This window comes from Pradoshia sp. Z4_20, from assembly GCF_058216035.1.
Genome location: NZ_JBZAJD010000004.1, coordinates 1 through 57,302 on the forward strand (window position 1 = coordinate 1; position 57,302 = coordinate 57,302).

Here is a 57,302-nt window from a genome sequence, read left to right on the forward strand (position 1 = left end):
GGTGAGCCGTTACCTCACCAACTAGCTAATGCGCCGCGGGCCCATCCCTAAGTGTTAGCCGAAGCCAACTTTCCTTCTAACACCATGAGGTGTTAGAAACTATTCGGTATTAGCACCGGTTTCCCGGAGTTATCCCAATCTTAGGGGCAGGTTGCCCACGTGTTACTCACCCGTCCGCCGCTAATCTTCGGGAGCAAGCTCCCTCAGATTCGCTCGACTTGCATGTATTAGGCACGCCGCCAGCGTTCGTCCTGAGCCAGGATCAAACTCTCCGAAAGATGTTTGATCTAGCTAAATTTTAAAGTAAATTGACGAGATTTTAAAAATCTCTTTTTTTAGACTTGCTTGGAGTTTCGTTTTGTTTAGTTTTCAAAGAACAATCTGTCGTGTTAGCGACTTTTATATTATATCAAGATAACTTTTCTTTGTCAACAACTTTTTTTAAAAAGTTTTTTTGACTTATTTTAACTTGTTATCTCGTTCGCGTTAGCGACTTTTATAATATATCAGAATAACTTATTTTCGTCAACAACTTTTTTAAAGTTTTTTTAACGAATGTTCAACGAAGTGAACGATAGTTAATATATCATGGACAACTATTAGGATGCAAGTACTTTTTTACTTTTTTTCGCTTTTTTATATTATTTCTACATAACATCATAAAAATCACATATATCCAATACATTGACATACAACTCTTCATTAAGATTAGCAGTGTTCGTTTGCCTAACCATCCTGATCACTAAGCACGCCCTTTAATGTTCATAAGAATAAATTCCTTCAACAATACACTAAAAATCGGAAAAAGTTCAACACCAATTATATTTAAAAAAAACAGAGACATCCTTCTTGGATGCCCTACAATGCAATTAATAGTTAACTTCGCTATTCTCTATTGCGTCTCTTCTTCTATTCATTAATATAAATAAAGATAACCCCACCAATACTAATGATGCACCAAACAATTGTATAGCCGATAGGCTTTCATTAAATAAAAAGTACGCCAATACTGCCGCACCTATTGGTTCAAATAATATAGCCATCGATATTTTTGTTGCACTAACCCATTCAATTGCCCAATTAAAAAGTGAATGCCCCAACAATGTAGGAATGATTGCAAGCAAGATAAATAGGTACCACTCTTTTTTAGGATAATCGAATAACTCCTGGCCGCTCCCCAATACATAGATCAATAATATAATTGCGCTAATACCGTATACAATAAAAGTGTAAGCAGTTAACCCCATTCTTTTACGTACCATTTGTCCAATCAAGAAATAAGCTGTTGCAAGAGCACAAGCTACTAAGGCAAGTACATCTCCGAACAAAGCTCCCTTATTATGCGAAAAATCGCTGACACTAATCAATATACTGCCTGAAATCGCCACAATAATACTTACGACTCCACCGATAGATACTCGTTCCTTAAATAAAAAATAGGTACCTAAAAAAGCAAATATAGGCTGCATTGTGACTAGGACTGTTGAATTAGCCACTGAAGTATACCGAAGAGACTCAAACCAAAAAATAAAATGAAAAGCAAGAAACGCTCCGGCCGCTGCACATAATACCCAATCTTTTTTATTAATCCTTCCTATCTCTTTAACAGCCTCCCTACAAAAGTACGGAATTAGAATTAAACAGGAAAATAACATGCGGTAAAAAGCAATGACACCAGACTCGGCTTCCGAATAGCGAACAAGTATCGCTGAGAAGGATACAGCAATCACTCCTACAACAATGGCAAGATAAGGTTTAAAAAGTGACTGAGTCATATATTATTCCACCCTTTAACTGTAATTTAAACAAATAAATATTCATAATTCATAATTCTGGAACAGATCCGTCTCATATTCTATTCTATATAGAAGAACTTATAAAGGCAGGTTAGCAATATGGATTTCTCAATTGATATACAGATGATTATTAAATTATGCATATCAGCAGTATTAGGGCTTATCATAGGACTGGAACGGGAAATCAAAAGAAAACCTGTTGGTCTGAAAACATCTCTAGTAATCTCAATCGTTAGTTGTTTATTAACTATTGTCTCTATTGAATCTGCATATAATGCAAAAGGATCAGCATATGGAGTCACAGTAACAATGGATCCGCTCCGTCTTGCAGCCCAGATAGTATCCGGAATTGGTTTTATTGGAGCTGGCGTTATATTAAGGAGAGGCAATGACAGTATATCTGGTTTAACTACTGCAGCATTAATTTGGGGAGCAGGCGGAATAGGGATTACAGTAGGTGCAGGTTTTTATATGGAAGCAATAGCAGGTGTAGTTTTGTTAATCATCAGCGTTGAATTGCTGCCCATGTTATTTAATTATATTGGGCCAAAAAAGTTTAGAGAAAAAGAGTTAAACCTCCAGTTAATTATTGCAGAAAAAGACAGTATAGCGCCAATTATAAATTTAATTGAACAAAAAGAGATTTCAATTAAGTCTGTTCGCATAAAAGATCTGACTAACAGTCATCAAATTCGTTTAAGAACCACAATAGACAGCAAAAGGCTAATTACAGATGTTTATTATTCCGTTTCTTCTATCGATGGAGTCATGAGCATTGAAATTGAAAATGCATAATCAATAGGAGCAGGAAAGAAGCATAGGCAGTTTCTTTCCTACTCATTTTTACCCTGCATTATAGCTTGGTTAAGTTAGAAGATTCAGCAAAAATACTTCATACAAGATTGACATTCGTATTAAATTAGTTAAAATAAGGTTGTACATAATTTTATTACTTATTATGGGGCTATAGTTCAGCGGGAGAATGCTTCGCTGGCAGCGAAGAGGTCAGGGGTTCGAATCCCCTTAGCTCCATACCGGGAAACCCTTGTGTAGCAAGGGTTTTTTCTTTTTTTACAGGAGACATCTATGCAAAGAATCGGTTGAGTTGCACAACTAGTGCACAATTTGTTAACTAGGCGTTTGACCTTAGAACTTCAAAGCGGACCTCCATAACAATTATGAGTGAAGATGTACTACTGTATAGTTAGAATTTATTAAGTTATTTTCTATTACAGCCATAATGATCAGCGAGTACATTTCCATTCCCCCCAAATAACATAAAAAACAATTAATAATGATTTGTTAAGGAGCTACAGTCGTTGCTCCTTTTTCTTCTGCTTGAAAGAAGGTTTCTGAGAGTCAAATTCAGAATACAGGTTTTAACTCCTAAGACTTTCTAAGCACTTAAAAAAAGACCTTAATTTAAGTTAAGGTCTAAAATTACATATCCATATCCTCATTTATAAATAATTCATCTACTGTTGTATCTAATACAGCAGCTATACTAAAAGCCAATTGTAATGTAGGGTCATATTTATCGTTTTCAATCGCATTTATCGTTTGTCGTGATACATTGCAAAGTTTAGCAAGTTCTTCTTGAGATAGCTTTGCTGATTTTCTTAATTCTCTAATATGATTTTTCAACTTAACCACCATATTTCTTTTTGCAAAATAGTAGTGAGATTAAATACACTAAAGAAATACCTATAAGAGCAGTAAATGGATTTATGCCTTCGTAAGTGTTGTCTGTCCAGAAAGTTACATAAATAGATTCAACAAGATTAATCAATAAATATCCAATAACACCTGCAAATGCAAACGACTGAGCTTTCATCTTAATAAAATCTTTTCTTTCATCACCCAGTTGAGGTAATGACACAAGAGTAACGATGATGAGTAAAACACAAATTGCTAAAATCACAAACAACAGCAAGATAGCTAAACAATCCATTAATGACAGCTCCTTTGAAAATGTAAAAACCTTTTGACATTTTCATTGTATCCATACTCATCATAAATGTCAAAAAGTTTTTACATATCGGACTTCTAAATAATATAGATTATTCAAAGGCAGTGATCTAATGTATCTCAATTCTATAGGTTAACTCCCTGCTATCATCACTCTTGCAGTTGTGTTAAAATCAAATCCACTATCTCGGTATGTGTTAAATGACCTGTTACTTTCACTTCATTTTCCACTTCCAAATAATCATTTGGGGTCCACCATTTTCGTAAAGCATCTACACCGAACTCTTCCTTTTTATCACGTGAGAGATGACGTTTTACCGTTTCTTCGAATGACAAGTCAAAATAATAGATATATGCCTTTCCGCCATAGAACTGGATTAAGTCATTTAGCATTTGACCATAGCGACTTTTATTCAGAATTCCTTCAACAATGGTGTGTTCACATCTCCCTTTCCCATACTCAGCAATTTGACGAATCAAATCAATCGAAAGATTCCCTTCTCTATCCTCGACCTTCAACATCTCACGCCGAACATTATCTTGAGAAACTAACAGGGTACCTTTTCCTAACTGATCTTGAATGCTTTTAGCAATGGTTGTTTTTCCACTTCCGGAGTTTCCTCTTAGAATAATTAAGTTTGATTCCATCGATCCCATTCCCTATTATGTTTTTTATTTCTCTATAAGCCTCTTATGAAAATAATAATTCGGTATGATTAATCATTTTCCTTTTTATCATCTAAGTAAAAAAGTCGCCTCCTATAAATTAGGAAAGCGACTTTATGTCTCTACTGCTTAAACGGTCTTTTAAATTTAGATCAAAATCCTTACTTAAGTGAATATGTATAGTCTTTAGATACTCTGAACGAAGCTCACTATTAAATAAACAGCAATACAAACCACAATACTTTGTAAGTAAAGGCCTGCTTCCTTCTTTGCAGATTCATCTTTACTATTTTGATTTTTCACGGAACGTACGGAACCATAAAGAATACCTGCAATAACAGCAATTATTAAGGGAACTGTATTCATAGCATCTGCCTCCTTTGTGATTATTCTAACATAGAAGTTTTTCTTATATTATCTATAATGCTTTTGTGTATCAAATCTATTTACTATCCATAAAATAAGTATTACATTAGTTAATTTACCAAAATCTTCAGTATATATTTTTCGGTGAATATTTAGATACTACCTATTAAATTTGTTACGTTAATAAAAGATTAATTACATCTCAGGGGGTTCATAATGAAAAGTGGTAAACTGCTCTTTCTAGTAGTATTGAGTATTATGCTGGTTGCTTGCTCATCAAAGGATGAGGAAAATAAAAATTCCGATAATGTGGATGTCAATAAGGGAATGGTAAATGTTGAAGTGACATTACCTGCATCATTTTTTGAAGACACAGATATGGTGAAACTAAAGAAAGAGGCTAAAGAGGACGGGGTAAAAGAAGTAATTGTAAATGATGATGGATCGGTTACATATAAAATGTCCAAATCTAAGCATAAGGAAATGCTGAAAGAGATGGGAGATACAATAGACACTTCCATTAAAGAAATAGAAGCCGATGAAGACTTTCCTTCAATTAAAAAGATAGAACACAATAAATCATTTACAGAGTATACGATTAAAATGGATCAGGAGCTTTATGAAAACAGCAGTATGGACGGATTTGCCTTCTTCAATTTAGCTTATCAATCACTGTACTATCAATTATTTAATGGTGTAAATGAAGATGATTATAAGGTTACCTTCCAGCTAAAGAACGAAGAAACCTCCAAAACATTTGATACCATCGTTTATCCGGATGATATCCAAACAGATGAGAATAAAACAGAAGAGAATAAGTAAGCCAATTTTAAGCTGTCTTCCCGATGAAGGCAGCTCTTTTCATGAATGAATAGTATTTCCACTATACAAATTCTGCTTTTCGTAAAACAATTCAATTGGTTCCCTCTCTTATACTATTTCCTCTTCGGAGCAATTTATTTTAAAAAAATTTCATCTCGATAAAACACCGAGAATCTTCAGTTAAGGGGAGATAATAACTTATTTTTAAAGAAGGTATAAATAGCCTTTCCCCAGATTTGAATACAATTGATTAATTATCTTTCTTCACTTTTATGACCTACTGCTTGCTCTTCCATAAGCTTTTTATAGAAAATCAGTGTTGTATTCTCATTTAATTTTCGGAGTTCACCGGTATTTATATAACCCATTTTTTCATATAGATGACAATTCCGTTCTTCTTCTTTTATCGTGGCCAGTTCCCAGCTTTTTGCTTTGCAATAATAATCTTCAATGATTTTTATTGTTTCCTGTGCAATTCCCATCCCCTGATATTCAGGTAAAATGAACATGGGACTGATTTTATATTCTTCGGTCCCCTCTCTCCACAGAATATTAATGGCTCCAACTAGCTGTTTATTGAACATAATTTTATAAAATACACCATTAGGATTGTTTAATCGTAGGATCAGCCGATCTACTTTTTCATTTGCAGGATTCGTATCGTAATCCTTATATTTTTCTAATAAAGGCATGAACGATTTGCGTTGGATGGCAAATAAAGCTGCTGCATCCTTTTCATCTGCCTTGAGCAATTCAATACTCAAATTATCACTCTCCACTTGCTTCTAATTATTTAGATATGTATCCTGCCACGCTCTTTTCCTACGCCCTTTGTCTCAGCAAAAACGCACTTCTTCATTTATTTCGAATACGATGATAAAAAACGGAAGGGACTGTAAGAATGGAATCTGAAAATGACTTAAATATATTGGATTTCGCCCTCCCGCTGCTGGATATTATTGTGATTATGCTGACAGACGAAAATCCTGTAAACGGGGTCATCCTTTTAGTGCTATTAAAAGCCGTAACAAACGATCCTTTAATGGAAATATTGTTTATGATATTAGCCATTGTTCTATGGGCTGCCCGACAGAGTGAAGAAGATTGAACTGTTTTTTAATATAAGACAGGCTATCTTGATTCCCACGTTCATCATAGGCTTAAATAACAAAATAATATTCTTGACTGCAAACTTGAAAAAGGCGCTATGTTGTTTAGCCCTTTTTCTTCATATTTAGGTAACATGGTTATGCAGTAATACTACTACACTTTTATAAATATGGGATGGCGTTGATCGGCATGATTATCTAGCCCAAAATGGAACAGATGAAATAAAAACACGGATTTTATTAAATCTAAGTGTTTTTATAGGAGTATCATATAGTGAAACGACCGACTGCCTCTCACAATTGTTACATACTTTCCGATTTTATTTTCTTGGTGGTAGGGTTTATATAGGATTGATAGGATTTCCAGTAAACAAAAGCAACAAGAATAGATCCGCCTATGGCATTCCCCAAAAAGACAGGTACAAAGTTATTAAAATAATCCATCCAGGTAAAATAACCTTCAAATATTGCTGCCGGAATCACAAACATATTCGCTACTACGTGCTGAAAGCCAATTGCTACAAATGCCATGATTGGAAACCATATCCCTGCTATTTTTCCTGCGATATCGTTTGCACTGTATGAAAGCCAAACACCTAATGCCACAAGCCAGTTACAACCAACACCTGAAATAAGAGCCGGCCAAAAATCAACATCTATTTTATGAGCAGCCACGTCCACCGTTTTTTCGAGAAAGACACCGCTGGCTGTAAACTCTCCTAAGTGGCCAAAGAAATAAGCTACAAAAATAGCACCTGCGAAGTTGCTAATCGTAATCCAAAACCAATTGTGAACTAATCGTGAGAAAGGAATCCGTTTGGCAAGCCAGGCCATTGGCACTGCCATCATATTACCAGTCAATAATTCTCCGCCTGCAATTAAAATTAAAATAAGTCCAAGTGGGAAAACAGATGCACCAATAAATGTTCCAAAGGTCCCCCAGTCTTCAGGCAAGCTTGCGGTTACTCGGATATATAGTAAATAACCCACAGATATATAAGCACCGCCCAAAAATCCCAATAGTAATAAATTTGTTAAAGGTAAACTGGTCTTCTTCACACCTGCTTCTACTGCTGCTATGGCAATTTCCTGTGGAGTTTTGAAACTCATGTATGTTCTCTCCAATCTATGTAATACGTCTTCCACATCATCATATGGAAATAATTATCAATCTATCCAAGTTTATTATATTCGTATTTTAGAAATGCTTAAAGAGAACATTTTATGAATAATTCAAATTCTAATGATGTTAACTAAAAAATCCCCTCCGTTTTTTACAGATGGGGATTTAATTTATATCATTTTTTTATGTTCTTTTAATTCTTCATCAATCATGGAATCGAGTTTTATAATACTGGCTTTCGCTCTTTCATACTCAATCTTCCGATAATGGTGAAGGCCGCCTTCCTCTTCATCTTTTTCATCTGCCCATTTAACAATCTGTTGAAGAGGTGTTCTAACAATATCATTTGAAGGTAAAAAGGAATCTGTATGAAATAAAATTGCGAGGGAGATCGTTTTCGCCTGAACCGGATTTTCACCAAGCCTTATTAATAATTTATGCGCTCTTTCAGCGCCCTTAATTGGATGTATATCGTTCTTTCTATATAAATCATAATCCCATTTACCATTACGGTACCAAGTAAAATGTCCAATGTCATGGAGCAGACCTGCTTTTGCTGCAGAATCGACATCGATATTCTGTTCTTTCGCTAAATGAAAGGCATGGTAAGCAACGGCAATTGCATGTGCCAAGCCAGAACGATTTAAATATTTTTGAGCAATGCGATGCTCAAATATATCAAGTAAAGTTACTTCTCTCATAAGGTCTCCCTCCCTGGTTATTTTTGTATATTTATAGAGATAAATATATATTTTTGTGCATTATAGCATGGATACTTCACTGTTTAAAAGGAATTTATTATTCTATAAAATTATCTTGTTTCTGTACTTTTAAACGAAATTTTACAATCAGCCTTCCTTTACACCCTTATTCGCATTCATTCTTTTGCACTTTATGGCTAGTATTATCGCTAATCTTGGAAAACCGTGGCAGCTTGTCAAGATATTAACATGGACCAAGTTATTATTCATTATTGTATGTTCATGCCCTGTCTTTAAAAACGGCAAAATACGTAGTTGGGCAGATACTAGTTTAGAAAAAACATAAGTATTTCCGAAAAACTCCCACACAAAAATATCCAGGTTGACTTGTTTATCATCATCTAAAAAGGGAATTTTGTGAATACAGGAGGAGGAGTACAAATGAATCCGTATCAAACTTTTTTCTTCGAGGATGATGGTAGGATACCTAATAATCCAAACTTACCAGTCATTCTATATAATCAAGCTGTAGACAGCCCTGAATCCACTATGGAAAGCCTATTTAATGAAAATCAATGGCTAAATAGTTGGACAAATGGGGTATTTGACTATCATCATTATCACAGTAATTCTCATGAGGTACTAGGGGTTATTAGAGGTGAAGCCACCCTTATGATTGGCGGTGAAACAGGAAGGAAGATTCATGTTCAGTCAGGTGATGTGATTATTCTTCCAGCCGGAACCGGCCATAAACGCCTTAGAGCCAGCTCTGACTTTTCTGTCGTTGGAGCTTATCCAAATGGGATGGACTATAACACTAAATACGGGAAAGAAAATGAACGTCCTGAAGTATTAGAGGAAATTAGCAAGGTTCCCATCCCAAAGACTGATCCTATTAACGGTAAGGATGGTCCTCTGATAAAAGAGTGGCAGGTATAATTTCAAAAGAAGATATGCATGTTATACCGTTTGATAAAGTAGTGTGACTTTAAATTGTTCAGCGATTAATCTCCTGATTTTTTAGCGTTCTGCAAAACAATATTTTACTGTCTTTCAAAATGTTTCAAAGACTATTAATAGGGAATAAAGAACTTACTAAAATGAATATATAGGGGAATTATTATATGCCGGATACAAAAACAAATTTAAGTTTATTAGAAAAACAAGATATGACCAATCCACAAATCGTACCACAATGGGTAACAGAAGAATACCAAACATTTCATAACATTGTTACAAACCCAACATTTCCATGTTACTTTGGTATGAAAGCAGAAAATAAAGGAGAACTCCGTTATGCGTATATGACTCATAATGATTGGTCCTCTCTTCCAAAAGCAGTAGAAAGCTTTCTTGAACTATTTAAGAATCCACCTCATATAAGACACGGTTTATTTGTTTTTGTTGAACCTGAAAAAGAGGAACGCGATATCCCTTACTATAGAGATTATTTTTGGAGAATCCTACAGTATTTACACGAGCATGATCCGAAGCTTTGGCCTGAGGATAAACCGAAGGATCCTGAACATTTCCTTTGGGACTTTCACTTTGCCGGTGAACCATTCTTTATCTTCGGCAATTGCCCTGCCTACAAGCAACGGAAAACCCGTGACCTCGGTAATAGTTTAGTTCTTGGCTTTCAACCGCGAATGATTTTTGAAGGACTTGAAGGGACTGAAAAAGGCGGAATCATGTCCAGAGAGAAAGTTCGTGAACGAGTAGAGAAATGGGATCAGCTCCCTAAGCATCCGGATATCAGTCATTATGGGGATCAAAACCATAATGAATGGAAGCAATACTTTATCGGTGATGATATAGAACCAATCGCTGGGAAATGTCCATTTCACCATAAAGATTCATAATCATATAAAAAAGAAGCTGATCATTGAATCAGCTTCTTTTTTATAGAGTGGGAGCTTGTACGCCTTCAAGATTCGATACATTATTTAATAATCTGCTGAACCCGTCCCACCTGGCCATCCGTTAACCGTACCTTAATGCCATGCGGATGTGTTGCTGAATTGGTTAAAATATCTTTAACGATACCGCGAGTTAATGCACCTGAGCGCTGGTCTTTTTTTAACACGATATCGACTTCCAGTCCTGCTCGTATATCACTACGATTCTTTCCATTGTTCATTTTTCTAACCTCCCTTATTTATCTCGATCCATAAATACATTCATTGAGCATAACGTAATCTATCCACTAATGGTATAATGGACAAATAGTAAAATCCACTTTTTTGGAGGCAATATGTTAACTTTTGAAGAAAAAATTGCAATTATAGAGTCCTTTAAGGAACTCGAACGTAAAAATGTTTCACTTGGGCGTATCAACTATCAATATCCTGAAAGCAAATTAGATAAATCGAATGTTGTTTATCACCTGCATCCAAACGGTAATGGTTTCGTTTATGCAGAAGGCATTCCTGGGTACCGTGTGGGTCAAAAGGGATTGGTGAATATCAAGGATTTTTCCGCTGAGCAATTAGAAACTATCATAGCTAAATCCATAGAGCTTCTATCTACTGATCCTTATGAAGATTATGCTGGCGATATAGCAGGTGAAGAAGAAATCTGGAGGAATAACGAAGGACATACTCTTACCGTTATAGCAGAAGAGGATATGTGGAATGTATATGCTGGCTTAAACCTAGATGGCACATTCCCATCCTACAATGAAGCAAAATCTTATTTAATGGAAGAAGGATTCCATAAAGTAAAGTAAACGAAAAGTAAAGTAAACGAACCTAACAGCCCGTTGGTAATCCATAATCCAATGGGCTGTTCCTATTTAATCCAACAAATAAACGGACCATGCAGACACTATCTAATTTATTTACCTGAAAACTCTGCCTTTCGCTTCATAAAGAAGGCACTGATTCCCTCCATCGCATCCTCCGAACGGGCTATTTTCAGCATATTCTCTAGTTCAATTGAGATTCCATCTTCTAAGGAAACTTCTGTACCTCTCCCCACAGAATCAAGGATCCCTTTAAGCGCAAGCGGCGGCCCTTCAGCTAAATTGGCTGCAATCGCTAAAGTTTCATACTTCAGCATTTTAGCAGGCACAACTTTGTTGATTAAACCATACTCCAATGCTTTTATCGCCGAAATTTTTTCACCGCTTAAGATTAATTCAAGAGCCCGCCTGCGGCCAATCAATCTTGGCAGCCGTTGGGTCCCCCCATAGCCAGGCATAATTCCGAGCTTTATTTCTGGAAGAGCAAACTCTGCTGTGTCTGCAGCTATTACCAAGTGGCAAGCCATTTGCAATTCATTCCCACCACCCAGCGCACGACCGTTTATACTTGCAATGATAGGTTTAGAGAAAGACTCAATTCGGTTAAATAGATCATGCATCCATTGAATCATTTCCCTCGCTTTTTCCGGATCCGCTAAATCTGAAAATTCATTTACATCTGCACCAGCTGAAAAAGATTTTTCTCCCGCTCCGACTAATATAATAGCTCTAATCATATGATTATTTTCGATATCATCCAAATAGGTGCCAATCTCATATAATGTATCTCTGCTCAATGTATTTAGGGGAGGTCGATTAATCGTAATGATTGCCACCTTATCAGTTACCTCCAACAAACAATTTTGCCCCATTCCCCTACCTCCCTTTCCAGTATTACAGCAATTGCCTGACCAAAACCGATACACATGGTTGCAAGCCCAAATCTTCCATTTGTTCTTTCCAATTCATTAAGTAAAGTGGCTATAATACGAGCTCCACTTGCGCCCAGAGGATGGCCCAATGCGATCGCTCCTCCATTCGGATTTACTTTATCCATATCTGGTTCCAGCTCTTTCGCCCATGCTAATACAACTGAAGCAAAGGCTTCATTCACTTCAAAAATATCGATATCATCCATGGAAAGACCTGCCTTATCCAATACCTTTTGTGTTGCCGGGATAATAGCACCGGTAACAAGAGCTACTTTTCCTTCCAGTGAAAATGACATACTTATTAATCTCCTTTCGATTTAGGCAATGACAGGCCAACTGCTACTTCATTAGCAGCTACCTCGATCTCTGTATATGCGTCTTCTTCATACATTTGTTCAATAACTTCTTTATACTTTTCTTCTATTTCTTTAAAACGTACCTTTAAGGACGGAGTCATCTCCCCACCCTCCACAGTCCATTCTTTCGTTACAATGATTAGTTTTTTGGGCTGTTCATAGCGTGCGAATTTATGAGTATTGGATTTTACTTCTCTCGTAATCAATTCCTGTACTTTTTTATTCGTAACCAACTCATTGACAGAACCACGAATGCCCTTCCTTTTGCACCAGCTCTTAAGATTTTCATAATTTAGAGTTAATAAGACGATTACATACTTCTGATTTTGTCCAACCAAAACGGCATTTTCTATATAAATACTTTGGTGAAGTGCATTTTCCACAGGCTGTGGAGCCACATTTATCCCCGAAGTAAGTACTATAATCCGCTTCTTTCGATCCACAATTCTTAAGAAGCCATCTTCATCAAACTCGCCTATATCGCCAGTCTTGAACCACCCATTTTCAAAGTGTTCCTTGGTAGCCTCTTCATCATGATAGTAACCTTTCATGATACTTGGGCCTTTAACAAGTACCTCACCATCATCTGAGATATGAACGTCCAGGTTCGGCAATGGTTTTCCTACTGTTCCAACTTTGGTTCTGGAAAACGGATTTACGCAGATAACGGGGGAGGTTTCTGTCAGGCCATATCCTTCAAGGACCGGAAGATCAACACTCCAGAAAAACTTCCCGATTTCTGGATTTAAAGCTCCTCCGCCTGATATAAAGCCTCTGATTCTTCCACCCAATTGTTTTTTTACTTTTTGGTAGACAAGTTTATCAGCTATTTTCCACTTTCTCCTAAACTCTTTCGGTAGTTCACTTTTACGAACCATTACATCTGTAGCACTGGATAAATAATATTTATATCTTGTATTTCCGACTTTAAGTGCCCAGTCAAAAATTTTTCTGCGAATAGGGGTACCGGATTCGACCATCTTTTGAGCCTGGGCATATACTTTTTCAAATAACAATGGGACACTGACTAGGATGGTAGGTTGTACTTCTAGAAGGTTTTGTTGTACGGTATCAATATTTTCTGCATAAGCAATTGTTGCACCAACTGACAAAGGAAAAAATTGACCTGCCATACGTTCAAATATGTGGGATAGTGGTAAGTGGGATAACATGATGTCGTCAGGCCGGGCTTCCAACACCCAAAATTGAACGCCTTCAACATTTGATAAAATATTTCCATGCGTTAACATTGCACCTTTTGGATAACCAGTTGTTCCCGAGGTATGAATAATCGTTGCTAAATCATCTCTTGTTATTGCCTGGAACTCATCTTCCCAGTTAAATAAAGGATGTTTTTCACCTGCTGACATTAATTGTTCCATTGTCAGCATATCTTCTTTCTTTTCTGCTAAGGAATCACCGGGATAAAAGATAATCAGTTTATCGAGAGTAGAATTAGCAAGAATCTTTTGCAGTTGCTTTTGATTTTCTACAAAAAGAAACTTACAGTCTGCATTACTGAGAATGTAAGAAATCTGATCAGATGGTAAAGTTGAATGGATTGGCACACTGACTGCACCCAAACTCATAATCGCTATATCGCTTATAGCCCAGTAAGGATTATTATCAGATAATATGGCTACATGATCACCAAAGCCAACCCCATAATGTGCCAGTCCGGCAGCCGTTTGTGAAACCTGTATCCAAAAATCCCTGTATGTGATCCCCTTATATTCACCTGCTACTTTAACCAAAAAACCATTCTTTTGTGAATTTTTTTCGGCTGTTCTCCAAACCATCTCTACCAAATTTGCAGGTTTCATAAAACACCTCCCTTAGGCCTACACGTCGTAGGGTCACGAAGACGTTGCCACACGATGTGGCGTTTTTAGTCTTTGGTCCACCTTACATGGTCTCCGTTTTTAGCGAGATCTAGCTTCCGTGGCTAAAAGCTCGGGACATAAGCATAGCCTCTTCGGGGGAAGTTCATCCCCTATGAGCCTCTGTCTTATGCTCCTCGCTTTTGAGCAAGCCACTCCAGCTTTTCTTGAGATCTAGCTTCGGCTCCTAGCTCCTCGAGTCATAAGTGTAGCCACTGCTGGAGGGAGAACACCTCCCTACGTGACTCCTCTTATGCTTGTCGGAGCTGAACAGTCGCCTCAGCCTTTCTTATAAATATTCCTTTACGTTATATTGTTTCAGTATTCCTTCTAGTTTGATTGCTTTTCCGATGTCGCCTTTGATTTTTAGTTTGCCGGACATGAAGGCTACGGTTCCGTTTAGTTTGCCGAGAAGGAATTGGCGGAAGTTTTCGACAGACATGGTGAGTGTACAATCCGCTGGTGTTTCTTCTCCTTCGACTACCTCTGCCTGACCATCGTGTATATTAAGCTGATAGATTCCTTCTTCGGAACCGGTGATTGTGAATTGATAGCGTGTCGTAATTCCTTGAATTGGCTGAGGATCGTTTTTAAGTGCTTCCTCAATTTTTTCAAAAGACTCTCTTAATGTATAATCTTCAATTGCTTTTCCCATTTTAAAATTCCTCCCTTTATTATTAAAGGATATTTTTTTATTTTTCAGTTTTATTTAGATGCAGCATTTTTGTCCTGTCGTTTCACCACCTCCTGAACGTATTTATAAAATCATTACACACGAATACCATATGGTTCATACAGATGACGCGCAATAATTAATTGCTGAATTTGATTAGTCCCTTCAAAAATGTCATAAATTTTTGCGTCACGATATAATTTCTCGACTAGATGTCCCTCAAGACCATATGGACCGAGTATTTCCTGACAGGCTGAAGTAACCTCCAAAGCAATCTTTCCACCATAGGCCTTACACATGGCTGCTTCTTTTGCATTCGGTTTTCCCAAATCTGCTTTCCAGGCAGCTTCCCAGGTTAACAGACGAGCTCCCTGAATTTTTTGCTGCATCTCTGAGAAGAGTCTCAGGGCTTGATGATAATGATTGCCGTGCTGAGGATATTCTCTTTTTACAAAATCCAATGTATATTCATAGGACGCTCTTGCAATTCCGGTAGCCATAGCTGCGATTATGGGCCTTGTGTTATCGAATGTTTTCATAGCAACCCTGAAGCCACCTGATCCATTCGCTTTATTGACATAGGCCTCTTCTCCACCTAAAAGGTTTCCATCCGGAACAAAGCAATCCTCAAACACAAGTTCTGCTGTTTCAGAAGCACGAAGACCCATTTTTTCCGCCAATCTCGAGCATGAGAAGCCGGGTGTACCTTTTTCTATAACAAATGCCCGGTGACCAGCCCTACCTAAATTGCGGTCTACCGTAGCAAATACAACAACCCAGGAAGCTCTTTTGCCATTTGTAATAAATATCTTCTGCCCGTTTATCACATAACCGCCGTCCACTTTAACAGCTGTCGTCTGTAAACCGGATACATCAGAACCTGCCTCTGGTTCAGTCAAAGCATATGCTCCCCACTTCGGTTTCTCATCTCTGGAGAAAATGGATAAAAAACGTTCCTTTTGTTCCGGTGTGCCGCTATGCTGAACAGGCGGACCTCCAAGCCCTGGCCCGGGTAGTGTCAAGGCAATCGCGCAATCTCCCCAGCCTAATTCCTCAGAGGCAATGACTCCCAATCGATTTCCTTGGCGCTCCTTCGCTTTTTTTAAATCTTTTTTCTTTTTATCATCATTGGACTCTCCAAAAGAAGACATGCTTAAAGAAATTCCGAGTTGATTTACTTTATCCAGCCAATCATCCGGTACTTTCTTTAATTGATCGGCAATCATGGATACCGGTCGCATTTCATTTTCAGCAAACCAATGGACCACTTCCTTAACTTGACTTTGATGTGGCGTCAACTCGTATGTGATCATTACTCATCCCCCTCTCCTTACCATACATGATCCAGTTTCCTGCCCTGATTTCTAAATCGCCCTCTTGTTCAAACCAACCGACTTGTGCCTGAGCGTCCCTCATCCACTTCTCAACAGGATGGTCCTGAACATATCCATGCCCACCAAGGAGCTGTACAGCTGAATCTGTTACATATCGAAGCGATTGATGGGCTTTTTTAAGTGCCTGGATACTGTGGAAAACAGCATCAGTTTCACCTTCATCAATTTGTTTTGCCGTATATAAAACAAGATGCCTTGCTGCACCCGTCTGGATAGCCATTTGTGCAAGGTTAAAAGAAACACCCTGGAATTTTGCGATTTCTACCCCAAACGCTTTTCTCTGGGAGGTATATTCAACTGTGTAATCAAGGGCAGCTGCCATAACACCAATTTCTTTTGCAGCCTCTAACGTACGTACACGGCTCAATGATTGATCCATCCAAGTTTCAGCTTCGGCACCACTAGCCAAAATATTGTTTTTGGAAACGCTTACTTCTTTAAGCTGAATTCTCGAAAAGCCGGCACTCAATAGCCCCAAGCGATAATCACCGTCAAGCACTCTCCAAGAATGATTATTGTCTTGATCTATCCAGAACAACACCGCTTCACCATTAGTAGCAGTTCCTGCAATTAATAGATATTCAGCCTTTCTGGCATTTTTCAGCGGACTCGTTTCTCCATCAATGATGTATCCATTGTCTATTTTTTTAATTTGGAGTTTATGTTGATTGGGATAAACAAAGGCGACTGTTGGGCAAATTCCCGTTTCACACTGAGTTTGATAAAAAGAAAATGCGTTATGATCCTCTTTTAGTCGAATAAACGATGCTCCCTCCCCGGCTCCTGGAAGCCCCTGAATAGTATCAAGGTCACCATAAGCAAGCGCCTCAACAATCTGTACCTGGGAAACGAGCGGCAATTCCAGGCCACCGTATGATTCAGGCAGTTCCAAATTTAATAATCCAAGGTCACTCAACTTTCTGACCACGTCCTCACTTACACCCTGATTTTTTTCCGTTTGCCTGGCATAGGGACGGATCTTTTGAATTGCAAAATCCTTTGCTACATCAACAAATGCCTTTTCTTCCTCACTTGGTAAAAAAGAAACCAACTTTCTCCCTCCTTCATATCAATAGTTTATTAATTTGAGAGACTGCTAAATGAGCGCATGACCAATCGGTTTAATAATCTAGCAAGATATTCTACATCTGTCTTTTGGTGATTTGGTTCCCGGAATTTTTGAATGACGACCTCATTGATTGCTCCAACCATTGCCTGAGAGATGATCCTAACTTCCTGTTCATTCACATTCTCCGGAAACTCCTGGTAAGCAAAAAAAAAGATAAGATCTGCGAAACTTTTAAGTGCTTCTCGTCTGACCAGTTCTACTTCGAAAGAAACTCCGACTGATTCGAGTAAAATAAAATTGGCAACAGCCTTATTGGAAAAGCAAATTTCCAAATAGCGAAGAATTCCGGCATATGCTTTATAACCAATGCGTGGTTCCCGTAAAGCTGCAAGCTTAATCTCTTCTGCAACTTCTCCAATCAAACTTTCACAAAGTGCAACAATCAAAGTCTCTTTATTGCCGAATTGTTGGTAGAACGTTGTTTTCGAGACATGTGCATACTCAACTATGTCCAGAACTGATGTATTCTTGTAACCTCTTGTAGTGAATAATTGCAGGGCTGCATATAGCATTTTATCTCTTGCTTCGGTCGGCAGGTCATTTACATATAACATTCTTATCATTCCAATCCCATGTGTGAGTACGAATACGTATTGGTATCATCATACCTACACAAAAGGGAAATTTCAACAAAATTGTTAGAAAATTTAATTTATTTTCTTCAACAAAAAAAGAGCCTCCCAAAGTAAAATGGGCGGCTCTTAAATGAAAATGTTTATTTAAATATTTCAGGATAGATTTTTTCAGCTATCAATTGCAAGCCTTCTGTTAAACGTGGTCCCGGTCTTGACACTGTGTCATTATCTACATCATAAACCTGCTTATTTTGAACGGCAGGTACCTCGGACCAAGCTTTTCTTCCATATACCTTTTCTTCTGGATTTTCAATATAATAGCCATATGTAGTAAGAATAACATCAGGATTGCGATCAATGACTTGTTCTTCATTCATTGTTACCCAACCCTCTTGATCAGCGGCAATATTCTCTGCCTGAATGATATCAAGCATTTCGTCTATATAGGTTCCGTTAGCCGCTGTATATAAATCCGGTGAGGAAGATACTTCAATCCAAACCTTCTTCTTATCTTTTATAGCACTTGCTTTCTCTTTAATTTCTGCTACTTCTTTTTTCATATCCGAAATAATTTCATCAGCTTTGTCTGATGTTCCGGTTGCTTTAGCAATCAATTCAATTGTTCCATATGCACCATCAAACGAATTGGCGTCAGGTACGATAATAACATCAATACCAGCTGTCTGGAATTGTTTAATGGTATCCTTAGCATTATTAAAATGACTGGCAGAAAGCAATAAAAGATCCGGATTTAATTCCAACACTTTTTCAATATTGATTTCTAACCCGCCGACCTTAGGTTTGTCAGCAGCTTCTGTAGGAAAATTACAATAATCTGATACACCAATGATTTTCTCTCCAAGACCTAGTGCATAGGCCGTTTCAGTATTGCTTGGCAGCAAGGATACGATCGTGTCCGGCTTTTCCTCAATCTTGATGCTTTCTCCGGATCCATCCCTTACCTCAACAGGAAAGGCTGTGGACGTTGATTCAGAAACCTCTTTCTTCTGGTTTGAGTCATCTTCAGTTGACGAACACCCAAACATTAACATAGATAGCGTAAGCATTAGCATAAATAAAAATAAATAGTTTTGCTTTTTTAGCATAGTTATTCCCCTTTCCAACATAATAAAAAAGCCTTAGCTCGAAAAAAGCTAAGGCGAAAATCCACATTATAATAACAGGATTGGACGCCTACTTTTCCCTCCGAAAAATAGTACATACAAAAGAAAGAGCAGGTCTCCTGGCTGACGCATCAATTTACTCTGATTTACCTTCCCATGCTCTAAACAAAGAGCCGGTGGTTTACAAATCATTTCATCCGCGTATACAGTAGCGGGGGCTGCACCGGATTTGCACCGGTTTCCCTATTATCCTAATAAATAAGGCACTCTTACACTATTCAATATTTATATTTTTTATATAATCAGCTATCTTCATTCTTCTTCATATTCAACATCAGTATGTTCCCTGCAAAATTGTAAAACCATCGATAATTCATCTTCCTCAAGCTCAAAATCCAAAATACTTTGTGTTTCACTTTCTATAAACTCATATTTTGAAATTTGGTCCTGATTTTCATCCATTACATATATAACACGCAACAGAAGACCCTTATCGGTATATAGTTCATCTTCCTCGGGAACGGAAATCTCCAGTACATATTCGAACCTTTCTCCAGAAAGGATACCAAACGGGTCTTCCAGTTTCTCAACTGTATAACTTTGTATCTCGATCATCTTTATCAACCTTTCTAAAATGCTTATGTCTATTATACATGTTCAATCTCTTTATTAAACATTTTACCCAATTATTCAACTCCGTTTAGGAATATTTTTTAACAAGAATCAAAAACTATATTAAAATCACTTAATCCATAGGAGTTTATTATGCGTACTCTATCTGTTCTCACATTGCTCATTATCCAGCTTCTTATTCCATCTGAAACATTTGCAAAGACAGCCTACCTCAGTTTTGATGATGGTCCCTCAAACATCACACAGGAAATCCTCGATATCCTCAAAGTTCAGGATGTTAAGGCAACCTTTTTTGTAACGGGAACAGCCAGCCCGGGACATATGTATTTATATAAAGATATCGTAAAAAATGGACACGCTCTTGGACTGCATTCCTATTCTCATAATTATTCCAAAATCTATCGATCCAAGGATACTTTTTTTAAAGACATTACTCAACTGGAAGAATTTTTGGAAAGGGAAGTAGGCGTAAGCCCGAAAATCCTACGATTCCCCGGCGGCTCCAATAACTATGTCGCAAAACAATATGCCGGGACTGATTTAATGGATCAATTAAAGACTGAGGTAATAAAAAGAGGATATAAATATTATGATTGGAACTGCGATGCTAACGATGGATTAAATCCTCCAATTCCAGAAAAAAAATTACTTAAATTAATTATGCAAGGGGTAGGTGAAAAAGAAAATCTCTATATCCTCCTGCATGATTTTAACGGCAATACAACAATCGTGGATGGGCTTCCGGAAATCATTCGCCGTCTGAAACATAAAGGATACACCTTTAAAATAATGGATGAGTCCACACCAACTTTTGAATTTTAAAAATGATAAACAATTGCTGGCCATCATTCTGTAACGCTTCTTTTCTAACTTGAAATAAGGTTTACATTATAAAACAAACGCCCTTATTTAGGGGCGTTTTGTTTTTTTATTCGACTACAATGTAATTGCCATGTTCCATATTGATTACGTATTCCGGCTTTGGAGGCTTACCTCCGTGCTCCTTGATTTTCGCTTTATGACCAGCGATATGCTCAGGACTCTTTTCCCATGCTTTCCATGCTTCCTCTGATTCCCAGCGGATAATCATGACAACTTCTTCTTCCCCACGCGTTGTTTTTTTCACTAACAACTCCCGACTTATAAAGCCTTCACGCTGCTCAATTAACGACGGACCTTGATCTGGCTTCTTTTTGAAGCGTTCCAATACCTTGCCTGAATTGCCCTCTGTCACTATCCATTTACGAATTTGAACAAACATACCTAATCGCTCCTTATTAAAGGAGCATGCCCCACTTGAGACATGCTCCTTGTTATGAAGATTATTTTAATTCATTTAAGATTTCATCTAATTTTTCTGCTTCAGTCGTTACACCGTTACTTGAGAAGTACCAGTTAACACCGTCTAAGTAGACAATTTTGCCTTCTTTGTAAGCACTAGTTTTTTTGATAATATCATTTTCAATATCTTTTTTAATTGTTTCTACATCAGAAGCAGTACGGTCGATAATTAACAATACTTCTGGATCAACAGAAAGGATTGACTCATAAGAGAAATCAGAACCGTGGGAAGATGCTTCGATATCAGTTGTTGCTGGCTTGAAGCCAAAGTCATTATATACATATGCGAAACGTGAATCTTCACCATTGTCGAAACCGGAGATTTTCTTGTCATTGTACATCGCTACCAATGCATTTTCATAACCAGCAGCTTTTTCTTTTACTGCATCAACTTTTTCTTGTAATGAAGCTTTCAATTCTTTGCCTTTTTCTTCTTTATCAAAGATTTGAGCTGCTAAATCAACTGTTTCATATACAGCCTCTATGTAATTATCATTGTCAGAACCAATGAAAATAACGTTAGGTGTGATTTCTTTTAATTGTTCATAAAATGGTGTTTGACGACCAGAGATGAAAATAACATCCGGCTCAGCAGCTGCTACTGCTTCAAAATCGATTTGCTTTAGTGTACCAACATCGGCAACACCCTCAGCAACATATTTTTCTTTTAAATGCGCTGGCATATTTCCTTTACCGCCACCAGCAGCTACGCCTACGATTCCTTCAACACCTAATGCATCAAGTGTATCTAAAAAGCCATAATCAAGAGCTACAATGCGTTCTGGCATTTTATCTAATTTTACTTCTTCAAAAGTAGTTGTTTTACCTTCTTCGTCTTCACGAGAATCGGTTAAGGAAGATACTGTCATTGGGAATTTAGAACTTTCAGTAGTTCCTTTTTCTTCTGTTTGTTTTGTCTCAGAAGAGTCCCCTGTTGTTGACTCATCGCCTGTATTACAAGCTGTCAGCGCTAATGTTAACGCCGCCATAGCAGTTAAAATTTTCCACTTCTTCATTCTTCGTTCTCCCCCTAAATATGTACTTCAATTGAAAACGATTATCATTTTCAATCGACATTCTCATTCTAAATGAGAATCACAAAATATGTCAACACTTTTGAAGTGTTTGATAATAATTTTATTATTTCATCTGATCCAACGAGAATTAGACATAGATGACTACGTATTCTTCTCGTGATTTTCTCCCCTTAAAAAGTTAAATATCAGATAAAAAATCCTTATCGAAAGAAATACTTAACAAAAAAAAGACTCCAAAATAAAATCTATTTTAGAGTCCTCATGGAAACTTAAGTGTATGACCCTTAACTTGAACAAGATTTTGCTGCTGTCAATTGTTCCAAAAATATAAGGCCAGAATCTATTTTAGAATCTAATGTGAATTAAAGTATACACATATACGACATCCATCTTGCTCTTGTACAGGAATATGCATGTCATATACATCACGCAAGGATTCTGAGTTAATAATCTCATGCGCTGGACCGTCCTTTATCAGACGCCCATCCTTTAACGCCACTATGCGATCAGAGTATACAGAAGCAAAGTTGATATCATGCAAGACAATTACAACCGTTTTCCCTAACTCATCTACCAGCTTGCGCAGTATTTTCATAATTTGCACAGAGTGTTTCATATCCAGATTGTTTAATGGCTCATCTAATAAAATATAATCCGTATCTTGTGCAATAACCATTGAAATAAAGGCACGTTGTTTTTGACCGCCTGATAACTCATCCAACAGCTTATCCTGCATATCTGTTAAATTTAAATACTCCAGTGCTTGGTCTACAATTCGTTCATCATCTGCATTCAGCCGCCCTTTTGAATATGGATAGCGTCCAAAAGAAACAAGCTCGCGTACGGTTAAACGAATATTCAAGTGATTGGTCTGCCTTAAAATAGCCACCCGCTTTGCAAAAGCATCTGATTTCATTTTCTTAACGTCAGTTTGATCTAAAAATACTTCACCTGTATCAGCATCTAAGAGACGGCTCACCATTGATAATAACGTTGATTTACCAGCGCCATTTGGACCAATAAAAGAAGTGATAGCTCTTGGTTGGATTTGCAATGTTACATTTTCAATAACAGATTTTTTCCCAAAGCTTTTAGAAAGCCCTTTAATATCAATCATCCTGCTTTCCTACTTTCCCTTAGTAATAAGTAAATAAAGTAAATCCCACCGACAAAGTTAATAACGACACTAATCGTTGTATTCAAATGGAAAACATGCTGAACAAGAAATTGTCCTCCGACAAGCGCAATAATACTGATCAAGCTTGCCCCAATGATTAATATCGAATGCTTATATGTAGCCAAATATTGATAGGCTAAATTCGCCACAATTAATCCTAAAAATGTTACAGGTCCAACCAGTGCGGTAGAAGTAGCGATTAAAATAGACGATAGAATCAGCACTTTCAGCACGATTTTATCATAGGCGACACCAAGATTAATCGCGTTATCTCGACCTAGTGATACAACATCTAAATCACGTAATAACCGATAGCCATATATAAAGGCGGTACATAAAATAACAATAGCAATGCTCAGTAATTCCGTCTTCACGTTCATAAAGCTGGCAAACAAGCGAGCTTGCAAACTTTCATATTCCACAGGATCAATTAGAACTTGCATGAACGTTACCAGACTTCCGAGTAATGTTCCAAGTATCATACCTGCTAATAATAGAAGAAAAATTGGATATTTATCTGCCCTGAATAAAAAACGATACAAAATCAATGCGAATACTACCATCGCAATGATTGCTACACTAAAGTTTAAGTAACGGCTTACAACGAAGATTGAAGCCGACCCTGCCGTAAAATAAATGACAGTTTGAACGACTTCATACATCGAGTCGATCCCCATAACAGATGGTGTTAATAAACGGTTATGTGTAATGGTTTGGAATATAACACTTGCATACGCAATTGCCGTTCCGGTAATAACCATAGCAACTATGCGCTCAATACGCTTTGGAAAGGCGTAACTAAAACCGCCCTGAATATTATAGAAAGCAAATAAAGCCATACATCCAATTGCAATAACAGCTAAAATAATTAGCTTTACACTATTTTTTCGCATATGCTTTCCCCCTAAACAACATAATTAAGAAGATCGCACTGCCAATTACTGCAACTGTAGTATTTACAGGTATCTCATATGGATGGACAATCAATCGGCTTAGAATATCACATGCCAATAAGAATGCCGCCCCCATGAATATTGTATGAGGGATTGTTTTACGTAAATTATCGCCCAGATAAAGGGAAACCAGATTTGGTACAATCAACCCTAAAAACGGAATAATCCCTACCGTTAAAATGACTGTTGTAGAAATTACCGCTACGATAACTAGACCAATGTTTAACACTGTACGATAACTTAAACCCAGGTTTTTCGCAAAATCCTCACCCATACCAGCTACTGTGAATTTATTTGCATATAGATAAGCAATGATAATTGCTGGAACCGCTACATACAACAGTTCATAGCGTCCTGAAACGATCAAGGTAAAACTCCCCAAGAAAAACGTATCTACATTTTGCAGAACATCCGCTTCATATCCAATGAATGTTGAAATCGCCCCGATGATATTACCGTACATAATTCCGATAAGAGGGACGAATATGACATCTTTGAATTTAATGCGCTCAAGTAAATTCATAAAAATAAATGTACCAATTAATGCGAATGCAAAACTAAATAGTATTTGCCCCATATAGGACATATTAGTAAAAAACACCATAGAGACAATGACACCTAGTTTTGCTGCATCTAGCGTACCAGCCGTTGTCGGTGATACAAACTTGTTTCGGCTTAAGCTTTGCATAATTAAGCCCGCAATTCCCATTCCTGCACCAGCTAAAATAATGGCCATTAACCGTGGTAATCGACTCATCAAGAAGATTTGCGTCTTGTCTGAATCTAAATCTAGTAAATCACTCGGTTTAATATCAATAGCCCCTATAAATAGCGAAATAAAGGATAGGATAATAGTTACTAATACTAACATCCATAGTCTCATTGCAATCCCCATCAAATTAGTTTCTCAACAACATTACTGATAATGATAATCATTATTGAGTCGTCTTTAATTATAGTCAATGAAAATAGTAAAATCAACATCTAGTGATAATCATTACCAATGATAAAATGAAAATTCAGGAAAATTGTAACGATTTTAAGCACCTGTAAAATTGCTTCTAAAATAATATTCCTTTAACCCAACGATCGCTGAAAGGTTTCATCAACTTAGGCTTTTGTAATAAAAACTCAAAAAAGGCATTCCTACTAAGTTACAGGTGAAATCCATTTAAACTCCTACTTAAGAATCATTTTTATACAATCTTCCTTTAATTCGTAGTAATCTTATAAGGTTTATTGTAATATACATCTATCCAAACAACGGAGGGATCTCATCATGATACAAATTATTAGTTATGGCCTTATCGTCGGACTTCTCTTAGGCTTTGTCTTACAAAGAGGACGTTTTTGTGTTGTCGGAGCATACCGTGACCTGCTTCTCGCTAGGGATGGACGCATGTTTCTCGCAACCATGATCGTTATTGCCATTCAGGCAATTGGTGTATATGCACTTGCAGCTAACGGAATCATCACCATCCAAGCGGATGCATTTCCGTGGTTAGGAACGATTGTTGGCGGATTTATCTTCGGAATTGGTATGGTTCTAGCCGGAGGATGTGCTACTGGTACTTGGTATCGGGCTGGTGAAGGGTTAATTGGGAGCTGGATTGCATTAGGCGGCTATGCACTTGGTGCCGCAATGACTAAGTTTGGGATATTAAGCGCTGTGGGCGGAAATGTACTATCCTATAGAACCAGCGATACGTATATCCATGAAACTTTCAACCTATCTCCATGGGTACTTGTCATTGCTTTTGCATTACTTATTGGATTTTTCGTATACCGTAACTTAAAACAGCCTAAGCTGCCATCCTTTAAAATGAAACAACAGAAAACAGGGATTGCCCATATTTTATTTGAGAAACGCTGGCATCCATTCATCACGGCGCTGCTCGTTGGCCTCATCGCTATTCTTGCATGGCCTTTAAGTGAAGCAACAGGGCGAATGGCCGGTCTTGGGATCACAACTCCAACCGCACAGTTGTTAACATTCTTTGTTAATGGTGATACATCCCTATTAAACTGGGGAGTTTTCCTTGTACTTGGTATTGGCCTTGGATCCTATATTGCCGCTCGCGGCAGCAATGAATTCAAATGGCGCCTTCCGGATAAAAGAACACTTGCATACAATGCTAGCGGTGGACTTATCATGGGCTTTGGTGCATCGCTTGCAGGCGGATGTACCATCGGAAATGGGCTTGTAAATACTGCTCTGTTTACTTGGCAAGGCTGGGTTGCTGTTGTCTTCTTCTTATTAGGAACATGGACGGCTACTTACTTTACAATTATCCGAAAACAAAAAAAACAAAAAGCAGGTACCGGTAATACAGCGGTGGCCTAATTTAATAGGAGGGTATACATTATGGCAAAAGTACTCGAGACAAACGGAATGGTTTGCCCCTTCCCACTAGAAGAGGCGAAAGTGGCAATGGTAGAAATGGCTGTTGGCGAAGAATTAATCATCAATTTTGATTGCACCCAAGGAACAGAAAGCATTCCGCGCTGGGCCGCAAAAGAAGGTCATGAGATTACTAATTTTGAACAAACAGGCAGTGCTGAATGGCAAATCGTCTTGAAAAAAGGCCAATAAATTAAACAAGGGGCAGTCGCATAAATATATTAGCGACTGCCCCTTGTTAATTCCCCCACAAAGTCTCTCCTATTAGTAATGCCTTCAATTGTTCTTTCTGCAACTGTCTCCTGCTCCACTCATCCAACAATCGCTCTAATGCTTCTGGTCCTGTATCATCAGCCAATCGATAGGCACCGTAATGCATAGGGATAAAATAGTCCCCCTTCAATTCTAAAAATGCTTTGATAGCATCTTCAGGATTAATATGAGAGCTTGCCATAAACCATTCAGGCTCATATGCTCCAATTGGCATAAGTACATAATTGATTTGGAACTTCTCCGCTATATCTTTAAATCCTCTGAAATAACCTGTGTCTCCAACAAAATAGACCTTTTCAGATGTATTGACTTTTTCAATCACCCATCCTCCCCAGTGGGAAGTATTCATATCAAAAGCCCCTCGTCTTGTCCAATGCTGCGCAGGAACAAAATGAAAAGATACATCTCCATGTACGAATGTCTCCCACCAGTTTGCTTCATGAACTTTCCCATACCCTCTTTTTAAGAAAGCTTTTCCCAGACCAATGGGTACATAATAAACCGGGTCACCCTTCAATTTTTGGATGGTCGGGAAATCCAGATGATCATAATGTCCATGAGAAATTAAAACGGCATCGATTGATGGTAGGTCATCTATCTTCAAACCCGGTTCTGTCAGTCGGGTTTGAACACCCATCCGCCTCGCCCAAACTGGGTCAGTCAAAATATTTATCCCTGCCATTTGAATTAAAAAGGTTGAATGGCCAATCCAGGTTATAGAAGTTCGGGATTGATTTCTTTTTAGCTCCTCAATCTGCGGGTTATCAACACGGCTAATTTGAGTTTTTAAATCCTTTTGTTTTCTCCGCCGTTCTTTATTCCACCGATACATATCCAGAAATGTATGATCATTCCCTACGCGATCAAGATTTTCAAATTTTTTCATCATATAGATACAATCCCTCACTCTTCTTTATAAACCCAGTGAAATGTATTTAATCTCTAAATATTCATCTATTCCATAATGGCTTCCTTCTCTGCCCAGTCCACTCTCTTTAAATCCTCCAAAAGGTGCCTGCGCTGTTGAAGGCAACCCATCATTAACTCCAACAATCCCATATTCCAGATTTTCAGCTATCCAAACAGCCTCCCGAATATTATCCGAGAAAACATAAGCAGCCAATCCAAATGGTGTATGATTTGCACGTTCTACCGCTTCTTCAACTTGATCAAACACTGAAATTGGAGCAATTGGGCCAAAGGTTTCTTCTTTCATACACAGCATATCATCAGTCGCACCCGAGATAATTGCAGGAGTTATAAAATGTCCCGGCATGTCTTTCGGAACATATCCACCTGTAAGAATGGTTGCGCCCTTTTCTTTCGCATCATCGAGGTGTGACATAACCTTTTTTACAGCTTCCTCATTTATGAGCGGGCCAATATTATTTCCCTTTATCAATCCATTGCCTACCTTTAATTGTTTGACTTTTTCCGTGTATAGATTAGTAAATTCATCCATAATTGATTGTTGGACAAATATCCGGTTGACGCATACACACGTCTGACCCGCATTACGGAATTTGGAATCGATTGCTCCCTGAACTGCTTTTTCAATATCAGCATGCTTTGTTACAATAAAAGGCGCAAGTCCTCCTAGTTCGAGAGAAATCTTCTTCACCGTATCTGCAGCATCTTTCATTAAAATCTTCCCTACTTCAGTCGAACCGGTGAATGTAATTTTGCGGACTCTTGAATCCTTCTGCCAAACAGACACGATACGCTTTGCATCACCTGTAACAATATTAATGACTCCGGCAGGGATATCAGCTTTTTCAGCCAACTCAATCAATTTCAAGGCTGTGAATGGTGTTTCTTCAGATGGCTTCAGAACAACCGTACATCCTGCTGCCAATGCCGGTGCCACTTTTCTCGTAATCATGGCAGCCGGAAAATTCCAAGGTGTAATCGCTGCTATCACCCCGACAGGCTGTTTTTGAACGAATATCCGTTTATTAGGTGAAGATGCCGGGATTGTCTCGCCGTATACACGTCTACCCTCTTCAGCAAACCAGGTAATAAAACTGTTGGCGTAGCGTAATTCCCCTTTCGCCTCTTCAAATGGTTTACCCTGCTCAAGCGTCATAATTTCTGCTAATTCATCTATATGTACATCTATTAATCTGGACCATTCCCGGAGTTTTGTACTCCGCTCCTCTGCAGTAAATTTTGACCATGCCACTCCACTCTTATAAGCTGCCTCAACCGCATCCTTTGCATCAGATTCAGATCCATTCGGAACGCTTCCTATCACCTCGCATGTAGCTGGATTATATACATTTATTGTATTTTCACTGTCTCTCCATTCTCCATTAATATACATTTGTTGTGGAAAGCATATACTCTTCATCCCTATATTCCCCTCCCTAAAGTAAAAAAGATACTATTTACTAGTTTCCCATTCTTTTTCATCTAAAAACAATCATTTGTTTCGCCCTTGCGAATTGAATATGAAAATAGAACAAAATCAATAGTAATATCCATATTAATCCATTAAAATGAAAATAAGACAGTTTTTATAATTTTTGGAGGTTGAGAGATTGAAGAATCCCCAACGAAAGAAAAAGAAAAAAAAGCAATCCGTTAATACGCGAACAAATATATTACTTTTTGTTGTCTTTTTACTATTCACAGCCTTAATTTTACGATTAGGATTTTTACAGATTGCTCATGGTGAATCCTTCAAGAAAGAAGTCGAAAGGACAGAGGATATCACCATTAACAAACCTGTACCACGCGGCCTGATTTATGATAAAAATCATAAATTAATAGTTGATAATCAACCTGTCAATGCAATCACCTATACGCGCAGTAAAACAGCAAAAACAAAGGAAATGGTAGAGACAGCCGAGAAACTATCTGAATTAATCGATATTAGTAAAGATGACCTGGAAGATATAAAAGAACGGGACCTCAAGGACTTTTGGATTATTATGAATCCGAAGGTAGCAGGGAAAAAAGTAACAAAAAAAGAGCTTTCTGATAAGAAGGATAAAGAATTATATAAACTTCAGCTCGAGCGTATCACTGAAGAAGAGTTATCTTCATTCACAAAGGCAGAGTTAAAAACTCTCGCTATTTTCCGTAAGTTTAACAGCGGAACATACTTGACTCCACAAATTGTTAAGAATAAGGATGTCACCGATGAAGAAATGGCTCGGGTCACTGAAAATCTGGATGAATTGCCTGGAGTCGATACCTCAGTCGATTGGAATCGTGCATATCCGCTTGACAGTACTTTAAGATCTATCCTTGGCAGAACAACCTCATCTGATGAAGGTCTCCCAAAGGAAAAGGTCGAATATTATTCTTCCCGTGGATACAGTCTTAACGAGCGTGTCGGTGTTTCAAACCTTGAACTTCAATATGAAGATATTTTACATGGCCAAAAAGCTAAGTCAAAAAACAAACTCGATAAAAGCGGAAATATTTTATCCATAGAAGAACTTAGTGATGGTCAACGTGGAAAGGACCTAGTTCTGACAATTGACATAGATTTCCAAAAGAAAGTGGAAACCATTATTGAAGAAGAGTTAAGAGCTAAAAAAGCAGCGTATTATGCACCTTATCTTGATCGAGCATTTGTTGTAGCCATGAATCCTAATACTGGCGAAATATTAGCGTTAGCAGGCAAACAATATGTTTGGGATGACGAAAAAAATAAATATGAAATGAAGGACTTTGCCCAAGGGACTTATACAACTGCATATGCAATGGGGTCGGCAGTCAAAGCAGCCACCGTATTAACCGGTTATCAGGAAGGGGTTCTTAATCCCGGAACCACTCTATATGATGCTCCAATGATCATAAAAGAAACACCGATAAAAAAATCCTATACAAATATGGGGTACGTTTCTGACTTAACTGCCTTACAGCGATCATCCAATGTGTATATGTTTAAAACAGCTATTGCAATTGGTGAAGGCAATTATGTTCCGAACGGACCATTATCTGTAAAACCTGAAGCATTTGATATGATGCGAAATCATTTCTATGAGTTTGGATTGGGTAAACGAACAGGTATCGATCTGCCCGGAGAACAAATTGGCTACAAGGGGACAGAATTGGGTGCCGGTAAACTGATGGACTTGGCGATCGGGCAATATGACACATATACTCCGTTGCAGCTTGCGCAATATATCTCTACCATCGCCAATGGTGGATATCGTATTCAGCCTCGTGTTGTTAAGGAGCTTCGTGAACCAGTACTTGAAAAAGGAAAACTTGGACCAATCTTCCAAGAAATTGAACCTAAATTCCAAAACCAATTGAGTATGAATGAAGATTGGATTAATCGTGTTAAAGAAGGGTTACGGCTTGTTACCCAAACGTCAACAGGAACCGGATACAAAGAAATGGGTAGAGAACCATATAGACCAGCTGGCAAGACAGGTACAGCAGAAGCCTTCTATGATGGACCAAAATGGACACCAGGAACCGAACAACCGGAAACATGGAATATCACATTTGCTGCGTACGCACCACATGATAATCCGGAAATCGCTATAAGTGTTGTAGTACCGTGGGCGTATCAATCAAATGGACATCGTATGAATATGGATATTGGGAAAAAGGTATTTAGAGCCTACTTTGGAACGGAAAAAGAGAAGGAAGCAAATTAAAGAGACAAACCATACAAAAGGAAATAATACAATACATTCTGTTTGAGCCATCGCCCATCTTTTAGACGAATAAGCTCCTTCTTTATATAGACACATATACTATAAGGAACCAGTTCAGAAGGAGTGAATGGAATGCCAAATGAATATGATCAGCAAAATGTAAATTTCCCACATGAAATGAGACAACAAGGCTATTATGGCAGCGGTTATGGACATGGGCAACACGGTCATTATGGTGGTGGTATGGGCCATCATCAACATCATCACGGATATCACGGCGGTATGGGATACCCTCATTATTCAGGCGGAGGATATGGACACCATATGCCTTACCATCCAGGCCATCACCATCATCAACATCACGGACATGGCGGAGGCCACGGATTCCCACATCACGGCTGGCAAGGACAGCAGTGGGGCCAAGGATGGGGTCAAGGACAATCAGGTTACGGAGGCTTTTCATCTCAAGGTCGCGATCCGTATTCCTATGAGGAATTTGCCACAGATCCATCACAATATTCAAACCCATATTACCAATATTAATAGAGTAAAACACACAGGTTTATCCAATCTGTGTGTTTTTTTCGTAAAATTTATCCAGATTAACTTTACGCTTTCAAGGGTAAAAACCTTCAATAAGCTTATTAAGTACTTAGAAAGGAATTTTTCTCATGAAAGAGCTCTCGATAACTGAAAAACAGGTTTCTAGTGCCAACTTCCAATTTGTATTCCCATTTTCGCTTATACGCGGAAAGGAAGATGATTTGGTTGAGAAATTGAAAAAAAATCAGTTTAAATGGTTTAGACTGGATAACCTTGAAAAAGAAGATGATTTCTATGGCAGGTTTGAAATAAATCACGAGAACATGGAAAATTTTTTTCTTCCTTTTACAAATCGAATTATGTTCCCTAAAAAGGAGGATGGAAAAGGATTTCAACGGTATTCGAAAATGTATCAGGTTCCTAGTACATTAAAGACAAAGTATTGCAACACAAGATTTGTAGTTGAATCCATTGATATAACCGTGTGTCCATATCAGTTAGGTTTTTTAACCATACGTATTCACTTGGAAGACCAGGATCAATCATTGGATCTTACTGAAGCTATTCATTTTGCTTCAGAATTTAGAATCATGGAACAAAATCAGCCGACTTCCAAAATAATCTATGAAGATCAGGAGTTCGAACATGTTGAGCGCTTTTTGCTAGATTGTCTCATGCCTGAAATTAAAAAATATATGGATGATAGCACTGAAGATAATGCTTACTTTGAATCCTTCCCATTTTTTGAAAATAATCATTTATACGTCCAGTCCTTGATTGGATTAGTACCTGATGAAAAAATTGAGGATTACGATGTTTACCGATTAGGTAATCTGGATGGGTATTCCCAAAATAAAAAGCCATATATCAGTTGCAATAATCAACAATTTATTGATCAATATATGGAGTCGATCGTTTATACCCGTTGGGCACCGTTTACTTATTACATACCCGATGAACAGGGAATTGCTTGTATAACCAATCGTACAAATGAAGCATTTAATAATATTGCCAGTACTTTTTATGGCGAATACTATTACGGATTAATGCTCACTTTATTTCATAAAATCACCTTGCTTAAGGTGGCAAACGAATACTCACGTGTGAGAATTTCACAGGATACAAAACAAGTGGAAAAATTAATTCATGCGATCAATGCCTTCTCATCCAATTATTATTTTTTTGAACTGGCAACCAACTCAAAGGGCCGTGATATTTTTATCCGGCTAAGAGAAAGGTTTAAGGTAGACGATCTATTCGAGGATACACGTGCAACGCTGCAAAGTTTAAATCAATATCAAGAAAATTTCACATCTAAACAAGGTAATATGCTTTTACAAATTTTAACTCTCTATTCTGTCATAACTGGAATATTCGGAATGAATTTAGTTTCTGAACAGCTTAAAGGGAATATAAATTGGTCCAGTTTATTATCAAGTTATAATCGGCTCGAATACTTAGCATTATTTGTAACATTAACCGGTGTATTTATCTCCATTATCTTAGGACTTAGATTTATTTTTTTATGGATAATAGATAAAAGGGACCGTAAAAAATGGAGAAAGGAAATTGAGTATCCAAATACAAAGTAAATTTTATAACAGATAAACCTCCGTTTAAATCAATGTAAACGGAGGTTTTTATATTCCTCCCCCTCTAAACTAAATCAAAAAGATTTAACTCCAGAATTATCCATGAATCAAAGACCTAATTTGCTTACTATTACTTTTGGCTATCTTATTTTCAATCAAGTTTTGCAGCAATTCATAATCCAGCACACCTGCAATCATTTGAATAATATTCCTTAGTTAACTAATACTAACGTTTATCAATTAAGGTTTAGGTGATGGATATGAAATTCTTTAAAAAGAGAACGACAAACCAGACTAACGAACAAGTACAATCGAACGAGGCATCTACTCCAGATATACGGAGCTTACAAACAACCTGTCATGTAGAAGATAATATTGAAAAACTGAAAACAGCCTTTTCTAGTACACAAGATTTCGATACACGTTATTTCTCAAATGGTGATCAAAAATATGGAATGGCATTCATCAAAACAATCGTTAAAAAGGATATTATTGATCACTTTCTGATAGAACCATTAGTGATTAACTCTTCACTCAGCCCTGCTAACTTACCTGTGGCACATGTTTCTGCTTATACCTGTTTTGAAGATATTATTAATAATATGCTCGACGGTAATATTGCTCTGTTTAAAGAAGGTGATACAGCCTGTTATTTAGTAGAAGCAGCAGATTTTAAGACTCGTTCTATTGAGGAACCTGCATCGGAACAAAGTATACGTGGTTCTCATGAAGGGTTTGTAGAGAAAATTGAAGATAATTTAAATCTGATAAGAAAAAGGGTCAAAACGGAGAACTTGGTGGTTAAAACAAAAACACTTGGTTCATATCCAAAGGCTACTGCCGCTCTTTTTTATATAAATGGGAAAGCAGACCCGGAGGTTATAGAAAAAATAGAAAAAAAATTAGACTCTATTCATCTTGATACAGCTATCAATACAGAAGTTATTCAAAATTATATAGAAGACTCAGTTTATTCACCATTTCCGCAAATTTTGAATACAGAAAAACCTAATCGGGTTGCACATCACTTATCAATGGGTGCCGTTGGCTTAATGACTGAAGGAAGCTCTACTGTCTTCCTGATGCCAATTACATTCTTTACTTTTTTTCATGCAGCGGATGATATTGAAAGCCGTTTTTATATAAGCTCATTTGAACGGATTTTACGCCTGTTTGCCTTATTTCTGGCCATTACCTTACCATCATTTTATATCGCTCTTGTATCATTTGATTTCGAGATTATCCCGTTAAATCTTGTAGCAAATGTTAAAGGATCTTTGGAGAACATTCCCTACTCCCCCTTAATCGAAGCTCTTATTATGGTGGTCATATTGGAACTTCTTAAGGAATCCGCCATCCGTTTACCCAGTTCCGTTTCACCAACGATTGGTGTGGTAGGTGCTTTGGTCATAGGTACTGCAATTGTTCAGGCTAACCTGGTTTCTAATACGATGTTAATCGTGATTGCGATTACAGCCATTTCGGCATTTACTATTCCAAATCAGGAAGTCGCACAAATGATTCGTATTCTAAACTTCCCGCTCATCATTATAACTTATATTTTTGGCTTAGTTGGAATAGCGATTGGATTCACTTTAATTATCTATCATTTATGTGAATTGGAATCTATGGGAAAACCTTATTTAGCACCGGTCGCGCCGTTTAATTTTAAAAGCTTGTCGAAAATGCTATTCAAAATACCATTTAAGAAGGAGAGTTAAATGGACTATGATAGCTTCTAATAAAAAGTTATTGTCAGCTCACCAATTATACTTTTTAACCGTCCAATCCGTTAGCTCTGTCATGATTTTTGCCATTCCTTATCTTGTTAATGAGCATAGTAAACATAATGCCTGGATATCTGCCATCATCACTTTAATCTTCTTTCAACTAATTGGATGGGTCATCTTTTCATTGCATAAACGATTACCGGATAAGAATCTATTCCAAATGACAGAGATTCTAACAAGCAAATGGATCGGAAAAATAATGAATTGGCTGTATATCATCTATTTCATTGGCCTTGCTACCTATACGGCTTTATATTTTACGTATTTATCAAAGGAATGGACACTGCCTGTCACACCGCTATTTGTTGTTTACCTAATCTTTATTTTAATGGGACTCTATATAGCCAAAGGGACGATAACTACACTCGCGCGGTTCAGCGGCATAACATTCCTGGCGTTAACAGGCTTTCTCCTGTTCTCTATTTCTTTTGCCATTCCTAAAATGCATCTTTTATTTCTACTGCCAGTTGGGGATGTTCCGGTTACTAAAATTTTGAATGGTTCATATCATATGGGGATTGGTTATGCAGGCCTAAGTTCATTACTTGTATTATTACCACTTCTTCATGACAAATTAAAAACAAAAAAAAGAGTAATTACTTTTTCAATCCTGACTATTTCATTGATTTATCTTGTTTTATTAGTAATCTGTCTTGCCCATTTTGGTACATATTCATTAGGTCTAGTTCCAATTCCAGTTCTCTATTTACTAAAAATATTGACGATACTTAGCATTTTTGAACGGATGGATTTGATTATTATGTGCGCCTGGATTTCTCCAATGCTCGTTTCCTATGTCCTATATATTTTTATAGCAGGAATAGGAATATCAGAAAATACTCGATTCAAGAACAAAAAAATCATTGTATTGGTTATTACTTTGATAATCTCACTTCTATGTGCTCTTTTTCCGGAAGCGCAGGATAACATGATTCGTCTTAATAATTATTTGCTACCCTTTACTTATGTGTTCATGATAGGGTTTCCCATTCTTCTACTGGCTATTGCTATGATTCGAAAAATAAACCAGAGTCATCAAAATCAGGCAGGTGATTGATCCATGAAACTATTAAAGATAGGTTTAATATTATCAATATTGATTGCTACCACAGGATGCTGGGACCAAAATTTTTTATCTAAAACTTCCCTGGCATTCAGTTTAGGTTTTGACAAAGCTAAAGGCCCGGAACCACTGGAATTAATTACAATTATTCGTGCATTAAAGCCTGCAGGTGGGGGACAAATAGAACCCTATAATACCAGTTATAAAGTAAAGGGAGCATCTCCATTAATTTTAAGGGAAAAAATGAATCAAATTACGCCCGGCGAATTCTCAATAAATAAATTAAGTAATGTTTTAATAGGCGAGGAATTGGCGAAAACAGATATCTATCCCCTGCTGGATGTGTTATATCGTGATGCAAAAAGTAATGTAAACGCAAAAGTCTTGATTACAAAAGGAAAATCACGAGACATTTTAAAAGACGAGTATATTAAGGGCACTTTAATTAGTAGAGCCATACAAGAGTTACTCGACAGTGCAGAAGACCATTCCATGATTCCTGAGCAATCATTAGCTACGATTATGCCTGCCATGTTTGATCCAGGTCAGGATTTTGTCCTTCCCTATGTAGAAAAACTTAAGGGTGGCCTGGTAAAAGTAAAGGGAGTAGCTTTATTCGATAACTTAAGTTATACCGGTAAAAATTTAATTGGGGAGGACTCTTCTTTATACTTATTAATGGTTGGCAAAGAAGGAACCTATACTCAATTTACAATAAATAATCCGGAGAAAAAAAATGAAATTGATGAAAAGGTTAGCTTTTTTATTCGAAAAAACACCCATAAAATAAAATTAAAAATCAAGGACTCTAAACCGGTCTATACAGTTTCATTAAACTTAAGGGTTTCTGTATCTGAATATACAAAGGGTTTGCTTAAAGAGGACGAAATTAAAACCCTTGAGAAGCATATTTCTAAGGACTTAACGAAACAAGCTAGAAAAGTAACTGATACGTTAGTGAAAAGCAATTGCGATGCACTCGCGCTTGGCCGTAAGCTGATGGTTAAGGATCCAAAATTGTTTGATGAGTATAAGAAGAATGGAAAGTTAGATTTAAAAAAAGTTGAGATTAACCCAACTGTTAAAATAAAAGTTGTGGACAATGGAATTTTAGATTGAATAGATTTTTGATAAGAGCGAGGACGACGTATGAATACTGCTCAGTATATTTTCAATAAACTTCATTTAGTTGCTCGTCTGATTATTATTATCGTTGGCATTATTCTAGTCTATGGAATCCTTATGCATCTGATTGAGCCTTCAACATTTACCAACATTGGTGAAGGAATATGGTTTACCATTGAATCAATTACAACTGTGGGGTATGGCGAAATTGTGCCCAAAACTCTTTTAGGGAGGTTAACTGCCAGTACATTAATCTTAATTGGTGCAGCATTTGTTTCTTACTACTACGCATCTATGTCATCCTATGTGATTAAACGGCAGACAGCCCTGCAGCTTGGTTCTGCCATCTATACAAAACGTAAGCATCTTATTATAGTTGGTTGGAATGAATGTACTAAAATGCTAATCGATACATGGCATAAGGAGAATCCACGAAGAAATATAGTCATCATAGACGAGACATTAGAATCTCATCCAATGCCAGACACTCATATCTTTTTTTTGAAAAATGACAGTACAAATGAACAGACATGGATTCATGCAAATGTAACCGAGAGTGAATTCATCATTTTAACAGCAGATCGCTCGAAAACTGAACGTGCTTCTGATTTGCATGTCATCGCTTCCTTACTGTGTATTAAAGGCCTTTATCCAGAAGCCACTTGTATTTGTGAAATAATGGCTCCCTTTCAAATGAAAAATGCCAAACGAGCTGGTGCAGATCGTATTATTGCAACTAATACGATTATTAGCCAAACCATTATAGAAACAGTCGAACAAGAGCCGTCTTCAAGATAATTTTATTCATATCCCAACACAGCAATTTCCGCTTCATTTACTAATACTCTGCCTAGATCTAAATATCTTTCCAAACCTGAATCACCACCGTACACATTATCTGATGGATTTGAGTAATGATCAAATTCACATTCATCTGAATATGGGTGGTGATTCATATAAAATTGGGCACCGGTTTTAGCTTCATAAGATAATAAGTAAGGAGTCCCAAAGCGGATTACTCCGTTTTTATCTTCTATAGACCCCTTAATGGTGGTAAAGGGAATCCTAATATAATTTGATTTACTACCGCCATCCATTAGATAATCAAAATAACCATGCTTATAATCCCAGTTCCCGCCAACGATAAACCCATGGCTTCCAAGCTGATGATGGGCATACACATAATTTGTTATAGTATTTGTTAGACGTGATGGTATTTCAATCATGTTATCCCTTCCTTCCTTTAGATCCTTTATTAATATCCACTGATAGAAGGAAAGGTATGTCTGGTATTGGCAGCCTTCAACACCTAATATTCTCAACTATGGTACATATAAAAAATACCCGGTTCATTTACCGGGTATTTTTTGCACGAACATAATATTAAGAATTTAATCGTTTTTCAAGCTCAGCTTTCTTTTCTTCAAAGCCAGCTTTGCCAAGTAAAGCGAACATATTAACTTTATATGCTTCGACACCTGGCTGATCAAATGGATTTACCCCCATTAAATAGCAGCTCATTGCGCATGCTTTTTCGAAGAAGTAGACCATATAACCAAATGTATATTCATCAAGTGCCGGAATGCTCACAACCAAGTTCGGAACTCCGCCATCTGTATGAGCTAATAATGTACCCTCAAATGCCTTATTATTCACGAAATCTACTGTTTGTCCAGCTAAATAATTGAGGTTATCCAAATCATTTGCTGCCTCTTCAAGAACTAATTCATGGCGTGGCTTTTCTACTTTTATAACTGTTTCAAACAGATCTCTGCGACCTTCCTGCACGTATTGTCCTAATGAGTGAAGATCAGTTGAGAAGTTCGCAGAAGATGGATAAACTCCTTTTTGATCTTTTCCTTCACTTTCACCAAAGAGCTGTTTCCACCACTCGGAGAAATACTGTAAGGATGGCTCATAGTTAATCAACATCTCAATGGTTTTCCCTTTACGATAAAGAAGATTACGAACAACTGCATATTGATACGCCTCATTGTTCTCTAATTCAGATTCAGAATAATCTTGCTCAGCTGCAGCTGCACCTTTCATGATAACATCGATATCCGCTCCGCTTGCAGCAATCGGCAGTAATCCAACAGCTGTAAGAACAGAATAACGTCCGCCTACATCATCAGGAATGACAAATGTTTCAAACCCTTCTTCATCAGCAACTGTTTTTAAAGCGCCTCTAGCTTTATCTGTAGTTGCATAAATGCGGCCCTTTGCTGCTTCTGCGCCATATTTTTCTTCCAATAGCTTACGGAAAATACGGAAGGCAATCGCTGGTTCAGTAGTTGTACCGGATTTAGATATAACATTAATCGAGAAATCTTTTCCTTCAAGAAGATCCATTAAATCGCGCATATATGTAGAACTGATATTGTTACCTGCAAAAATGATTTGCGGAGCTTTACGCTTTTCACTAGGCAGAATATTAAAGAAGCTGTGTTGAAGCATTTCAATTGCCGCTCTAGCTCCAAGATAAGATCCGCCAATCCCAATAACTAATAAGATATCAGAATCGTTTTTAATCTTTTCTGCTGCTTTCTTTATACGTGCAAACTCTTCTTTATCATAATCAGAAGGCAAAGATAACCATCCAAGATAATCATTACCAGCTCCTGTTTTTTCATGGATTGTATGATGCAGTTGCTTTACAGTATCCTTCATATAAGACACTTCATGCTCTTGGAAAAATTCTAGTGCTTTTGAATAATCAAATTTAATATGAGTCATTTTTTGTCCTCCATTCAGTTTCCTCATTTTCACTTTACAGAATCCGAAAATGATAATCAAGTTGCGACTAATAGCTTCAAAAATTTCAAGCGTTTACATTTCGTAACATTGAGAAAAAGGTCTTACAGGAAGACCTTTTTTTCAAACTATAAAGATGCTTTGAGAATAGATAGTACATCCTCTTTATTAAGCTTTTTAAAGTTTCCGAACTCTCCATTCACCATTGCTTTGTCTGCTATTAACTCTATTTTGGAATCGTCTATATCATAATCAGCCAATCGGGATGGAGCACCGATTCCTGTCCAGAAATCTCTTATATTACGGATACAATCATTAGCGATTTCCTCTTTTGATTTACCAGCTGGATCAACGTCAAATACCTCAGTTCCCAATCTAACTAACTTATCAAGATTTTCGTGCATACAGTGCTTCATCCAGTTTGGAAATAAGATTGCAAGCCCCCCTGCATGAGGAATATCATAGACAGCTGAAACAGCATGTTCGATATTATGCGTTGCCCAATCGCCACGGATACCCACACTCAATGTACCATTTAAAGCCACCGTTCCACAGTAAAGAATAGTTTCCCGATATTGATAATTTTCCATATCGTTCAATAATTTCGGAGCCGTTTCTTTAACTGTTTTTAACACTGATTCACACATTCTATCCTGTAAAGGTGTATTTTCTGTGTGGTTAAAATATGTTTCCAACACATGTGACATCATATCAACCATTCCGTAAATCGTCTGATCGCGAGGAACTGTGAACGTATTAACCGGATCAAGGATAGAAAACTGAGGGTAAGTATATGGTGAACCCCACCCGTGCTTCTCCTGTGTCTCCCAATTCGTAATCACACTGCCAGAGTTCATTTCAGAGCCTGTGGCTGCCAGTGTTAAAACTGTACCAAACGGCATAGCGCCCTTTACTTTGGCTTTCTTGGTGACTAAATCCCATGGATCTCCCTCATACACAACACCTGCCGCAATTGCCTTCGTACAATCAATAACACTACCTCCGCCAATAGCTAAAAGAAAATCAACCTCATTTTCTCGGCATATATCGACACCTTTGCGCACAGTAGAGATACGCGGATTTGGTTCTACTCCAGATAATTCATGATAGGTTAGTTCTCTGTGCTTCAGCTCATCAACAACACGATCATATAAGCCATTTTTCTTTATGCTTCCCCCACCATAAATTAATAAAATATTTTTTGAATCGGCTGGTATTAAATTTTTCAGTTCTTTAACTGTATCCTTACCAAATACTAAATTTGTCGGATTTTTATATGTAAAATTTTGCATAATTCTATTTCCTCCCTATTATTCCGTTTTCTTTATCTTTAATTCCTTTAATTTCATTAATAAAACCTAAAATCATGTATAATATTTTCTTTTTTTAACCACTCTATAACTGAACCATGCTTTTTGAAGGAGGAAATCAAATGAGTGGTATACAACGTACCGCACTTGTCTTAACAATTATAGGCGCCATTAACTGGGGACTTATCGGATTTTTCCAATTCGATTTGGTTGCAACTGTTTTTGGGGGCGGAAGCCAAGCTGGTGGTTTCGCACGTGTTATTTATGCACTTGTTGGAATTGCAGGCCTTGTCAATCTTGGATTATTATTCAAGCCAAGCGAACAAACAAGCAGCCAGGAACAACCAAATCCATCAAAATCATAATATCTAGAATAGGCCCATCCCTTTATTTGGATGGGCCTATTCATTTATACAGACAATACCTTTTTAATTTTTGAAATCGCCCAATCAAGCTCTTCTTTGGTAATGATAAGTGGTGGGGCAAAACGGATGACATTATCATGAGTTTCCTTACATAATAAGCCCTCATCCTTTAACCGTTCACAATATGGGCGTGCTGATTCCGTTAATTCCATACCAATAAATAAACCACGGCCTCTGATTTCTTTTATAATAGGATTTTCAATCTTCCTTAATTCTTCACTCAGATAGGCTCCCAGCTGTTCGGATTTTCCAGCCAAATTCTCTTCAACTAACACATCAATAGCCTCCATAGATACTGCGCAGGCTAATGGATTACCACCAAAAGTAGATCCATGGGACCCCGGATTAAAAACATCAAGAATATCATGATTGGCCAGAATACAGGAAATTGGGAATACTCCGCCACCAAGGGCCTTACCCAAAATATAAATATCAGGAACAACATCCTCCCACTCACATGCAAACATCCTGCCCGTTCTGCAAAGCCCTACCTGAATCTCATCTGCAATAAATAAAACATCATTAGCCTTACATACATCATATGCTCCCTTAAGGAACCCTTCAGAAGGTATATTAATTCCTGCTTCACCTTGGATTGGCTCAATCAAAAAGCCTGCTGTATTGGGAGTAATCGCTTCCTTTAAAGCTTCTATATCGCCAAATGGGATAAGCTTAATGCCTGGCAGCATTGGACCAAAACCTCTTTTATATTCTTCATCAGAAGAAAGAGAAACAGCAAGCATCGTTCTGCCATGAAAGTTCCCAGTGCAGGCGATAAATTCTGCCTTGTCCTTTTCCACTCCTTTTACATCATAGGCCCATCTTCTTGCAGCTTTAAAAGCTGTTTCAACCGCCTCCGCACCAGTATTCATAGGAAGTGCTTTGTCTTTGTTTGCTAGCTTACAAATTTTTTCATACCATGGACCAAGCTGATCATTATGAAAAGCTCTTGACGTCAGAGTTACACGATCTGCTTGCTCCTTTAAAGCTCGAATAATTCTTGGGTGACGATGTCCCTGGTTTACAGCCGAATAAGCACTCAGCATGTCCATATATCGGTTTCCCTCTGGATCCTTCACCCAAACACCCTCAGCTTCTGCTATAACAATCGGCAATGGGTGATAGTTCCTGGCACCATATTGTTCTGTTTGTTCAATCACTTCGTTGGAAACAGTTGTCTTTGTCACATGAATCGGCCCCCTATCTAAGTTTTTCATTCGTATAAGGTATAATTCCATTCGACTAAAAACCCATTTAAACGATAATTGAGTCTTGTCTATATTATCCGATAATTTACGAACAATTGGAATTAATAACTGTTTACAACAAAAAAACTGCCCTCATCACAGTCGAAACAAGTGATGAGGGCAGTTTCTGCATTTCTATTCAATTATTTTTTAATAAGATCTTCGCGTTTGGATTGTTCAATCCACTCTTCCAATTTATCTTTAAGTGTATTGAATCCTTGTGGTGTTTCAGCAGGCGGAATTTTAACTGAACCTTGTTGAGATTTTTTCTTAGGCTTACGAGCTTCCTGTTTAACTGCTGGCGGCTCTTCTGTAGCACGGATAGATAAAGCGATTTTTCCAGCTTCTTCATTAACGGAAAGAACTTTAACTTTAACTTCATCGCCTAATTTTAATTGATCATTAATATCTTTCACAAACCCGTACGTAATTTCAGAAATATGAACGAGTCCTTGTGTATTTTCGTCTAAGGCAACGAATGCTCCATAAGGCTGAATGCCAGTTACTTTACCGGTAAGAATTTGACCTACTTCATATTTTGTAGTCATAATAACACTCCTATAAATGTTTAAATTTTTCGTTTATATACGCAATATAAAATTATAGCATAATGTTGAGCCATTATCAAAAATGACCTACACACTCTTCTATTTTTATTTACCCTATCGCCTAATAATAAACACCTTTCCCGACAGGAATAACTTACCTGTTCAATCAGATTTAATATTCTGGCAATTATTCCTGTATAATGCTACTATTATACGATTAATAAGATTACAAGCTATGAGGTGCATACATGCAAAAACATGAACAATGGTCATCAAAGATTGGATTTATTTTAGCTGCTGCCGGTTCAGCAATTGGACTGGGTGCCATTTGGAAATTCCCCTACATGGCTGGAACAAATGGCGGTGCAGCCTTCTTCCTTTTATTTATTGCGTTCACACTTTTTATCGGTGCTCCTATTTTAATTGCCGAATTTGTCATTGGACGAAATGCACAAAAAGATGCAGTCAGTGCCTATAAAGTTATAGCCCCTAATTCTAAATGGTTTTTATTGGGGTGGATGGGTGTAATTGCTTCCGTTCTGTTGCTATCCTTTTACAGTGTGGTAGGCGGCTGGATTTTATCCTATCTAGGCAGAAGTCTACTTGGGCAGATAACAGGGGTAGCTAATTATGAATCATTATTTAATAACATTATTGAAAATCCATATGAATCAATCATTTCTCAGATTCTGTTCATATTATTGACAATATGGGTGGTTCAGGGAGGAATCAAAAAAGGGATTGAACGGGCAAGCAAGTATATGATGCCGGCATTATTCATTTTGTTTATTATATTGGCCGTTCGATCGTTAACCCTGGATGGAGCTATGGAAGGTGTTAGATTCTTCTTGCAGCCAGACTTCAATAAAATCACTGGTGAATCCGTATTGCTGGCACTTGGACAAGCCTTTTTCGCTCTTAGTGTGGGAACATCTGTAATGGTAACCTACGCTTCCTATTTGCCGAAAAACGAGAATTTGATGAAATCCGGCTTTTCTGTTGTGGGATTAAATATTTTAATCTCCTTATTAGCAGGACTTGTTATTTTCCCTGCCGTATTTGCGTTGGGATATGATCCTGCATCAGGTCCAGGGCTAGTTTTTGTCATACTGCCAGCTGTATTTAATGAGATCGCATTCGGAGGATTTTTTATGATCATCTTTATGGTCTTATTGTTATTTGCGACTCTTACCTCCGCCTTTTCCATTTTGGAAATTGTTGTAGCAGTCATTTCAAAAGAAAATCCCGAGAAACGAAAATCTTCCGCATGGCTGGCTGGAATCATCACCTTCATTGTTGGGATTCCGAGTGCTTTATCCTATGGAATCTTAAGCGATGTTCATATTGCAGGTAAAACTTTCTTTGATCTGGCAGATTTTATTGTTTCAAATCTTGCCCTGCCGCTCGGTTCGCTGTTTATTTCTATATTTATAGGTTACGTTATGGATAAAAATGCAGTCAGAACAGAGTTACAAAATGGCTCGAAATTGAAATACTGGATGTTTAACGGTTGGTATATCTTAGTCCGTTACGTATGCCCTGCCGCAATTTTATTAGTCTTCCTGAACTCTATTGGAATTATTTAGTAAGGTGGTAGAATATAAGGAGAACTATTAATATCGGGAGGGATTGATAATGGCTACAATTGGAGAAAATATTCGTAAGTACAGAATTGACAAAGGAATGAGTGTGGAAGAGCTAGCGTTACGCTCCAGAATCGGCACTCACAAACTTGAGCAATACGAGGAAAATGAATTAACACCAAGCCTCCAGGTTCTCCTGACTATTTCAACTGCATTGGATTGCCCTGCCTCCGAATTAATGGAGCACGCCAATCCAACAGGACCATGCCAACTAGATCCCGAACTCCATCACCTCATCAACACAATGGGGCAAAAGCGAGCGAAATTAATACTAAAGAAAACCCAAGACATAACCGAAGCCGACTTCCTAAGGATAATGGGGAACTTAAAAAGCTGAAACGGCTCGTTCAGAAGCGAGCAGCATAAGAGAAAGCCACGAAGGGAATGGTCTTCCCCGCAGTGGCTTTTCTTATGTCCTGAGCTTCTAGCCGTTGAAGCTAGATTAACTAAAAGGCTGAGGCGACTGCCCAGGCCCGAAAAGCATAAGAGAGAGGCACGCAGGGAGGTGTTCTTCCCTCCCGCAGTGGCTATCCTTATGACTCGAGGGACTAGGAGTTGAAGCTGGATTGATTAAAAGGCTGAGGCGACTGTTTCAAGGAACAAAGACTAAGAACGCCACGTCGTGTGGCAACGCCTTTGTGACCAACATCCTGTTGGCCTCAACCAAACAAAGGGGCAACCATAGGTCATTTAACGACTTATGGTTGCCCCCTCATTTTTTATATTTGAAAATCTTTTCCCTATACTCAGAAAACTCTTAGTAAAAGTCCTTAAGGAAATTTATGAATGATTGTTTAAAAATCGTTCAATCCTGGTTAAGGCTTCCCGTAATTGATCGATAGATGTAGCGTAAGAGCAACGGATATGCCCTTCTCCGCCTATACCAAATACATTACCTGGTACTACTGCTACCTTTTCCTCAATCAATAATTTTTCTGCAAATTCTTCAGAGCTCATGCCAGTAGATTCAATGGATGGAAAAGCATAAAATGCTCCACCCGGTGTGTGGCACTTCAAACCAATCTCATTAAATGAACTAACAATATAATTTCTTCGATGATTATAGCTCATACGCATTTCTTCCACATATCCCGCCCCATATCGCAGGGCCTCCAAAGCAGCATATTGGGCAGATGTAGGGGCACACATAATCGCATACTGGTGGATTTTCAGCATAGCTTCTGAGATTTCTTTGTTTGCACATACAAAACCAAGCCTCCAGCCTGTCATAGCAAATCCCTTTGAGAAGCCTGATATTAAAATCGTCCGTTCATACATCCCTTCAATGGCTGCAAAGCTGGTATACGCGTCATCATAAACAAGTTCCGCATAGATTTCATCGGAAATCACAAGAACATCATGTTTAATAGCAATTTCAGCTAATGCTTTCAAATCATCCTTAGACAATTGGGTTCCTGTTGGATTATTGGGTGAACAAATCATAATCGCCTTCGTTTTCGGTGTTATAGCTGCTTCTAACTGTTCGGGTAACAGTTTAAAATCAGATTCTTTCATGGTTCCAACCGAAACAGGCTTACCTCCTGCCAATGCCACTAATGGAGCATAGGATACGAAGCATGGTTCAACGACTATTACTTCTTCTCCTGGGTTGAGAATGGCTCGTAAGGCGATATCGATTGCCTGACTTGCACCTACAGTTACAATAATTTGATTTTCAGGGGAGTATGTTACCTGAAAACGTCTACTCATATAGGCTGCAATTTCCTCGCGTAAATCAAGCAATCCTGCATTTGCTGTGTAAGACGTATAGCCTTCTTCCATCGAGAGGATAGCAGCTTCCCTGTATCGCCACGGAGTAACAAAATCTGGCTCACCTACACCAAGCGAAACGATACCTTCCATGCCTGCTGCCAAATCAAAAAATTTACGTATTCCGGAGGGCTTCATTTCTCGAGCCGTATCAGATAGATAACTCGTTTTAATCATGGAGTTATCACAATCCTTTTATCCTCATCAAGAGGTGCAAATACAGTCCCATCATGTTTATACTTTTTAAGAATAAAGTGAGTCGTTGTAGAAATAACTGAATCAAGAGTCGATAATTTGTCTGAAACAAATCGCGCTACCTCATTCATCGACTTGCCCTCAATGACCACAGATAAGTCATAAGCACCTGACATTAAATAAACGGATGTGACCTCTTCATAGCGATAAATTCGTTTTGCTGTCTCATCAAAGCCTACGCCTCTTTTAGGGGTTACTTTCACATCAATCATGGCAGTAACTCCTTCGTGATCTTTAACTTTCGACCAATCGACCAAAGCGGCATAGCCAACAATAATATTGGATTCTTTCAGTTTTTTTAAGGCTAGTTCAACTTCCTCTTTAGACATTGCTGTCATTTTTACTATATCATCCAGAGGGATTCTGGCGTTTTCTTCGAGAATATTCAAAATCTCAATTTCCTTAGCTGTAAGGTTCATACCCTCACCTCCATTAAAAGTATCATTAGATATAAAGATATCTGAAAATTTAATTTAAATTAAACTTTTTCCATTATAACACTCATTTTATACATATGAATATGTAATCAATTATTTTCATCTCACATACCATATTTATTTGAGAAAACAAGCCAATTAATAAATCTTCTAAAACTGCCAGTCTGTAAATATATGATAAAATAAGGGAATCATATAAAGGCGGGGTGAAAAAATGAATAGTACAACAAATACAGAAACCATTATAGATCGTAAAGGAACAGCTTCGTATAAATGGGATAACGTTGATTCATTATTCGCAGGCAGTGACTTATGGCCAATGTGGGTGGCAGACATGGACTGGGCTTCGCCTGTTCAGGTACAGGAAGCTTTAATTACCCGCATACAGCACCCAATATTCGGATATACATATGCCTCCGATTCTGTATACCAGGCTATCATAAATTGGATGAACGAAAAGCATAAATGGTCGCTTAAAAGAGAAAATATTTCTTTTAGTCCAGGTGTAGTTCCGTCCTTATCAGCAGCTGTTCTTGCATTTACTGAAGCTGGAGATCAAGTGATGATTCAAACACCTGTCTACGGTCCATTTCATAATGTCGTTAAAAGTAATGGCCGAACTCTTGTTACCAATAGAATGAAAATCAACCAAAATCAATTTGAAATTGATTTTGAAGACTTTGAAAACAAGCTTCGTAATGGAGTAAAATTATTCATCTTATGCAGCCCGCACAATCCTGGCGGAACGGTTTGGGCAAAGAAAGACCTTGAGAGAATGATTAGCCTATGTCAGCACTATCAAGTGCCTGTCATTTCCGATGAAATTCACGCTGACCTGATTCTTTATGACAATATTCACACACCTGCCGGAATCATCAGCAAAGATGTTATTACACTGATGGCTCCTAGTAAAACCTTTAATATCGCTGGATTGCATGGCTCTCTGATCCTAAGTGAAAATAAAGATTACCTCTTAAAAATGGAACAGCAATTCCTCAAGCAAGGTATTGGGGGCATTAATGTACTTGCCTATACTGCCATGGAAGCGGCCTACACCCATGGTGCTGAGTGGGTGAGTGAGACCGTATCCAAAATTGAAGAGAATATTGAAATCCTGACTGATTATGTTTCTAAGCATTTACCGAAAATAAACATCATGATTCCTCAAGCATCTTTCCTTGTTTGGATCGATTTACGGGATTTAGGAATATCAGATATTGAAATCACAGAAAGGCTCATCCATAAAGGGAAATTGGCTCTTGAACCCGGTGCGAAATATGGGCAGGATGGCCAAGGATTTGTTCGAATGAATATAGGGTGCTCTAAGGACACTCTCACTGAGGGCTTGCGCAGATTGCACGAAGCATTCCAAGACCTCAACTAATTATGTAACAAGCATTTGCCAATCAGTCTGGCAAATGCTTGTTTAATTTTAAGAAGAATCCACTCAGATTTCGGCAAAAAAAAACTGCACACTTTGCATGTGCAGCCATCATTGAATATTTTGCTCTTTTAATTTTTCTTCCAATTCCTTTGCCTTCTGTACCTGCTTACGATTATAAACAATGATAAACCGCATCGTTAACACTGCAAATAATGTAAAAATGGCCATCGTTAATCCGGCTGGAATGTATTCTCTTTTATCTTCAGGAAAATACAAGAATAATCCTATAATAAACGCTAATGGCTGAGACATGTTTTGAGACACCCTTTCCTGATTTGAAAACATTTGAATTTTAACCATATTATAACACGACTAGGGTGAGTATAAGTGATATTTGATTATCCTCATTTATAAATAAGAAAAAAGCTGCCGAGTCATCGACAGCCTACTTACATTATAGGGATTATTTTAGGATGTTGATTTTTTCAATCACTACATCATAAACCGGTTTATCGTTAGGACCTACTTTAGTAGTTGCGATGTCATCTACAACATCCATTCCTTCAGTAACTTGTCCAAACACGGTATGTCTGTGGTCAAGCCAAGGAGTTCCGCCTATTTCCATGTATTTTTCCACTGCTTCCTGAGGATATCCCGCTTGTTCCATTTGTCCTTTTAGATTCGCTTCAACAGCACCTTTTTGAACAATAAAGAATTGACTTCCATTTGTACCAGGGCCGGCATTTGCCATAGACAAAGCACCACGGAAATTAAATAAATCCATCGTGAATTCATCTTCGAATGATTTACCCCAAATGCTTTCTCCACCCATTCCTGTTCCAGTTGGATCTCCGCCTTGAATCATGAAATCATTGATCACGCGGTGGAAAATGATCCCCTCGTAGTATCCATTTTCTGCATGAGTCAGGAAATTTTCAACCGCTTTAGGAGCTTGGTCAGGGAATAATTTGATTTGGATGGAACCTTTATTAGTTACCATCTCCACTAATCTTTCATTACCTTGTACTTCTGTAAATTGAGGTAATACTGTCATTTTATCTTCGCCTTCTTTCTCTTTAATGGTTTGATCCAGCTTTAAAGTTGTTTGATCACCAGATTGGAATACCTTATCTTTTATATACAGATTCCAAATCGCTGCACCAAGGAGGATTATTAATAATAGTATCATGGTCTTCCATTTCATTTAAACTACCTCCAATTTTTCACTTTACACGATTCTCAAAAAAAAAGCATCTTTCTGAAGAGCTTTTTATAGGATTGATTATGGTACATCGGTATGATAGAGAAGAACAGATATGAATGGGGGATAAAAATGAATGAACTCACTATTGGCGACCAAGTGATTGCACATTATAAAACCGGTAAATATGTAGGCGAAATCACCAATATCCGAACAAATGGATATATGGTTGTTAAAATACTGGCTGTATTAAAGCACCCTATGCAGGGAGATCTTCATCATCCAAAACAAACAGAAGTTGATTTTTTCCATGAGCGAAAGGCTTTAGCTTACAGGGAACAAACCAACATCCCGGTAAACATGGTGAAACCGTTTAAAGGGGAAATTCCTGATTACACAGAATCCCTGCGCCAGTCTCTTGAAACATTAAAACAGGAATTGCAAAAAGAAGAATCAAAGTGGTCAGATATGTCTTTGTCAGCTATATCGAATATAGAGCGCGAGTATTTTCCAATATGATAAACATAAAAAACCAAATCACTCTTTACTGATTTGGTTTTTTACGTCAACCCATTAAATAACTGTGAAAAATCCACAACGTCTCCGATTGTCGTTGGCTTATAGTTATCCACATACCTCCTGTCCTGCTCAATTAATGTAAACAGTTCATAAGTCATTCTGGCATCATCCAAAGCACGATGCCAAACGCCTTTAGCCTTGTCCCCATATTGCTGAACTGCTTTCCATAGGCCTGTCTGATTTCGGTCACCAAAGAATTTTTGATACTCAATCGATAAATCCAATTGCTTTCCCTTTAAAGGGAATATATGTCCTGAATACTGACAGTTTTGCTTTAACACCTTCATATCCATGTTTCCCCATGTAGCAATCGTTGGAGAGTTAGGATGATCCAATTCTCGCAGTAAACTGTGAAAAACATCAAATTCCACCCCTGTCTTAAGATCATCTTCGGTAATGTGCAAAAAGTTCTTACATCGGTTCGTTAACGACTGAAATACTCTGGGCAGGACATAAGAATTGTATTGATTGACTATTGTTCCACTCTTTACCTCGATAATTCCATATTCAATGATTTCAGGAAAGAACCCATTCGGATTATTTCGATCCTCTGGCATTGTAAATTCAAAATCTATGAATAAATAGTGGTCATCCTTCTTCACAATGATACAACCTCCTTGTTTTCGTGTAATCTATTGCTCCTTCCAAATTTTCCTCTTTTAACCACAAAATCAATACGATATAGTTAAATATACGAATAGAATTCCAGGTGGGTAAAAATGAGAAAATCAATTGGATTTTGTATGATTTTATTACTGGTTCCATCCTTATACGGATTGAGTACATTAACACTGAATGAGTTTTCCAAATTGCAAAGCCTCAATCATGTTTTGGACACCAATTTACAAATAGATCAATCTGCCATGCAGCTTAACAGTACAATCACAGATTCCGATGGACAATTATCAGAGAAATCTATCAAACAGAGAATCGGAAATATATAAAGGATGCTGATATCCCTCAAATTTTAAAGGATATTTACGTAGTTTCAGAGGATCAGCATTTTTATTCACATAAGGGGTTTGATTTATCAGCTATTAGCAGAGCGTTCATAATTAATACGGAAAGCGGGGGAATTCATCAAGGGGGCAGCACCATTACACAACAGCTCGCTCGAAATTTATTCCTCACAAATGAACGTACATATAATCGTAAATTAACTGAACTGCTTTACGCCTATCAGCTTGAGCGTGATTTTTCAAAAGATTAACTATTAAATACTTACATAATTGCGATTTACTATGGTAACAGTTCCTATGGAATTGAAGCTGCTGCTCATTTTTATTTTTCCAAATCAGCAAAGAATCTCAAGCATGGTGAACTCTCTTTTCTAGCGGCAATTCCTAATAACCCTAGTCTTTATGACCCGCTGACTAATTTCCAAAATACAAAAAAACGCCAGGTTAGACTTCTGCAGCAACTTGAGAATAAGAATTTCATAACGAATGGAGAAAAAGAGCAAATTTTAAAAGAATCAATAAAATTAAATCTTTCCAAACGAATCCAAGAATTTCCTGATTATACCGATTACACGCTGGCTGAATTTCGTCAGCTGGTCGCAGAGCAGGATGGTTATCAGTTTTCTGGTTTATCTGAACAAGGATCTAATCAATTAACAGAGAAATTAGATAACCGCATCACGGAACTGCTGCATTCAGGAATTACGATCCACACTTTTTCTCGATTCAGATATTCAGAAAAAGCCAAATCAGCCGTTAGTAGCATCCTGCCTTATAAAAACGTTGAAGCATCAGCGGTAGTTATTAATCATTCTACTCATGAGCTTGTCTCATTGATTGGGGGAAAAACATATAAACCCTCAACATTTAATCGAGCCCATTAAAGTTTTCGTCAGCCAGGATCTACGATTAAACCATTGCTGGTATATGCGCCTTATTTGAAAACTAATAAGGATCCAAAAAATAGACGCTTCAGCGATATGCATCGAAAATTACTGCCCAGAGAACTATGGTCATTCAACATATAGCAATCTTCCACTCAATCAGGCAATGGCCAAATCGGTTAATACTGCAGCTGTTCGATTGCTTCGAAAAAAGGTAGCTTATATAGGAGGAAAAACCGGTACAACAAATGATTATCATGATTTATGGTTTATTGGGATGACTGCTTCATATACAGGTGGGGTCTGGGTGGGCAAGGATCAGCCGTCCAGTATTTAAATAAAGTCAGCCGTAAATAAAAATATGGAAAAGCATGATGTATTCTCTCTATTAGAGGTTCATCATGCTTTTTCCTTTACAGCGGAAGTCCCGCCATTATACTATTATATAATTTTAAGACAGAGAGACAGACTGCCAATAACAGAACGGCCCAGATAGTTACATGAAAAAATATAATCCCTATCAATCAGGTACCCGATAAGGATGAACTGATTTTATACAGAAAGTATATAAAAGCGAATAATGAAGTAAGTAAAAAGCAGCCTGCAAGCAACCAAAGACAACATAACATAGATATAAGTCCACCTATCAGAAAAATGATAGAAGTCCCTCTCAGCTTTTGCAGGTCTTCTCCCACCTTATCCTTTGAGAAAAATAAAAGTGACAGTTCCAAAAAGGTATCGACAAGAAGCTTTAACGCAGCAAGTAACATAAAAAAACAGATAAAGAACAATAATAAAAAGGATAATTTAATATGGATCTCTGATAACAATCCAGTCATGCCTGAATAGAGCCCATTGCTTTTTAAAAATGCAATCATTCTTACCATAAGATGAACAGCAAAGAACAGACTAAATGCCATTATCGATAATAAGGGAAAATAACCTGTTACATATTATTCTTCATTTTCATTATTCCTTATACTTCACATTTTCCCATTATAAACCATTTATCGGAAAGGAGAATTAAATTTTTAAATTTTTTCCTTCATATAATACATGGTTAAAACACATGAATACCAGTCTTTTCAAGTACAGTCTAATATAAATTTGCTGTATAATTTGCTATGCTGAATGTACGGATTGGTACATTTTGTTGTAATTTTTCAATATTTTATAATTTTTTAAGGGAGGTCCTTATGTCAATGCTTCACTTGAGTATATTACTGCCTTTTTTGGCTGCGATATGTATTCCGTTTATAGGCAAATATGCTCGTAAAATACATACCGGATGGTTCGTACTCATTATACCTATCGTATTATTTGGTTATTTGTTTACGTTCCTGCCTGAAATAACGGATCATCAATCCATAACAGCTAGTTTTGAGTGGATTCCTTCACTAAACATATCATTTGATGTTTATGTAGACGGATTAGGCCTGCTCTTCGCTATGCTGATCACAGGTATTGGTACACTAGTTATTCTGTACTCCATCTTTTATATGGACAAAACAAAAGAAAAACTGAGTAATTTTTATGTTTATTTACTATTATTTATGGGGGCTATGCTTGGGGTTGTCCTATCTGACAACTTAATCGTCCTTTATACGTTTTGGGAATTTACCAGCCTTTCTTCCTTCCTGCTGATTGGCTATTGGCATGAGAGAAAAGGATCTCGCTACGGAGCGCAAAAATCATTATTAATCACCTTTTTAGGTGGCTTATCCATGCTAGGAGGTTTTATAACCCTCTCTGTAATGGGAAATACCTTCAGCATCAGAGAATTAATTTCAATAGCTCCTGATTTGGTAAACCATCCTCTTTTTTATTTTTCGATGATACTCGTTTTATTAGGGGCATTCACGAAGTCTGCCCAATTCCCATTCCACATTTGGTTACCTGATGCAATGGAAGCACCTACACCAGTCAGTGCATATCTTCATTCAGCAACGATGGTTAAAGCAGGTATCTATTTAGTAGCACGTTTGAGCCCTATATTTGCTTTATCAGGTGAATGGGTATGGATTATCGGCCTGGTCGGTATCATAACCTTAATTTGGGGTTCCTTTAATGCAGTACGTCAGTATGATTTAAAAGGGATTCTTGCCTACTCAACAGTCAGCCAGCTCGGCTTAATCATGTCCCTGCTTGGCATCGGTGCGGCTTCCCTCCATTTTGGATCAGCCGAGAATAATGTATATATTGCCGCTGTTTCGGCAGCTGTTTTTCACCTAATTAACCATGCAACCTTTAAAGGTTCATTATTCATGGCAGTCGGTATAATTGATCACGAAACGGGAACTAGGGATATTCGTAAACTGGGCGGATTAATGACCATAATGCCAATCACTTTTACTATTGCTGCAATCGGAGCATTCTCAATGGCAGGCTTGCCTCCATTCAATGGCTTCTTGAGTAAGGAAATGTTCTTTGGCAGCCTATTAGATATAACAAAAGCAGATTTTCTTAACCTGCAAACATGGGGTAATTTATTCCCTGTTATTGGATGGCTGGCAAGTGTATTCACATTTGTTTACTGTATGATTCTTTTATTTAGAACATTTGGCGGCAAACTTCAGCCTGAAAAATTAACGAAAAAACCACATGAAGCACCGATTGGATTATTGATTTCACCAATCACGCTTGCAGCCTTGGTTATTATTTTTGGATTATTTCCAAACATCCTTACTTCAACAATTATTGAGCCAGCTACTGCAGCTATCCTGCCGAGCCTTTATGAAAACGGAAACCCTCCGCATCTTCATATACAAATGTGGCACGGAGTAAATGGCGCATTATTAATGACAATCGGAGTTGTCATCTTAGGAATTATCTTGTATAAGTTCTATCCAAAATGGAGCAAGATTTATACGTATTTCTCTGATAAATACACATTAAACAATGCATATAATATGGGATTAAGATCACTGGATACAGGTTCACGTCTCATTACCCGCGGATATATGAACGGGAGTATCCATGATTATTTAGTTTATATATTTGGCTTCTTGATTATCAGTTTACTTTATACGGTTTGGAAAACCGATAGCTTTGCATTCGAAACAACCAGTATGACTCCAATTGGGGTATACGAAGTTATTTTGATCTTTATCTTAGTTCTGGCTTCAATCATGATTCTATTTGCAAAATCGAGACTGACTTCAATCATTTTAATGGGAGCGGTTGGTTATACAGTATCACTTTTATTTGTTCTATTTAGGGCACCTGATTTAGCCTTAACTCAATTTGTCATTGAAACAGTATCTACATCGCTGTTCTTGCTTTGTTTCTATCACTTGCCGAAGTATAAACCAAAGGAAAAGCGTATGCGTTTTAAATTGACGAACCTGGCAATCTCTCTCGGTGTCGGAATTACGATGACACTTATCGCGCTGGCTTCTCACAGTACGAAGCTATTTGAATCCATCTCTGAATTTTATAAAGAGGTTACGTACAAAGAAGCTGGTGGAGAGAATATGGTTAACGTAATCCTGGTTGACTTCCGTGGTTTGGATACCATGTTTGAAATCACCGTATTATCCATTGCAGCCATGGGAATTTACACCATGATTAAACTCCGTCTCACGAAAAGAGGAGGGGAAGAATGAAAACAAATGATTTAATTTTACAGACGGTTACTAAAATCGCAACTTTTATTATTATTTTGTTCTCTATACACATTTTCTTTGCCGGACACTATACGCCGGGCGGTGGATTTATCGGTGGTCTTATGACTTCTTCTGCCATCATTCTTTTATTGCTGGCATTTGATTTAAAAACCGTAAAAAGTTTTCTGCCGGTAAATTATTTATCGTTAATAGCTGTGGGGTTGTTGTTATCTGTCGGGACTGGAGCTGGTGCGTTATTCTTCGATGCTCCTTTCCTGACGCACGCCTTTGATTATTTTGATTTGCCGCTCCTTGGAAAAACATCCCTTCATACAGCAGTTATCTTTGATACGGGTGTTTATCTAGTTGTAATCGGCGTGACAATGACCATTAT

59 protein-coding genes, 1 tRNA gene, 1 rRNA gene, 3 pseudogenes and 1 riboswitch (1 of these 65 running past the window's edge) are annotated in these 57,302 nt (G+C 37.6%); of the genes and pseudogenes, 27 read left to right on the forward strand and 37 right to left on the reverse strand.

What is annotated here, in order from left to right; translation table 11 throughout:
* Positions 1–278 (reverse strand): 16S ribosomal RNA (locus AC4BHP_RS11350); the annotation flags it as partial.
* Positions 279–869: 591 nt separating this feature from the next.
* Entirely contained in the window at positions 870–1,775 is a 906-nt protein-coding gene (locus tag AC4BHP_RS11355; protein WP_490552330.1) for a DMT family transporter, read from the reverse strand.
* 120 nt (positions 1,776–1,895) lie between these two features.
* On the opposite strand from AC4BHP_RS11355, the gene AC4BHP_RS11360 reads away from it, so the two are divergent.
* Both AC4BHP_RS11360 and AC4BHP_RS11365 read left to right on the forward strand, forming a co-directional pair.
* Complete coding sequence (locus AC4BHP_RS11360; RefSeq protein ID WP_066106820.1) at positions 1,896–2,591, forward strand: MgtC/SapB family protein; 696 nt, start codon at positions 1,896–1,898, stop codon at positions 2,589–2,591.
* A gap of 165 nt (positions 2,592–2,756) precedes the next feature.
* A tRNA-Ala gene (locus AC4BHP_RS11365) sits at positions 2,757–2,828 on the forward strand.
* A 408-nt stretch (positions 2,829–3,236) separates the two neighbouring features.
* On the opposite strand, the gene AC4BHP_RS11370 is transcribed toward AC4BHP_RS11365, so the two are convergent.
* The 4 genes from AC4BHP_RS11370 to AC4BHP_RS11385 form a co-directional block, all read right to left on the reverse strand.
* Complete coding sequence (locus tag AC4BHP_RS11370) at positions 3,237–3,440, reverse strand: helix-turn-helix transcriptional regulator (protein ID WP_066106817.1); 204 nt, start codon at positions 3,438–3,440, stop codon at positions 3,237–3,239.
* Position 3,441: 1 nt separating this feature from the next.
* A complete protein-coding gene (locus AC4BHP_RS11375) occupies positions 3,442–3,747 on the reverse strand; it encodes a hypothetical protein (protein WP_490552332.1) in 306 nt (101 codons plus the stop codon).
* Positions 3,748–3,914: 167 nt separating this feature from the next.
* Positions 3,915–4,412: a kinase gene (locus tag AC4BHP_RS11380; RefSeq protein WP_375138413.1), complete on the reverse strand. Its 498-nt coding sequence runs from the start codon at positions 4,410–4,412 to the stop codon at positions 3,915–3,917.
* A gap of 204 nt (positions 4,413–4,616) precedes the next feature.
* Positions 4,617–4,796 carry a hypothetical protein gene (locus tag AC4BHP_RS11385; protein ID WP_066106805.1) on the reverse strand — a complete coding sequence of 60 codons (180 nt, stop codon included), beginning with the start codon at positions 4,794–4,796 and terminating at the stop codon, positions 4,617–4,619.
* Positions 4,797–5,012: 216 nt separating this feature from the next.
* Here AC4BHP_RS11385 and AC4BHP_RS11390 point away from each other — a divergent pair, with 216 nt between their 5' ends.
* A complete protein-coding gene (locus AC4BHP_RS11390; RefSeq protein ID WP_490552335.1) occupies positions 5,013–5,618 on the forward strand; it encodes a hypothetical protein in 606 nt (201 codons plus the stop codon).
* Positions 5,619–5,872: 254 nt separating this feature from the next.
* Here AC4BHP_RS11390 and AC4BHP_RS11395 read toward each other — a convergent pair whose 3' ends face one another.
* A complete protein-coding gene (locus tag AC4BHP_RS11395; protein WP_180349988.1) occupies positions 5,873–6,382 on the reverse strand; it encodes a GNAT family N-acetyltransferase in 510 nt (169 codons plus the stop codon).
* A 137-nt stretch (positions 6,383–6,519) separates the two neighbouring features.
* Here AC4BHP_RS11395 and AC4BHP_RS11400 point away from each other — a divergent pair, with 137 nt between their 5' ends.
* Entirely contained in the window at positions 6,520–6,726 is a 207-nt protein-coding gene (locus AC4BHP_RS11400; RefSeq protein ID WP_066106799.1) for a hypothetical protein, read from the forward strand.
* A 304-nt stretch (positions 6,727–7,030) separates the two neighbouring features.
* On the opposite strand, the gene AC4BHP_RS11405 is transcribed toward AC4BHP_RS11400, so the two are convergent.
* Both AC4BHP_RS11405 and AC4BHP_RS11410 read right to left on the reverse strand, forming a co-directional pair.
* Positions 7,031–7,837 carry a formate/nitrite transporter family protein gene (locus AC4BHP_RS11405; RefSeq protein WP_066106796.1) on the reverse strand — a complete coding sequence of 269 codons (807 nt, stop codon included), beginning with the start codon at positions 7,835–7,837 and terminating at the stop codon, positions 7,031–7,033.
* 183 nt (positions 7,838–8,020) lie between these two features.
* Positions 8,021–8,551, reverse strand: coding sequence for an HD domain-containing protein (locus AC4BHP_RS11410; protein WP_066106793.1), 531 nt, complete (start codon positions 8,549–8,551; stop codon positions 8,021–8,023).
* Between the two features lie 441 nt (positions 8,552–8,992).
* Here AC4BHP_RS11410 and AC4BHP_RS11415 point away from each other — a divergent pair, with 441 nt between their 5' ends.
* Together AC4BHP_RS11415 and AC4BHP_RS11420 are read left to right on the forward strand one after the other, a co-directional pair.
* Entirely contained in the window at positions 8,993–9,490 is a 498-nt protein-coding gene (locus AC4BHP_RS11415) for a cupin domain-containing protein (RefSeq protein WP_490552339.1), read from the forward strand.
* Positions 9,491–9,675: 185 nt separating this feature from the next.
* Positions 9,676–10,413 (forward strand): YqcI/YcgG family protein, encoded by a 738-nt coding sequence (locus tag AC4BHP_RS11420; protein ID WP_139892335.1) that lies wholly within the window; start codon positions 9,676–9,678, stop codon positions 10,411–10,413.
* Between the two features lie 80 nt (positions 10,414–10,493).
* Here AC4BHP_RS11420 and AC4BHP_RS11425 read toward each other — a convergent pair whose 3' ends face one another.
* Entirely contained in the window at positions 10,494–10,691 is a 198-nt protein-coding gene (locus AC4BHP_RS11425; protein ID WP_139892334.1) for a YwbE family protein, read from the reverse strand.
* Positions 10,692–10,805: 114 nt separating this feature from the next.
* On the opposite strand from AC4BHP_RS11425, the gene AC4BHP_RS11430 reads away from it, so the two are divergent.
* Positions 10,806–11,279 carry a hypothetical protein gene (locus AC4BHP_RS11430; RefSeq protein ID WP_139892333.1) on the forward strand — a complete coding sequence of 158 codons (474 nt, stop codon included), beginning with the start codon at positions 10,806–10,808 and terminating at the stop codon, positions 11,277–11,279.
* Positions 11,280–11,386: 107 nt separating this feature from the next.
* Here AC4BHP_RS11430 and AC4BHP_RS11435 read toward each other — a convergent pair whose 3' ends face one another.
* From AC4BHP_RS11435 to AC4BHP_RS11475, 9 genes and pseudogenes are all read right to left on the reverse strand, one after another.
* Positions 11,387–12,166, reverse strand: coding sequence for an enoyl-CoA hydratase/isomerase family protein (locus AC4BHP_RS11435; protein ID WP_490552340.1), 780 nt, complete (start codon positions 12,164–12,166; stop codon positions 11,387–11,389).
* Positions 12,139–12,492 (reverse strand): annotated as a pseudogene (locus AC4BHP_RS11440) (hypothetical protein); the annotation flags it as partial. The gene AC4BHP_RS11435 and the pseudogene AC4BHP_RS11440, both read right to left, overlap by 28 nt.
* A gap of 35 nt (positions 12,493–12,527) precedes the next feature.
* The gene (locus AC4BHP_RS11445; protein WP_490552342.1) at positions 12,528–14,405 is read right to left on the reverse strand and encodes an AMP-dependent synthetase/ligase; all 1,878 of its coding nucleotides are present in this window, start codon (positions 14,403–14,405) and stop codon (positions 12,528–12,530) included.
* A 346-nt stretch (positions 14,406–14,751) separates the two neighbouring features.
* On the reverse strand, positions 14,752–15,117 hold the full coding sequence (locus AC4BHP_RS11450; protein ID WP_066106771.1) for an SCP2 sterol-binding domain-containing protein: 366 nt from the start codon (positions 15,115–15,117) through the stop codon (positions 14,752–14,754).
* Positions 15,118–15,230: 113 nt separating this feature from the next.
* The gene (locus AC4BHP_RS11455) at positions 15,231–16,448 is read right to left on the reverse strand and encodes an acyl-CoA dehydrogenase family protein (RefSeq protein WP_490552343.1); all 1,218 of its coding nucleotides are present in this window, start codon (positions 16,446–16,448) and stop codon (positions 15,231–15,233) included.
* Positions 16,408–17,580, reverse strand: a complete 1,173-nt coding sequence (locus tag AC4BHP_RS11460; protein WP_066106764.1) for an acyl-CoA dehydrogenase family protein — start codon at positions 17,578–17,580, stop codon at positions 16,408–16,410. The genes AC4BHP_RS11455 and AC4BHP_RS11460 overlap by 41 nt, the downstream gene beginning before the upstream one ends.
* Before the next feature lie 29 nt (positions 17,581–17,609).
* On the reverse strand, positions 17,610–18,221 hold the full coding sequence (locus AC4BHP_RS11465) for a TetR/AcrR family transcriptional regulator (protein ID WP_490552346.1): 612 nt from the start codon (positions 18,219–18,221) through the stop codon (positions 17,610–17,612).
* A gap of 152 nt (positions 18,222–18,373) precedes the next feature.
* Positions 18,374–19,339, reverse strand: coding sequence for an ABC transporter substrate-binding protein (locus AC4BHP_RS11470; RefSeq protein ID WP_139892328.1), 966 nt, complete (start codon positions 19,337–19,339; stop codon positions 18,374–18,376).
* Between the two features lie 110 nt (positions 19,340–19,449).
* A riboswitch (cobalamin riboswitch) is annotated at positions 19,450–19,643 on the reverse strand.
* A 26-nt stretch (positions 19,644–19,669) separates the two neighbouring features.
* A complete protein-coding gene (locus tag AC4BHP_RS11475) occupies positions 19,670–19,972 on the reverse strand; it encodes a DUF6509 family protein (protein ID WP_139892327.1) in 303 nt (100 codons plus the stop codon).
* A 150-nt stretch (positions 19,973–20,122) separates the two neighbouring features.
* On the opposite strand from AC4BHP_RS11475, the gene AC4BHP_RS11480 reads away from it, so the two are divergent.
* Entirely contained in the window at positions 20,123–20,812 is a 690-nt protein-coding gene (locus tag AC4BHP_RS11480) for a polysaccharide deacetylase family protein (RefSeq protein WP_066106751.1), read from the forward strand.
* Between the two features lie 106 nt (positions 20,813–20,918).
* Here AC4BHP_RS11480 and AC4BHP_RS11485 read toward each other — a convergent pair whose 3' ends face one another.
* The 5 genes from AC4BHP_RS11485 to AC4BHP_RS11505 form a co-directional block, all read right to left on the reverse strand.
* Entirely contained in the window at positions 20,919–21,251 is a 333-nt protein-coding gene (locus AC4BHP_RS11485) for an antibiotic biosynthesis monooxygenase family protein (RefSeq protein ID WP_490552348.1), read from the reverse strand.
* Between the two features lie 61 nt (positions 21,252–21,312).
* The gene (locus AC4BHP_RS11490) at positions 21,313–22,347 is read right to left on the reverse strand and encodes a siderophore ABC transporter substrate-binding protein (protein WP_490552350.1); all 1,035 of its coding nucleotides are present in this window, start codon (positions 22,345–22,347) and stop codon (positions 21,313–21,315) included.
* A gap of 373 nt (positions 22,348–22,720) precedes the next feature.
* A complete protein-coding gene (locus AC4BHP_RS11495; RefSeq protein ID WP_066106739.1) occupies positions 22,721–23,485 on the reverse strand; it encodes an iron ABC transporter ATP-binding protein in 765 nt (254 codons plus the stop codon).
* Positions 23,482–24,438 carry an iron chelate uptake ABC transporter family permease subunit gene (locus tag AC4BHP_RS11500; protein ID WP_066106734.1) on the reverse strand — a complete coding sequence of 319 codons (957 nt, stop codon included), beginning with the start codon at positions 24,436–24,438 and terminating at the stop codon, positions 23,482–23,484. Before AC4BHP_RS11500 ends, AC4BHP_RS11495 begins: the two co-directional genes overlap by 4 nt.
* Positions 24,425–25,381, reverse strand: coding sequence for an ABC transporter permease (locus tag AC4BHP_RS11505; protein WP_066106731.1), 957 nt, complete (start codon positions 25,379–25,381; stop codon positions 24,425–24,427). Before AC4BHP_RS11505 ends, AC4BHP_RS11500 begins: the two co-directional genes overlap by 14 nt.
* 396 nt (positions 25,382–25,777) lie before the next feature.
* Here AC4BHP_RS11505 and AC4BHP_RS11510 point away from each other — a divergent pair, with 396 nt between their 5' ends.
* Positions 25,778–26,842, forward strand: coding sequence for a YeeE/YedE family protein (locus AC4BHP_RS11510; RefSeq protein WP_139892325.1), 1,065 nt, complete (start codon positions 25,778–25,780; stop codon positions 26,840–26,842).
* 21 nt (positions 26,843–26,863) lie between these two features.
* Entirely contained in the window at positions 26,864–27,091 is a 228-nt protein-coding gene (locus tag AC4BHP_RS11515; protein WP_139892323.1) for a sulfurtransferase TusA family protein, read from the forward strand.
* A 46-nt stretch (positions 27,092–27,137) separates the two neighbouring features.
* Here the strand turns inward: AC4BHP_RS11515 and AC4BHP_RS11520 are convergent, their stop codons facing one another.
* Complete coding sequence (locus AC4BHP_RS11520; RefSeq protein ID WP_373925484.1) at positions 27,138–28,061, reverse strand: MBL fold metallo-hydrolase; 924 nt, start codon at positions 28,059–28,061, stop codon at positions 27,138–27,140.
* Between the two features lie 24 nt (positions 28,062–28,085).
* On the reverse strand, positions 28,086–29,522 hold the full coding sequence (locus AC4BHP_RS11525; RefSeq protein WP_490552355.1) for an NAD-dependent succinate-semialdehyde dehydrogenase: 1,437 nt from the start codon (positions 29,520–29,522) through the stop codon (positions 28,086–28,088).
* Positions 29,523–29,712: 190 nt separating this feature from the next.
* Between AC4BHP_RS11525 and AC4BHP_RS11530 the strand changes: the two genes are divergently transcribed.
* The 7 genes from AC4BHP_RS11530 (at position 29,713) to AC4BHP_RS11560 (ending at position 38,705) form a co-directional block, all read left to right on the forward strand.
* The gene (locus AC4BHP_RS11530; protein ID WP_225983623.1) at positions 29,713–31,794 is read left to right on the forward strand and encodes a penicillin-binding transpeptidase domain-containing protein; all 2,082 of its coding nucleotides are present in this window, start codon (positions 29,713–29,715) and stop codon (positions 31,792–31,794) included.
* Positions 31,795–31,926: 132 nt separating this feature from the next.
* Positions 31,927–32,337: a hypothetical protein gene (locus AC4BHP_RS11535; RefSeq protein ID WP_490552357.1), complete on the forward strand. Its 411-nt coding sequence runs from the start codon at positions 31,927–31,929 to the stop codon at positions 32,335–32,337.
* Positions 32,338–32,465: 128 nt separating this feature from the next.
* A complete protein-coding gene (locus tag AC4BHP_RS11540; protein WP_140461706.1) occupies positions 32,466–33,929 on the forward strand; it encodes a hypothetical protein in 1,464 nt (487 codons plus the stop codon).
* Positions 33,930–34,189: 260 nt separating this feature from the next.
* Entirely contained in the window at positions 34,190–35,650 is a 1,461-nt protein-coding gene (locus tag AC4BHP_RS11545) for a spore germination protein (RefSeq protein ID WP_181162020.1), read from the forward strand.
* Between the two features lie 7 nt (positions 35,651–35,657).
* Positions 35,658–36,776 carry a GerAB/ArcD/ProY family transporter gene (locus tag AC4BHP_RS11550; RefSeq protein ID WP_139892311.1) on the forward strand — a complete coding sequence of 373 codons (1,119 nt, stop codon included), beginning with the start codon at positions 35,658–35,660 and terminating at the stop codon, positions 36,774–36,776.
* A 3-nt stretch (positions 36,777–36,779) separates the two neighbouring features.
* On the forward strand, positions 36,780–37,901 hold the full coding sequence (locus AC4BHP_RS11555) for a Ger(x)C family spore germination protein (RefSeq protein ID WP_148630739.1): 1,122 nt from the start codon (positions 36,780–36,782) through the stop codon (positions 37,899–37,901).
* A 30-nt stretch (positions 37,902–37,931) separates the two neighbouring features.
* Positions 37,932–38,705: a potassium channel family protein gene (locus AC4BHP_RS11560; RefSeq protein WP_066106697.1), complete on the forward strand. Its 774-nt coding sequence runs from the start codon at positions 37,932–37,934 to the stop codon at positions 38,703–38,705.
* Between the two features lie 2 nt (positions 38,706–38,707).
* Here AC4BHP_RS11560 and AC4BHP_RS11565 read toward each other — a convergent pair whose 3' ends face one another.
* The 3 genes from AC4BHP_RS11565 to AC4BHP_RS11575 form a co-directional block, all read right to left on the reverse strand.
* A complete protein-coding gene (locus tag AC4BHP_RS11565; protein ID WP_148630737.1) occupies positions 38,708–39,133 on the reverse strand; it encodes a YugN family protein in 426 nt (141 codons plus the stop codon).
* Positions 39,134–39,290: 157 nt separating this feature from the next.
* On the reverse strand, positions 39,291–40,643 hold the full coding sequence (locus AC4BHP_RS11570; protein WP_066106687.1) for a glucose-6-phosphate isomerase: 1,353 nt from the start codon (positions 40,641–40,643) through the stop codon (positions 39,291–39,293).
* Between the two features lie 146 nt (positions 40,644–40,789).
* A complete protein-coding gene (locus AC4BHP_RS11575; RefSeq protein ID WP_066106679.1) occupies positions 40,790–41,953 on the reverse strand; it encodes an iron-containing alcohol dehydrogenase in 1,164 nt (387 codons plus the stop codon).
* Positions 41,954–42,093: 140 nt separating this feature from the next.
* Between AC4BHP_RS11575 and AC4BHP_RS11580 the strand changes: the two genes are divergently transcribed.
* Positions 42,094–42,336, forward strand: coding sequence for a DUF378 domain-containing protein (locus tag AC4BHP_RS11580; RefSeq protein WP_066106678.1), 243 nt, complete (start codon positions 42,094–42,096; stop codon positions 42,334–42,336).
* Positions 42,337–42,380: 44 nt separating this feature from the next.
* Here AC4BHP_RS11580 and AC4BHP_RS11585 read toward each other — a convergent pair whose 3' ends face one another.
* A complete protein-coding gene (locus AC4BHP_RS11585; protein ID WP_187393487.1) occupies positions 42,381–43,583 on the reverse strand; it encodes an ornithine--oxo-acid transaminase in 1,203 nt (400 codons plus the stop codon).
* A 203-nt stretch (positions 43,584–43,786) separates the two neighbouring features.
* Positions 43,787–44,191, reverse strand: a complete 405-nt coding sequence (gene yugI, locus AC4BHP_RS11590) for a S1 domain-containing post-transcriptional regulator GSP13 (protein ID WP_140461708.1) — start codon at positions 44,189–44,191, stop codon at positions 43,787–43,789.
* A 248-nt stretch (positions 44,192–44,439) separates the two neighbouring features.
* Between yugI and AC4BHP_RS11595 the strand changes: the two genes are divergently transcribed.
* Both AC4BHP_RS11595 and AC4BHP_RS11600 read left to right on the forward strand, forming a co-directional pair.
* Positions 44,440–45,777, forward strand: coding sequence for a sodium-dependent transporter (locus tag AC4BHP_RS11595; protein ID WP_140461709.1), 1,338 nt, complete (start codon positions 44,440–44,442; stop codon positions 45,775–45,777).
* A 49-nt stretch (positions 45,778–45,826) separates the two neighbouring features.
* Positions 45,827–46,171 carry a helix-turn-helix domain-containing protein gene (locus tag AC4BHP_RS11600; protein WP_490552361.1) on the forward strand — a complete coding sequence of 115 codons (345 nt, stop codon included), beginning with the start codon at positions 45,827–45,829 and terminating at the stop codon, positions 46,169–46,171.
* 443 nt (positions 46,172–46,614) lie between these two features.
* Here AC4BHP_RS11600 and AC4BHP_RS11605 read toward each other — a convergent pair whose 3' ends face one another.
* Both AC4BHP_RS11605 and AC4BHP_RS11610 read right to left on the reverse strand, forming a co-directional pair.
* Positions 46,615–47,781 carry an aminotransferase gene (locus AC4BHP_RS11605; protein ID WP_066106660.1) on the reverse strand — a complete coding sequence of 389 codons (1,167 nt, stop codon included), beginning with the start codon at positions 47,779–47,781 and terminating at the stop codon, positions 46,615–46,617.
* A complete protein-coding gene (locus AC4BHP_RS11610) occupies positions 47,778–48,278 on the reverse strand; it encodes an Lrp/AsnC family transcriptional regulator (RefSeq protein ID WP_066106655.1) in 501 nt (166 codons plus the stop codon). Before AC4BHP_RS11610 ends, AC4BHP_RS11605 begins: the two co-directional genes overlap by 4 nt.
* Before the next feature lie 232 nt (positions 48,279–48,510).
* Here AC4BHP_RS11610 and AC4BHP_RS11615 point away from each other — a divergent pair, with 232 nt between their 5' ends.
* Positions 48,511–49,680, forward strand: coding sequence for a MalY/PatB family protein (locus AC4BHP_RS11615; protein ID WP_066106652.1), 1,170 nt, complete (start codon positions 48,511–48,513; stop codon positions 49,678–49,680).
* A 108-nt stretch (positions 49,681–49,788) separates the two neighbouring features.
* Here the strand turns inward: AC4BHP_RS11615 and AC4BHP_RS11620 are convergent, their stop codons facing one another.
* Together AC4BHP_RS11620 and AC4BHP_RS11625 are read right to left on the reverse strand one after the other, a co-directional pair.
* The gene (locus AC4BHP_RS11620) at positions 49,789–49,992 is read right to left on the reverse strand and encodes a hypothetical protein (RefSeq protein ID WP_066106649.1); all 204 of its coding nucleotides are present in this window, start codon (positions 49,990–49,992) and stop codon (positions 49,789–49,791) included.
* Between the two features lie 151 nt (positions 49,993–50,143).
* Positions 50,144–50,884 (reverse strand): peptidylprolyl isomerase, encoded by a 741-nt coding sequence (locus tag AC4BHP_RS11625; protein ID WP_077248121.1) that lies wholly within the window; start codon positions 50,882–50,884, stop codon positions 50,144–50,146.
* A gap of 129 nt (positions 50,885–51,013) precedes the next feature.
* Between AC4BHP_RS11625 and kapB the strand changes: the two genes are divergently transcribed.
* Positions 51,014–51,400, forward strand: coding sequence for a kinase-associated lipoprotein KapB (gene kapB, locus AC4BHP_RS11630; RefSeq protein ID WP_139892300.1), 387 nt, complete (start codon positions 51,014–51,016; stop codon positions 51,398–51,400).
* A gap of 41 nt (positions 51,401–51,441) precedes the next feature.
* Here kapB and kapD read toward each other — a convergent pair whose 3' ends face one another.
* Entirely contained in the window at positions 51,442–52,062 is a 621-nt protein-coding gene (gene kapD / locus AC4BHP_RS11635; protein ID WP_490552366.1) for a 3'-5' exonuclease KapD, read from the reverse strand.
* A gap of 117 nt (positions 52,063–52,179) precedes the next feature.
* Here kapD and AC4BHP_RS11640 point away from each other — a divergent pair, with 117 nt between their 5' ends.
* The 3 genes and pseudogenes from AC4BHP_RS11640 (at position 52,180) to AC4BHP_RS11650 (ending at position 53,640) form a co-directional block, all read left to right on the forward strand.
* On the forward strand, positions 52,180–52,404 hold the full coding sequence (locus AC4BHP_RS11640; protein WP_066106641.1) for a hypothetical protein: 225 nt from the start codon (positions 52,180–52,182) through the stop codon (positions 52,402–52,404).
* Between the two features lie 11 nt (positions 52,405–52,415).
* Positions 52,416–53,303: pseudogene (locus tag AC4BHP_RS11645) on the forward strand (transglycosylase domain-containing protein).
* Between the two features lie 199 nt (positions 53,304–53,502).
* A complete protein-coding gene (locus AC4BHP_RS11650) occupies positions 53,503–53,640 on the forward strand; it encodes a hypothetical protein (RefSeq protein ID WP_490552368.1) in 138 nt (45 codons plus the stop codon).
* 76 nt (positions 53,641–53,716) lie between these two features.
* On the opposite strand, the pseudogene AC4BHP_RS11655 reads toward AC4BHP_RS11650, so the two are convergent.
* Positions 53,717–54,223, reverse strand: a pseudogene (locus tag AC4BHP_RS11655) (DUF5366 family protein).
* 276 nt (positions 54,224–54,499) lie between these two features.
* Here AC4BHP_RS11655 and AC4BHP_RS11660 point away from each other — a divergent pair.
* Positions 54,500–56,908, forward strand: coding sequence for a Na+/H+ antiporter subunit A (locus AC4BHP_RS11660; protein ID WP_490552370.1), 2,409 nt, complete (start codon positions 54,500–54,502; stop codon positions 56,906–56,908).
* A protein-coding gene (locus tag AC4BHP_RS11665) for a Na(+)/H(+) antiporter subunit B (RefSeq protein ID WP_066106630.1) crosses the window boundary here: on the forward strand, positions 56,905–57,302 show its 5' portion. The gene runs 25 nt beyond the window's last position; only the first 398 of its 423 coding nucleotides appear in the window; its start codon is at positions 56,905–56,907; its stop codon lies beyond the right edge, outside the window. The genes AC4BHP_RS11660 and AC4BHP_RS11665 overlap by 4 nt, the downstream gene beginning before the upstream one ends.

Bases quoted from the DNA above. Each gene is read 5' to 3' on its own strand.
- AC4BHP_RS11355 (WP_490552330.1), bottom strand. From the start codon at position 1,775: ATGACTCAGTCACTTTTTAAACCTTATCTTGCCATTGTTGTAGGAGTG.
- AC4BHP_RS11360 (WP_066106820.1), top strand. From the start codon at position 1,896: ATGGATTTCTCAATTGATATACAGATGATTATTAAATTATGCATATCA.
- AC4BHP_RS11375 (WP_490552332.1), bottom strand. From the start codon at position 3,747: ATGGATTGTTTAGCTATCTTGCTGTTGTTTGTGATTTTAGCAATTTGT.
- AC4BHP_RS11380 (WP_375138413.1), bottom strand. From the start codon at position 4,412: ATGGAATCAAACTTAATTATTCTAAGAGGAAACTCCGGAAGTGGAAAA.
- AC4BHP_RS11385 (WP_066106805.1), bottom strand. From the start codon at position 4,796: ATGAATACAGTTCCCTTAATAATTGCTGTTATTGCAGGTATTCTTTAT.
- AC4BHP_RS11390 (WP_490552335.1), top strand. From the start codon at position 5,013: ATGAAAAGTGGTAAACTGCTCTTTCTAGTAGTATTGAGTATTATGCTG.
- AC4BHP_RS11400 (WP_066106799.1), top strand. From the start codon at position 6,520: ATGGAATCTGAAAATGACTTAAATATATTGGATTTCGCCCTCCCGCTG.
- AC4BHP_RS11405 (WP_066106796.1), bottom strand. From the start codon at position 7,837: ATGAGTTTCAAAACTCCACAGGAAATTGCCATAGCAGCAGTAGAAGCA.
- AC4BHP_RS11410 (WP_066106793.1), bottom strand. From the start codon at position 8,551: ATGAGAGAAGTAACTTTACTTGATATATTTGAGCATCGCATTGCTCAA.
- AC4BHP_RS11415 (WP_490552339.1), top strand. From the start codon at position 8,993: ATGAATCCGTATCAAACTTTTTTCTTCGAGGATGATGGTAGGATACCT.
- AC4BHP_RS11420 (WP_139892335.1), top strand. From the start codon at position 9,676: ATGCCGGATACAAAAACAAATTTAAGTTTATTAGAAAAACAAGATATG.
- AC4BHP_RS11425 (WP_139892334.1), bottom strand. From the start codon at position 10,691: ATGAACAATGGAAAGAATCGTAGTGATATACGAGCAGGACTGGAAGTC.
- AC4BHP_RS11430 (WP_139892333.1), top strand. From the start codon at position 10,806: ATGTTAACTTTTGAAGAAAAAATTGCAATTATAGAGTCCTTTAAGGAA.
- AC4BHP_RS11435 (WP_490552340.1), bottom strand. From the start codon at position 12,166: ATGGGGCAAAATTGTTTGTTGGAGGTAACTGATAAGGTGGCAATCATT.
- AC4BHP_RS11445 (WP_490552342.1), bottom strand. From the start codon at position 14,405: ATGAAACCTGCAAATTTGGTAGAGATGGTTTGGAGAACAGCCGAAAAA.
- AC4BHP_RS11450 (WP_066106771.1), bottom strand. From the start codon at position 15,117: ATGGGAAAAGCAATTGAAGATTATACATTAAGAGAGTCTTTTGAAAAA.
- AC4BHP_RS11455 (WP_490552343.1), bottom strand. From the start codon at position 16,448: ATGATCACATACGAGTTGACGCCACATCAAAGTCAAGTTAAGGAAGTG.
- AC4BHP_RS11465 (WP_490552346.1), bottom strand. From the start codon at position 18,221: ATGATAAGAATGTTATATGTAAATGACCTGCCGACCGAAGCAAGAGAT.
- AC4BHP_RS11470 (WP_139892328.1), bottom strand. From the start codon at position 19,339: ATGCTAAAAAAGCAAAACTATTTATTTTTATTTATGCTAATGCTTACG.
- AC4BHP_RS11475 (WP_139892327.1), bottom strand. From the start codon at position 19,972: ATGATCGAGATACAAAGTTATACAGTTGAGAAACTGGAAGACCCGTTT.
- AC4BHP_RS11480 (WP_066106751.1), top strand. From the start codon at position 20,123: ATGCGTACTCTATCTGTTCTCACATTGCTCATTATCCAGCTTCTTATT.
- AC4BHP_RS11485 (WP_490552348.1), bottom strand. From the start codon at position 21,251: ATGTTTGTTCAAATTCGTAAATGGATAGTGACAGAGGGCAATTCAGGC.
- AC4BHP_RS11490 (WP_490552350.1), bottom strand. From the start codon at position 22,347: ATGAAGAAGTGGAAAATTTTAACTGCTATGGCGGCGTTAACATTAGCG.
- AC4BHP_RS11495 (WP_066106739.1), bottom strand. From the start codon at position 23,485: ATGATTGATATTAAAGGGCTTTCTAAAAGCTTTGGGAAAAAATCTGTT.
- AC4BHP_RS11500 (WP_066106734.1), bottom strand. From the start codon at position 24,438: ATGCGAAAAAATAGTGTAAAGCTAATTATTTTAGCTGTTATTGCAATT.
- AC4BHP_RS11505 (WP_066106731.1), bottom strand. From the start codon at position 25,381: ATGAGACTATGGATGTTAGTATTAGTAACTATTATCCTATCCTTTATT.
- AC4BHP_RS11510 (WP_139892325.1), top strand. From the start codon at position 25,778: ATGATACAAATTATTAGTTATGGCCTTATCGTCGGACTTCTCTTAGGC.
- AC4BHP_RS11515 (WP_139892323.1), top strand. From the start codon at position 26,864: ATGGCAAAAGTACTCGAGACAAACGGAATGGTTTGCCCCTTCCCACTA.
- AC4BHP_RS11520 (WP_373925484.1), bottom strand. From the start codon at position 28,061: ATGATGAAAAAATTTGAAAATCTTGATCGCGTAGGGAATGATCATACA.
- AC4BHP_RS11525 (WP_490552355.1), bottom strand. From the start codon at position 29,522: ATGAAGAGTATATGCTTTCCACAACAAATGTATATTAATGGAGAATGG.
- AC4BHP_RS11535 (WP_490552357.1), top strand. From the start codon at position 31,927: ATGCCAAATGAATATGATCAGCAAAATGTAAATTTCCCACATGAAATG.
- AC4BHP_RS11540 (WP_140461706.1), top strand. From the start codon at position 32,466: ATGAAAGAGCTCTCGATAACTGAAAAACAGGTTTCTAGTGCCAACTTC.
- AC4BHP_RS11545 (WP_181162020.1), top strand. From the start codon at position 34,190: ATGAAATTCTTTAAAAAGAGAACGACAAACCAGACTAACGAACAAGTA.
- AC4BHP_RS11550 (WP_139892311.1), top strand. From the start codon at position 35,658: ATGATAGCTTCTAATAAAAAGTTATTGTCAGCTCACCAATTATACTTT.
- AC4BHP_RS11555 (WP_148630739.1), top strand. From the start codon at position 36,780: ATGAAACTATTAAAGATAGGTTTAATATTATCAATATTGATTGCTACC.
- AC4BHP_RS11560 (WP_066106697.1), top strand. From the start codon at position 37,932: ATGAATACTGCTCAGTATATTTTCAATAAACTTCATTTAGTTGCTCGT.
- AC4BHP_RS11565 (WP_148630737.1), bottom strand. From the start codon at position 39,133: ATGATTGAAATACCATCACGTCTAACAAATACTATAACAAATTATGTG.
- AC4BHP_RS11570 (WP_066106687.1), bottom strand. From the start codon at position 40,643: ATGACTCATATTAAATTTGATTATTCAAAAGCACTAGAATTTTTCCAA.
- AC4BHP_RS11575 (WP_066106679.1), bottom strand. From the start codon at position 41,953: ATGCAAAATTTTACATATAAAAATCCGACAAATTTAGTATTTGGTAAG.
- AC4BHP_RS11580 (WP_066106678.1), top strand. From the start codon at position 42,094: ATGAGTGGTATACAACGTACCGCACTTGTCTTAACAATTATAGGCGCC.
- yugI (WP_140461708.1), bottom strand. From the start codon at position 44,191: ATGACTACAAAATATGAAGTAGGTCAAATTCTTACCGGTAAAGTAACT.
- AC4BHP_RS11595 (WP_140461709.1), top strand. From the start codon at position 44,440: ATGCAAAAACATGAACAATGGTCATCAAAGATTGGATTTATTTTAGCT.
- AC4BHP_RS11600 (WP_490552361.1), top strand. From the start codon at position 45,827: ATGGCTACAATTGGAGAAAATATTCGTAAGTACAGAATTGACAAAGGA.
- AC4BHP_RS11605 (WP_066106660.1), bottom strand. From the start codon at position 47,781: ATGATTAAAACGAGTTATCTATCTGATACGGCTCGAGAAATGAAGCCC.
- AC4BHP_RS11610 (WP_066106655.1), bottom strand. From the start codon at position 48,278: ATGAACCTTACAGCTAAGGAAATTGAGATTTTGAATATTCTCGAAGAA.
- AC4BHP_RS11615 (WP_066106652.1), top strand. From the start codon at position 48,511: ATGAATAGTACAACAAATACAGAAACCATTATAGATCGTAAAGGAACA.
- AC4BHP_RS11620 (WP_066106649.1), bottom strand. From the start codon at position 49,992: ATGTCTCAGCCATTAGCGTTTATTATAGGATTATTCTTGTATTTTCCT.
- AC4BHP_RS11625 (WP_077248121.1), bottom strand. From the start codon at position 50,884: ATGAAATGGAAGACCATGATACTATTATTAATAATCCTCCTTGGTGCA.
- kapB (WP_139892300.1), top strand. From the start codon at position 51,014: ATGAATGAACTCACTATTGGCGACCAAGTGATTGCACATTATAAAACC.
- AC4BHP_RS11640 (WP_066106641.1), top strand. From the start codon at position 52,180: ATGAGAAAATCAATTGGATTTTGTATGATTTTATTACTGGTTCCATCC.
- AC4BHP_RS11660 (WP_490552370.1), top strand. From the start codon at position 54,500: ATGTCAATGCTTCACTTGAGTATATTACTGCCTTTTTTGGCTGCGATA.